At 43.7% G+C, this 57,671-nt stretch carries 35 protein-coding genes (1 of these 35 only partly in view); 20 read left to right on the top strand and 15 right to left on the bottom strand.

What is annotated here, in order from left to right; genetic code table 11:
- Positions 1 to 495, bottom strand: partial view of an NUDIX hydrolase gene (locus tag FHS57_RS05515; protein ID WP_183971894.1) — the 5' portion only. It extends 255 nt beyond the left edge of the window; 495 of the gene's 750 nt are visible here — the first part of the coding sequence; its start codon is at positions 493 to 495; the stop codon falls past the left edge of the window.
- 597 nt (positions 496 to 1,092) lie between these two features.
- Between FHS57_RS05515 and FHS57_RS05510 the strand changes: the two genes are divergently transcribed.
- The 3 genes from FHS57_RS05510 (at position 1,093) to FHS57_RS05500 (ending at position 9,728) form a co-directional block, all read left to right on the top strand.
- Positions 1,093 to 4,323, top strand: coding sequence for a SusC/RagA family TonB-linked outer membrane protein (locus FHS57_RS05510; RefSeq protein ID WP_183971893.1), 3,231 nt, complete (start codon positions 1,093 to 1,095; stop codon positions 4,321 to 4,323).
- A 12-nt stretch (positions 4,324 to 4,335) separates the two neighbouring features.
- Positions 4,336 to 6,063, top strand: coding sequence for a RagB/SusD family nutrient uptake outer membrane protein (locus FHS57_RS05505; RefSeq protein ID WP_183971892.1), 1,728 nt, complete (start codon positions 4,336 to 4,338; stop codon positions 6,061 to 6,063).
- Positions 6,064 to 6,182: 119 nt separating this feature from the next.
- Positions 6,183 to 9,728, top strand: coding sequence for a VCBS repeat-containing protein (locus FHS57_RS05500; protein WP_183971891.1), 3,546 nt, complete (start codon positions 6,183 to 6,185; stop codon positions 9,726 to 9,728).
- Positions 9,729 to 9,796: 68 nt separating this feature from the next.
- Here FHS57_RS05500 and FHS57_RS05495 read toward each other — a convergent pair whose 3' ends face one another.
- The 4 genes from FHS57_RS05495 to FHS57_RS05480 all read right to left on the bottom strand — a co-directional run bounded on the left by FHS57_RS05495 (position 9,797) and on the right by FHS57_RS05480 (position 14,409).
- Positions 9,797 to 10,447 (bottom strand): DedA family protein, encoded by a 651-nt coding sequence (locus FHS57_RS05495; protein WP_183971890.1) that lies wholly within the window; start codon positions 10,445 to 10,447, stop codon positions 9,797 to 9,799.
- Between the two features lie 128 nt (positions 10,448 to 10,575).
- On the bottom strand, positions 10,576 to 10,929 hold the full coding sequence (locus FHS57_RS05490) for a four helix bundle protein (protein ID WP_183971889.1): 354 nt from the start codon (positions 10,927 to 10,929) through the stop codon (positions 10,576 to 10,578).
- Between the two features lie 115 nt (positions 10,930 to 11,044).
- A complete protein-coding gene (locus FHS57_RS05485; RefSeq protein ID WP_028524387.1) occupies positions 11,045 to 11,836 on the bottom strand; it encodes a phosphosulfolactate synthase in 792 nt (263 codons plus the stop codon).
- Positions 11,837 to 12,000: 164 nt separating this feature from the next.
- Entirely contained in the window at positions 12,001 to 14,409 is a 2,409-nt protein-coding gene (locus tag FHS57_RS05480) for an alpha-ketoacid dehydrogenase subunit alpha/beta (protein ID WP_183971888.1), read from the bottom strand.
- A 203-nt stretch (positions 14,410 to 14,612) separates the two neighbouring features.
- Here FHS57_RS05480 and FHS57_RS05475 point away from each other — a divergent pair, with 203 nt between their 5' ends.
- The 3 genes from FHS57_RS05475 (at position 14,613) to FHS57_RS05465 (ending at position 16,964) form a co-directional block, all read left to right on the top strand.
- The gene (locus FHS57_RS05475) at positions 14,613 to 15,017 is read left to right on the top strand and encodes a DUF1573 domain-containing protein (RefSeq protein ID WP_122932073.1); all 405 of its coding nucleotides are present in this window, start codon (positions 14,613 to 14,615) and stop codon (positions 15,015 to 15,017) included.
- Between the two features lie 111 nt (positions 15,018 to 15,128).
- Positions 15,129 to 16,337: a serine hydrolase domain-containing protein gene (locus tag FHS57_RS05470; RefSeq protein ID WP_183971887.1), complete on the top strand. Its 1,209-nt coding sequence runs from the start codon at positions 15,129 to 15,131 to the stop codon at positions 16,335 to 16,337.
- A 60-nt stretch (positions 16,338 to 16,397) separates the two neighbouring features.
- Positions 16,398 to 16,964, top strand: a complete 567-nt coding sequence (locus FHS57_RS05465) for a Uma2 family endonuclease (RefSeq protein WP_183971886.1) — start codon at positions 16,398 to 16,400, stop codon at positions 16,962 to 16,964.
- 13 nt (positions 16,965 to 16,977) lie between these two features.
- On the opposite strand, the gene FHS57_RS05460 is transcribed toward FHS57_RS05465, so the two are convergent.
- The 3 genes from FHS57_RS05460 to FHS57_RS05450 all read right to left on the bottom strand — a co-directional run bounded on the left by FHS57_RS05460 (position 16,978) and on the right by FHS57_RS05450 (position 25,567).
- Positions 16,978 to 19,680, bottom strand: a complete 2,703-nt coding sequence (locus FHS57_RS05460; protein WP_183971885.1) for a DUF7619 domain-containing protein — start codon at positions 19,678 to 19,680, stop codon at positions 16,978 to 16,980.
- 42 nt (positions 19,681 to 19,722) lie between these two features.
- Positions 19,723 to 24,480, bottom strand: a complete 4,758-nt coding sequence (locus tag FHS57_RS05455) for a hypothetical protein (protein ID WP_183971884.1) — start codon at positions 24,478 to 24,480, stop codon at positions 19,723 to 19,725.
- A 217-nt stretch (positions 24,481 to 24,697) separates the two neighbouring features.
- On the bottom strand, positions 24,698 to 25,567 hold the full coding sequence (locus tag FHS57_RS05450; RefSeq protein WP_028524391.1) for a carbon-nitrogen hydrolase: 870 nt from the start codon (positions 25,565 to 25,567) through the stop codon (positions 24,698 to 24,700).
- Between the two features lie 129 nt (positions 25,568 to 25,696).
- On the opposite strand from FHS57_RS05450, the gene FHS57_RS05445 reads away from it, so the two are divergent.
- Both FHS57_RS05445 and FHS57_RS05440 read left to right on the top strand, forming a co-directional pair.
- Positions 25,697 to 27,916 carry a S9 family peptidase gene (locus FHS57_RS05445; protein ID WP_183971883.1) on the top strand — a complete coding sequence of 740 codons (2,220 nt, stop codon included), beginning with the start codon at positions 25,697 to 25,699 and terminating at the stop codon, positions 27,914 to 27,916.
- 118 nt (positions 27,917 to 28,034) lie between these two features.
- The gene (locus FHS57_RS05440) at positions 28,035 to 28,973 is read left to right on the top strand and encodes a sugar phosphate isomerase/epimerase family protein (RefSeq protein WP_028524393.1); all 939 of its coding nucleotides are present in this window, start codon (positions 28,035 to 28,037) and stop codon (positions 28,971 to 28,973) included.
- Between the two features lie 150 nt (positions 28,974 to 29,123).
- On the opposite strand, the gene FHS57_RS05435 is transcribed toward FHS57_RS05440, so the two are convergent.
- The 3 genes from FHS57_RS05435 to FHS57_RS05425 form a co-directional block, all read right to left on the bottom strand.
- Positions 29,124 to 29,480, bottom strand: a complete 357-nt coding sequence (locus FHS57_RS05435; RefSeq protein WP_183971882.1) for a helix-turn-helix domain-containing protein — start codon at positions 29,478 to 29,480, stop codon at positions 29,124 to 29,126.
- Between the two features lie 141 nt (positions 29,481 to 29,621).
- On the bottom strand, positions 29,622 to 30,806 hold the full coding sequence (locus FHS57_RS05430; protein ID WP_183971881.1) for a cation:proton antiporter: 1,185 nt from the start codon (positions 30,804 to 30,806) through the stop codon (positions 29,622 to 29,624).
- A 104-nt stretch (positions 30,807 to 30,910) separates the two neighbouring features.
- Positions 30,911 to 32,413 carry a trypsin-like peptidase domain-containing protein gene (locus tag FHS57_RS05425; RefSeq protein ID WP_183971880.1) on the bottom strand — a complete coding sequence of 501 codons (1,503 nt, stop codon included), beginning with the start codon at positions 32,411 to 32,413 and terminating at the stop codon, positions 30,911 to 30,913.
- Between the two features lie 325 nt (positions 32,414 to 32,738).
- Here FHS57_RS05425 and ruvX point away from each other — a divergent pair, with 325 nt between their 5' ends.
- From ruvX to FHS57_RS05400, 5 genes are all read left to right on the top strand, one after another.
- Positions 32,739 to 33,152 carry a Holliday junction resolvase RuvX gene (gene ruvX / locus FHS57_RS05420; RefSeq protein WP_028524396.1) on the top strand — a complete coding sequence of 138 codons (414 nt, stop codon included), beginning with the start codon at positions 32,739 to 32,741 and terminating at the stop codon, positions 33,150 to 33,152.
- A gap of 5 nt (positions 33,153 to 33,157) precedes the next feature.
- A complete protein-coding gene (gene def, locus FHS57_RS05415) occupies positions 33,158 to 33,730 on the top strand; it encodes a peptide deformylase (RefSeq protein WP_183971879.1) in 573 nt (190 codons plus the stop codon).
- Positions 33,731 to 33,863: 133 nt separating this feature from the next.
- Entirely contained in the window at positions 33,864 to 34,592 is a 729-nt protein-coding gene (locus FHS57_RS05410; protein ID WP_183971878.1) for a ribonuclease H-like domain-containing protein, read from the top strand.
- Positions 34,593 to 34,684: 92 nt separating this feature from the next.
- Positions 34,685 to 35,596, top strand: a complete 912-nt coding sequence (locus FHS57_RS05405) for a type II restriction endonuclease (RefSeq protein ID WP_183971877.1) — start codon at positions 34,685 to 34,687, stop codon at positions 35,594 to 35,596.
- Positions 35,597 to 35,600: 4 nt separating this feature from the next.
- Entirely contained in the window at positions 35,601 to 36,527 is a 927-nt protein-coding gene (locus FHS57_RS05400) for a DNA adenine methylase (RefSeq protein WP_183971876.1), read from the top strand.
- A gap of 119 nt (positions 36,528 to 36,646) precedes the next feature.
- Here FHS57_RS05400 and FHS57_RS05395 read toward each other — a convergent pair whose 3' ends face one another.
- Entirely contained in the window at positions 36,647 to 37,960 is a 1,314-nt protein-coding gene (locus FHS57_RS05395) for an esterase-like activity of phytase family protein (protein WP_183971875.1), read from the bottom strand.
- 374 nt (positions 37,961 to 38,334) lie between these two features.
- Between FHS57_RS05395 and FHS57_RS05390 the strand changes: the two genes are divergently transcribed.
- The 3 genes from FHS57_RS05390 (at position 38,335) to FHS57_RS05380 (ending at position 42,021) form a co-directional block, all read left to right on the top strand.
- Positions 38,335 to 39,618, top strand: coding sequence for a metal-dependent hydrolase family protein (locus tag FHS57_RS05390; protein WP_183971874.1), 1,284 nt, complete (start codon positions 38,335 to 38,337; stop codon positions 39,616 to 39,618).
- Between the two features lie 89 nt (positions 39,619 to 39,707).
- Entirely contained in the window at positions 39,708 to 41,171 is a 1,464-nt protein-coding gene (crtID, locus tag FHS57_RS05385) for a bifunctional phytoene desaturase/3,4-desaturase (RefSeq protein ID WP_183971873.1), read from the top strand.
- A 19-nt stretch (positions 41,172 to 41,190) separates the two neighbouring features.
- Positions 41,191 to 42,021, top strand: coding sequence for a phytoene/squalene synthase family protein (locus FHS57_RS05380; protein ID WP_183971872.1), 831 nt, complete (start codon positions 41,191 to 41,193; stop codon positions 42,019 to 42,021).
- Between the two features lie 69 nt (positions 42,022 to 42,090).
- On the opposite strand, the gene FHS57_RS05375 is transcribed toward FHS57_RS05380, so the two are convergent.
- Positions 42,091 to 42,978, bottom strand: a complete 888-nt coding sequence (locus FHS57_RS05375) for a LytR/AlgR family response regulator transcription factor (RefSeq protein WP_183971871.1) — start codon at positions 42,976 to 42,978, stop codon at positions 42,091 to 42,093.
- 570 nt (positions 42,979 to 43,548) lie between these two features.
- Between FHS57_RS05375 and FHS57_RS05370 the strand changes: the two genes are divergently transcribed.
- The 4 genes from FHS57_RS05370 to FHS57_RS05355 all read left to right on the top strand — a co-directional run bounded on the left by FHS57_RS05370 (position 43,549) and on the right by FHS57_RS05355 (position 56,118).
- A complete protein-coding gene (locus FHS57_RS05370) occupies positions 43,549 to 45,345 on the top strand; it encodes a DUF11 domain-containing protein (protein ID WP_183971870.1) in 1,797 nt (598 codons plus the stop codon).
- Between the two features lie 61 nt (positions 45,346 to 45,406).
- Positions 45,407 to 51,922: a beta strand repeat-containing protein gene (locus tag FHS57_RS05365; RefSeq protein ID WP_183971869.1), complete on the top strand. Its 6,516-nt coding sequence runs from the start codon at positions 45,407 to 45,409 to the stop codon at positions 51,920 to 51,922.
- A 32-nt stretch (positions 51,923 to 51,954) separates the two neighbouring features.
- Positions 51,955 to 55,059 carry an Ig-like domain-containing protein gene (locus tag FHS57_RS05360; protein WP_183971868.1) on the top strand — a complete coding sequence of 1,035 codons (3,105 nt, stop codon included), beginning with the start codon at positions 51,955 to 51,957 and terminating at the stop codon, positions 55,057 to 55,059.
- 69 nt (positions 55,060 to 55,128) lie between these two features.
- Complete coding sequence (locus tag FHS57_RS05355) at positions 55,129 to 56,118, top strand: T9SS type B sorting domain-containing protein (protein ID WP_183971867.1); 990 nt, start codon at positions 55,129 to 55,131, stop codon at positions 56,116 to 56,118.
- Between the two features lie 122 nt (positions 56,119 to 56,240).
- Here the strand turns inward: FHS57_RS05355 and FHS57_RS05350 are convergent, their stop codons facing one another.
- Together FHS57_RS05350 and FHS57_RS05345 are read right to left on the bottom strand one after the other, a co-directional pair.
- On the bottom strand, positions 56,241 to 56,555 hold the full coding sequence (locus FHS57_RS05350; protein WP_183971866.1) for a nuclear transport factor 2 family protein: 315 nt from the start codon (positions 56,553 to 56,555) through the stop codon (positions 56,241 to 56,243).
- Positions 56,556 to 56,574: 19 nt separating this feature from the next.
- The gene (locus FHS57_RS05345) at positions 56,575 to 57,369 is read right to left on the bottom strand and encodes an SDR family oxidoreductase (RefSeq protein ID WP_183971865.1); all 795 of its coding nucleotides are present in this window, start codon (positions 57,367 to 57,369) and stop codon (positions 56,575 to 56,577) included.
- Positions 57,370 to 57,671: the final 302 nt, after the last annotated feature.

Here is a 57,671-nt window from a genome sequence, read left to right as displayed (position 1 = left end):
GGCTTTGGCAACAATACGATTATGGTCTAAAATCAAGGGGGGAGTATCGTGTACATCGTACCAGTCGCCCACGTCCGAAAAAATATCGGGGGTGGGTTTTACTTTTGAAAAGTCCACCAAGGCATAATAGCCAATCGTAATAAACCGCTGCAATAACCAGTGCTCTTTCGTTAAATCAAATCCGTGGGAGGCCATGGTCGCTTTGTGGACATCCCAGTTGCCGCGATTGGGCTCACCAAACGTGTAAAATTGCTCCAAATAAATGTCTTTTACCCCTGTACGTTCCCACAAAATTCGTTTGGCGGCCTCGGCGGTGCTTTCATTTTTAAACACAAATCCACCAGGTAAGGCATGGGCTTTGGTTTTTTTAAATTCGAGTAAAAGCACTTTTAGCTGTTGTTCGTGAAACCCAAAAATGACGCAGTCAACCGACACACTTGGGAGGTATTCGGGACCTTGGTCTAAAAAATCTTTTATGTTTTCGCTAGGAAGCATACGCGTAATTTTTGCACAAAAAAAAGAAAAAATTTGGAATATCGACGTCAACCCAATAAGTTTGTATCATAATGATATATACCTGTAAGCTGAATTCTTTACAATAACGTTTCAAAACTCTAAATCAAACAACGACGCTCATTTTTCTTTCTTAGAATAATCCATTTTAGAAACAAAAAATACGTTCCTCTGGGTATCAATCACTAAAATTAAGAAAAATAAAGGCACTAATTATCAAAAAGATACTTAGTACAAATGTGTGTGATTTAGCCAAAAACAAAGATTTTTATTTTTTTGTAAGTATATAGCCATTTATAAACTCTTTTTAGTTGGATTAGCAGAATTGTTCGTTTGTTAGTACCTATTAGTTAGCCGTAAGGCTTTTCTCCACACAATCGTTATCTATTTACTGAGTACGTTTCTAGAAGCAACCCAAAAGGTAGCTTTTGGGTGTTGCACACTTTCCCACGCATTATTGTCAATTTTTGAAACATAAACTGTGTACGTATGTAGCGTATTTTTGTGTTTTTTTGCGTCTAGAAAATTTGTATTTTTTTTATATTTTTTGTTCACTTTTTAACCTATCAGTTTTTTCTTATGAGAACAAAGTTCTACTCACTGTTGACGTGTGTGGTGGCATGGATGTTCCTACTCCTCCTTGCACCCGACCCAGCACACGCCCAAGAACGTAAAGTATCGGGGAAAGTAATGGCTTCAGATGGCCCTATTCCAGGCGCCACGGTGTTGTTGAAAGGTAGTAACGTGGGAACGTCAGCAGATGCCGACGGCGCTTTTACTATCAGTGTCAAAGGTGCCAATCCTGTATTAGTTATTTCGGCGATTGGTTACAAATCGCAGGAAGTTCCAGTTGGAAACCAAACAATGATTAATGCCAAGCTTGAGGATGAAGCGAATGCTTTGACTGAAGTGGTTGTAACTGGTTATACTGTAGATAAGCGCCGTGAGTCAACGGGGGCTATTTCTACCGTAAAAACCAAAGACCTTACAACGGTGCCATCTTCAAGTGTTGAGCAACAATTACAAGGTCGGGTAGCAGGTTTGACGGTTGTAACTACCAGCCAACCAGGATCAGGAAGCCAGATTCGGGTTCGCGGTTTTGGTGCATTTGGTGGTAACGAACCGCTTATCATTGTTGACGGATATCCAGTAGGTAACGTAAACTTCTTGAACCCAGAAGACATTGAATCAACGACAGTATTGAAAGATGCGTCGGCAGCGTCAATCTATGGAGCAAGAGCGGCCAATGGTGTGATTGTATATACGACTAAGAGAGGTAAAAAATCAGCTAAAAAACTGAGCGTTACTTACGATGGTGTGTATGGTCTTACTGACCCAGGTAAAGGACAAAAAATGATGAACCCACAAGACCAAGCAGATTGGACTTGGACGGCGCTTAAAAACTCTGGTTCGCCTCTTTCTCACCCTCAGTATGGTTCAGGCCCAACGCCAGTATTGCCCGATTATCTTAAAGTAGGTAATAGAAGTGGGGTAATTGGAACGGTTGATTTGGCCGCAGAAAAGTTAAAATATAACATTACTGGACCAACTATCGGTGATTTTTACCAAGTTATCAAAGCGAATAAGGCAGGAACAGACTGGTATAAAGCATTGACCCAAACAGGAACAATCAGCAGACATAGCTTAGGTTTTGAAGGTGGAGGAGATGCTTCTCGTTTCTATGTAGGTTTGTCAATGCAAGACCAACAAGGTATTTTGCCAAGCCAGCGTGCAAAGCGTTATGCGATGCGTGTGAATACAGAGTTTGATGTTTTCAAAAATGTACGAATTGGTGAAAATATCCAACTTACTTTCCTTCAAATCTTAGGTCGTCAGGGAGGAAATGAAGGATTGCAGTCGTCACAAGATGAAAACGATATCTTGGGCGCATTCAGATCGCCTACAATTATCCCTGTTTATGACGAATTTGGCGGATATGCGGGTACAACTGCCCTAGGTTTCGGACAAGGTTCAAACCCTGTTGCTAACCAACAGGCTGGTAAGCTCAACAAAAACTACAATGCTTTGGCATCTGGTAACTTCTACATTGAAGTTGATCCTATCAAAGACTTGACGTTGCGCTCATCAATCGGTGGAAACTTTACTAATTTCTATAGCTGGGGATATGGCCGTCCAATTTATGAAACCCTTGAAAACAAAGGTGTTAACTGGTCTTACAACGAAAGTGGTGGATTTAGATTAGGCTGGACTTTCACGAACACAATTTCTTACAAGAAGAAATTTGGTATCCATAATTTGGATTTGTTGGTTGGACAAGAAGCACTTAACACGGGCTTTGGAAAAGATTTACGCGCTGATGGCCGTAACCCATTCTCTGGTGATCCAAACTACATTACAATCTCTACGTTGGATATCAGGAACCCAGCAAACAGTACCAAAGACAACGGGATTACATTTAACTCTTATTTTGGTAGAGCGATTTACAACTTGAAAGATAAATACATCATTACAGGGGTACTTCGCCGTGACGGTTCTTCTCGATTTGGTGCCAACACCCGATATGGGGTATTCCCAGCGGTATCTGCCGCATGGAGACTTTCGGATGAGCCATTCATGAAACAATTCTCTTGGGTTACTGATTTGAAAATTCGTGGGGGATATGGTTTGATGGGTAACTCAAATAACGTTGCTCCTGCCAACCAATACAACCTTTATGCACAAAGCGTAGAAAACTCATCGTACGACATCAACGGTACAAACGGTGGCGTAGTAGGAGGTTTCAGACAATCACGCATCGGAAACCCTGATGCAAGATGGGAAACAAGTATTACCAAAAACGTGGGTATTGATGGTTCATTCCTTAACGGGAAATTGGATGTTATCTTCGATTTGTGGCAAAAAGATACCAAAGATTTGTTGTACCGCTTGCCCATTACGCAGACAGTGGGTGGGGCTACACCTCCTTCGGTTAACGTAGGGACAATGGTGAACAAGGGTATTGATATTCAGTTGATTACTCGCGGTAAATTTGGAGGAAAAGTAGGCTACGAATTTGATGTTACGGGTAGCTTCCTTGATAACAAAATTACCGAAATCGGTGGCGGTCTTACTTATTTGCAAGACGTAAACCCAGGCTTTAGAGGTGTAAACCCTATTCGTAACCAATTGGGTTACTCTCTTTCTTCTTTCTACGGATATAAAGTACAAGGACTTTTCCAAAGCCAAGAAGAAATCAAGAATGCTCCAACGCAAGATGGAGCTGGCGTAGGTCGTTTCAGATATGTTGATGTAAACGGAGACGGAAAAATAAGCGCAGACGACCGTACGTATTTGGGTAGCCCAGTGCCTAAGTTTACGGGTGGTTTGAACTTCCGACTTACCTACAAAAACTTTGAAGTATTGTCGTACTTCTACACATCAATCGGAAACAAAATCTTTAATATCTCAAAAAGATTTACCGATTTCTATCCGTTGTTCGCAGGTTCTGCCATCTCAGAGCGCGTAAAACAATCTTGGACTCCACAGAATACTGGTGCTACCATTCCAATCTTTGAAGCAAACGATGGTTTCAGTACAGGTTCTCAATCTAGTGACTTTTACGTAGAAGACGGTTCTTATTTAAGATTCCAGAACCTTTCGTTTGCCTATAACTTCCCAATGGAATTGGCAAATAAATTAAGATTGAGCAGACTTCGTGTTCATGCCGCTGTCAACAACCTATTTACAATTACCAAATATGGCGGATTAGATCCTCAAGTAGCTGGTGCTGCGGATACTAACTTTGGGGTGGATTTAGGAAACTTCCCAATGACTCGTCAATTCACTTTCGGTATAAATGTTGGATTTTAACATATGAACAAAATGAAAAAAATAATCTTTTCACTTACAAGCATTATTCTTTTGTTAGCTGGATATGCCTGTAAAGATAGCTTTCTAGAAGTACCTCCAACGGGCTCACTTGCTAAAGCCCAGCTTACCAGCAAAGCTGGTTTGGACGGAAGTTTAATTTCTGCGTACGCTCAATTGAGTGCTTTGGGACAAACTCACTCAGGGCCTTCAAACTGGCTGATTGGAAGTATTAGAGGGGGAGATGCCAACAAAGGTACTGACCCAGGGGATGGTTCTGAAATGAACCCTATTCAAACATTCCAATACAACTCGACGGATCCTGTAGCCGCCAACGTGTATCAAAGTTATTTTGAAGGTGTTTCGAGAGCTAATGCCGTTTTGGCTTTGTTGAAAGAAGCACAGCCAAGTGTAAAAGCGGAAGATATCAAATTGATCACTGCGGAAGCACGTTTCTTGAGAGGCCACTTCTATTTCCAATTGAAAAGAAACTTCAACTTAGTACCTTATGTTGATGAAACTAAAAATCTTTCAAACGGAATCGACAAAGTGAAAAACGATGTTGAGCTATGGCCAAAAATTGAGGATGATTTCAAAACGGCTTACAACGATTTGCCAGAAACATCATCTGCTGTTGGACGTGCTAACAAATGGGCAGCGGCTTCTTACTTGGCCAAAGTATATTTGTATCAAAAGAAATATGCAGAAGCCAAAGCGTTGTTTGATTTGATTATTGCGAACGGTAAAACAACAGGTGGCAAAAAATATGCGTTGCTTCCTAAATATTCAGATCTTTATCGTGTAGCAAATGACAACAATGCTGAGTCGGTGTTTGCAGTTCAAGCAACTGTTAAATCAGGAAATGGAAACAATGCCAACGCTGATTTGCAATTGAACTTTATCCAAGGCTCTGATCCAGGTACTTGCTGTGGATTCTTCCAACCGTCGTTTGAATTCGTAAACTCGTTCCGTACAGATGCAAAAGGACTTCCATTTTTGGATGGTACTTACAATGCTCCTGCCAATGCGGTTAAAACGGATATGGGTATTAAATCTGACGTGGCTTTCACGCCAGATGCAGGGCCACTTGATCCACGACTAGACCACACAGTAGGCCGTAGAGGTATTCCATTCTTGGATTGGGGCCCACACACAGGCTTTAGCATGATTCGTAACCAACCAAACGGTGGTCCGTACTCTCCTAAAAAATACTTGTTTACCAAAGCTGAAAAAGCAGCAGGTTTAACTGAAACAGGAGGTTGGGGACACCAAACTTACAATGCCTACAACGTTACTATTATCCGTTTTGCTGACGTGCTTTTAATGGCAGCAGAAGCAGAAATCGAAGTAGGTTCGTTGGCTAAAGCACTCGAATATACCAATATGGTAAGAGGTAGAGCAATGAACGCGTCTGACTACGTAATGATTGATGGCAAACCTGCCGCTAATTATAAAATTGCGTTGTACGATGCTTTCCCAACAAAAGAATATGCTAGATCAGCCGTTCGCTTTGAAAGAAGAATTGAATTAGGAATGGAAGGATATCGTTTCTATGATTTGGTTCGTTGGGGCGAGGATGTAGCTGCCATCAACAAGTATCTCCAATACGATCAGGTATTGTTGCCTGGTGCATTAGGTGGTGCTAAATATGAAGCTAAATATGCGTTGTTCCCTATACCTCAAGGCCAAATGGACTTGTTGAATAGCAAAGAACAAATCTTAAAACAAAACCCTGGCTACTAATCCTCGGTTATTTCTTGCAACTCAAAATCGGCAAGTCGAATGACTTGCCGATTTTGTTTAAATAGAACCAGTCGTAATCTTGTATTTTTATCCAATCATTCACCTATAATTTTGAGCGTATGGTTGCCGCACGCCTTGCTGTTATTAGTTTGTTTGCCCTCTTTTTATTGAGCTCCTGCAAAGATCAACCCCTCTTTTCGAGACTAGAAGTCAGCGATACAGGCATCGACTTCTCGAACCGCATCGTCGAAAATGATACCTTGAATATCCTTGACTTTGAGTATGTCTATAACGGCGGAGGCGTCGGGATTGCAGACATGAACGGTGATAGCTTACCCGACATTATTTTTTCGGGAAATCAAGTCGATAGCCGTATTTATCTCAATAAAGGCAATATGAAGTTTGAGGATGTTAGTAAAAAAGCAGCATTTTCAAATCGAGGACGCTGGTGTTCGGGAGCGAGTTTGGTTGACATCAATGCCGATGGGCGCATGGATATTTACCTCACTGCTACCACCAAAGGCGTAGAAGACCAACGGGCCAATCTGCTCTTTGTGAACCAAGGAAACGACAGTGAAGGTGTGCCTACATTCAAAGAAATGGCGCATGAATATGGCATCGACGACCGTGGGCATTCGATGAACGCCGCTTTCTTTGATTATGACAATGATGGAGACTTGGATTTGTACGTTTTGACGAATACGATTGAAAGTAATCCCAATCAGTTTCACGAAAAACGCCGCGATGGTTCGTCACCAACTACCGACCGTCTTTACCGCTGCGATTGGAGCGAAGGAATCAACCACCCTGTTTATACCAACGTATCGAAGGAAGCGGGCATTCAAATCGAAGGATATGGGCTGGGTATCAACATTTGTGATTTTAACCGTGATGGCTTCAAGGATATTTATATTACAAACGATTACCTAACCGACGACTTGCTTTACATTAATAACGGCAACGGTACTTTTACCGATAAAGCAGCCGACTATTTTAAACATACCAGCAACTCAGCCATGGGTAATGACGTGGCTGACATCAACAATGACGGCCTCGTTGACATTGTGGCGGTGGATATGTTGCCCAAAGACAATGCCCGTAAAAAACGCCTGATGGGGCCTAATAGTTACCAAACGTACCTCAACAATGACCTGTTTGGTTTTACGCATCAATATGTTCGCAATACACTTCAACTTAATTTGGGAAATAAACCCAATAGCAATGACCCCGCTTTTGCCGAAATAAGTATGCTTTCTAACGTAGCCGAAACGGATTGGAGTTGGACGCCTATGTTGGCCGATTTTGATCACGACGGCTTTCGTGACTTGATTATTACGAACGGTTTTCCGAGGGATGTCACTGACCGTGATTTTGGTCAGTTTAGAGCGGAAAGCAGTTCTATTGCTCCGAAAAGCTACTTATTAGGAGAAATTCCCATCGTTAAAATTCCTAATTACGCTTTCAAAAACAACGGCGATCTTACCTTTAAAGATGTTTCAGAAGCGTGGGGACTCAACCAAGCATCGTTTAGTAACGGTGCTGCTTATGCCGACCTCGACCGTGACGGTGATTTAGACCTTGTGAGCAACAATATCAATGATTCTGCTTTTGTCTATCGCAATAATTTGGTGGAATCTAAGCCCGAAAAAGCCCATTATTTGCGGGTCGTGTTTAAAGGGGAGGGGCATAACCTCAGCGGGCTTGGCGCTAAAATGACGCTTTATTACCACGGAAATCATACTCAAGTCTATGAACATTCGCCTTACCGTGGGTATTTGTCAACTGTAGAGCCAGTAGCGCATTTTGGTTTGGGAGAAAACCGATTGATTGATTCTGCGACGGTGGTGTGGCCTAATGGAAAACAACAAGTGCTGAAAAATCTCCAAGCCGACCAAACCCTGATTGTATCACAGTCAAACGCAACTCAAAACAATGTGGTGCCTGCCCAGAATCGGGCGTATTATTTTACGGATTTAAACGATTCTTTGCAGCTTGCCTGGAAACACGAAGAGGTAGAATACATTGATTATAACGTTCAAAAACTACTCCCTCACAAGCTTTCTCAGTATCCACCAGCAGTTTCGGCAGGTGATATTAACGGGGATGGCCTGGACGATTTCTTCGTGGGAGGCTCACGCCAGCACAAAGGACGTTTCTTCTTACAAAATCCTTCGGGCAGTTTTACATTGGTCGACCTGTTGCCCGACAAAGAAGGAACCGACAAAACATCGGAAGATTTGGGTACGTTGCTTTTTGATGCCGATGGCGACGGTGATAACGATTTGTACATTGCAAGTGGTGGAAATGAATTACGCCCCAATGATGTGGGGTATCAGGACCGCCTCTACATCAACGACGGCAAAGGACATTTTTCGCTTGCGCAAGGTGCGCTACCTGCATTACTAACCAGCAAATCGTGCGTGCGCGCGGCCGACTATGACCGTGATGGTGATTTGGATATGTTTGTGGCGGGGCGGGTCATTCCTGATCAGTATCCAGCCCCAGCCAGCAGTTATATTTTGCGCAACGATACCAAAGCAGGGGTAGTGAAGTTTACCGACGTTACGGCCCAAATTGCGCCTGCGCTGCAAAACCTTGGCCTTGCTTGCGATGTACTTTGGACCGATGCCGACAACGACGGTTGGCTTGATTTGTTGATTGCGGGAGAATGGATGCCGTTGACTTTGCTCAAGAACAAAAAAGGTAAATTCGACATTTCGCCCTCCGAACTCGACACTAAAAAAGGTTTTTGGGGGAGCTTAGTAGGCGCTGATTTCGACCACGATGGCGATACCGACTACATTGCAGGAAACCTCGGGCTGAATACCCTCAACAAAGCCTCTGACACCCATCCGTTAAGTATATTGGCGGGCGATTTTAACCAAGATGGCAGCTATGATGCCATTCCATTTGTGTATTTCCCAAATCCACAAAACCAGCTTGTCCGTGTGCCTTTTCATGGGCGCGAAGACCTTATCAAGCAGTTTATTCAAACAAGAATGCGTTTTCAGAAATACGCTGATTTTGTTAATGCAACGTTTGATAATATACTGACGGAAGAAGAACGCAAAAAAGCACTTCAATTGGACGTTACCTATTGCCAATCTGTCTATATCGAAAATACAGGAAATGGAACGTTCAAAACCAAGCCTCTACCCATATTAGCCCAAATTGCCCCAATCAACGGGATGATTGTCGAAGATTTTGATACCGATGGTTTCTTGGATGTCTTGCTAGTGGCCAACGATTTTGGAAATGAGACCAGTTCGGGGCGATATGATGCTTCCAATGGGTTGTTGCTCAAAGGCAACGGCAAAGGAGATTTTGTGCCAGTGCTCCAAACTCAAACGGGTTTTTATGTACCGGGCAATGCCAAAGGACTGGCGCAGTTGACAAACAAAGCGGGGCGTCGCATCGTAATTGCGACTCAAAACCGTGGTACTCTACGGAGCTTTGGCCAAAACGGTGCTTCTCTCAAATGGGTAGCATTACAGCCCCACGATGCGTACGCGCTTATTCGTGACAAAAAAGGAACGGTACGTCGCCAAGAACTTTATTATGGCGCTTCGTTTTTATCGCAGTCGGCGCGTAAGTTGGCACTAACGACTCAGGATGCTTCCGTTGAGATAGTTGATTTTCAAGGGAAGAGAAGGAAGGCTTTGTAAAAGCGTTTAAACGAAAAGGCCAGCCAAAACAAATTTGGCTGGCCTTTTCGTTTAAATAGTAAGCTTGCCTACGCTTTCGGTGTCATAAACTTGGCTTTGACAAACTGCCAAACCATTGGCAACACCGAGAGGCCAATGATTCCAAAAATAACCAACTCAAAGTTTTTCTTTACTATCGGTAGGTTACCAAAGAAAAACCCTAGCATTGTCAACGTCGGTACCCACAAAAGCGCCCCTACCACGCAGAAAAGAATGTAACGTGAGTAGGTCATGCTTCCTGCTCCTGCCACAAACGGCGCAATCGTACGGACAATCGGAATAAAACGCGCCATAATCACGGTTTTGCCTCCGTGTTTTTGGTAAAAAGCTTCGGTTTGTTCCAAGTATTCGCGTTTAAAAAACAGAATCCGTTCTCGTTTTTTAATGGTCGAGCCCAAAAACTTACCCACAAAATAATTGACGTTGTCGCCCATCAGCGCCGCCACAATCAACAACGGAATGACAATCCAAGGATTAAGTGCGCCCGTAGAAGCTGCTAGCGCCCCCGTCGCAAAAAGCAATGAATCGCCTGGGAGCAAGGGCATTACCACCAAACCAGTTTCAGTAAATACGATCAAAAACAGAATCAAGTACGTCAGCGTACCGTATTCAGTAATAATGTCAGCAAGGTGCTTGTCGAGGTGCAGAAAAAAATCTACTACTTGTGCGAGAAATTCCATTTTTATGGTTTTTGGTTACATTTTTTTTATAGTCGATGGTCAATAGTCCACAGTCGATGGTTAGTAGTCCATGGTTTTGAATAGTACTATCGTCTATCGACCGTGGACTATCGACTATGGACTACTAACTACCCAAGTGAATTTCGGAGCGCTTGGGTCATTTTAATAATTTGTTCTACATCCGAATAAAGTTTTTTGAAGTCAGTGTCATTAATGATATTTCGTCGTTTCCCAATATACAAACATGAGACTACTTCAATACTTGAACGTATAGCATACCCCAAAAAGCGGCCAAACTCTGCATTAGATTGTCCCGTTGAACCTTCTGCGATATTGGGGGATATAGAGTCTGCGGCGCGTTTTATTTGAGCTGTGAGAATAAATGCCTCCTCTTTTGGAAAAGTAAGCGTAAGCTCATGAACAGTTCCACTTAATTCAATTGCTTTCTGCCATACTACTAACTGCTCAAACTTAAAGGCCATTTTAGCTTTTTTTGTTTATGGTTGATTGGTAATTCACAGTCGATAGTCCATCGTTTTGAACTGTACTAAAATCTGTCGTCTATCGACCATGGACTATGGACTATCGACTATCAACCTATTTCGACAACTTCCAACGTTTGCGGGTTTTGTCGTTGAGATAATTAGCAAATGTATCCCCACGTAGCCCCAAGCGAATGGTTTCGAGCGGAATAATCTCGTTGGGAGCGATGTTCCCAAGGTTGACGTTTGCACCTATCAATTTGACAAACCAGACCTGTTGGGCTTTCTGCGGTGCTTCCCAGATGATGTCTTTATTGGGGACTTGGGTCAAAATTTCTTCTACTAACCCTTGACGAACTTCCCCGCTTGAACGGAAAAGACCTACGTTGCCCGATTCGCGCGCTTCTCCAATCACTTTCCAAGCGCCTGCTTCCAACTCCGCTTTCATGAGCTGAATCCACTTGTAAGGCGGAATAATCTTGGTTTCGTCTTTTGAACCTACTTCCGACAATACCTTTACTTGCTCGGCCAAAACGCGAATAAAATCACACTTAATTTCGGCAGGCATTTCAATCGACCCGTCTGATACTTCGGCGTATTCCAGCTGGTATTCGTCGATAAGACGGCGATAGTCTTCAAATTGATTTCGTACGACAAACGCCTCAAACAGCGTCCCTCCAAAGTAAACGGGAATACCTGCACTTTTATAGACGGCGATTTTATCTTTGAGATTGGGCGTAACAAAAGAAGTAGCCCATCCGAGTTTAACAATATCAATATGAGGAGCCGAAATGTCGAGCATATCTTCGACTTGACGAATGCTCAACCCTTTGTCCATGACCATTGTTAATCCGTACTGACGTGGTTTGGAAGTGCGGTCGGGGACTTGCGATAGTTTGAAATTCATATCGTTTGGTTAGGTATGTCTTTGAAAGTAAACCGCAAAATTAGCGATTCCAACCACAACCTACTAAAGTGCCTAAGAAAATAACCTGACTTTCATCAATCTTTAACAAAAAACCCGCAGAATACTCTGCGGGTAAAAGCGTGGGGTTTGGAAGTCAATATAGGTCAGTACAGCGCTGGAAATTGCTGTGGATTTGCTTCGTGAATGAGGCTATACGCTGCCTCTACAATGTCTTCAACATTGGGTTTTGAGTAATAATCACCGTCGGAACTATAGGCTGGTCGGTGAGGTTTGGCCGATACACATCTTGGCGCCGAATCAAGCCATTGGTAGGCATTTTGTCCGTCTAACACTTGTTGCATCATGTAAGCGGATGCTCCTCCTGGCATATCTTCATCGGCAAATATCACCCGATTGGTTTTCTTGATAGAATCCACAATCGAATGATGAATATCAAAAGGCAAAAGTGTTTGAATATCAATTAGTTCTACGCTTATGTCGAGCTGAGAAAGCTGCTCGGCCGCCTCTTGTACAATGCGACACATCGAGCCGTAGGTGACAATGGTGAGGTCGGTACCTTCTCGCAATACTTCGGGCTCGCCGAGCGGTACGCAAAACTTCCCTAAATTAGAAGGAAGGTATTCTTTGAGGCGATAGCCGTTGAGAGGCTCGACAACGAGGGCGGGGTCATCGCCGCGCAGTAGCGTATTGTACATTCCTGCGGCTTGTGTCAAATCGCGCGGTACGCAAACGTGTAGACCGCGCAAACTGTGAATCACCGAACCCATCGGCGAACCTGAGTGCCAAATGCCTTCTAAGCGGTGGCCGCGTGTACGAATAATAAGCGGTGCTTTTTGCCCCCCTTTGGTACGATAATGCAGCGAAGCGAGGTCGTCGGTGAGGGTTGCTAACGTATAAAAAATATAATCGAAGTACTGGATTTCAACAATAGGCTTTAGACCACGAATGGCCAATCCAATGCCTTGGCCAATAATGCTTGTCTCTCGAATGCCCGTATCCGTAATGCGTAGTTCGCCGTATTTTTCTTGAAGTCCCGCAAAACCTTGGTTCACGTCGCCAATTTTTCCTACGTCTTCACCCATCGCAACGATGCGCGGGTCTTGTTCAAATAAGGCATCAAAGTTGGCGCGAATAATTTGGTAGCCATCTAGTAGGGGAGCGTCTTGGAGGTATTGTGCGGCTACGGGCGTTACTTTCAGGGGAGATTCGGGCGATTCGCTGTATAAGTGCGAGCTAAAACGGTCGTGGTTAACTTCTGCATTTTTGGCTAACCATTCTACCAGGGCGTTTCGAGTAGCGGAAGGTTCAAAGCGTAAAAAACGAAGTGCTTTGCGTATGGCTGATGTATTGTAGCGGTGCAAAGGAACAATTTCTCGTTTTAACTCGTCGCTTATTTTGAGCAAATCGGAAGTAAATCGACTTTCGTGGGCGGCAGTTTGTAGCAATGCTAATACTTCATTTTGTTCATGGAGGATTGCTTCACTATATACTTTCCATGCATTGTTTCGTTCTTGACGAATGAGTTTTTTGGCATGTTCGTCAATCTCCTCTAATTCCTCAGGAGACGCGTAGCCATTGGTCAAAATCCACTCTTTAAACTTCAGATTGCAGTCACATTCTTGTTCCCATTGGAGGCGCTTGGCTGATTTGTAACGGGTATGCGAGCCTGAGGTAGAATGGCCTTGCGGCTGAGTGACTTCTTCTACGTGAACCAATACTGGAATGTGGTGGGTCCGACACAGCTCTGCGGCTTTTTGGTAGGTTTCAATCAGTCCTACATAATCCCAAGCTTTGACCGTAAAGATTTCAATACCGTTGGTTCCTTCTTCTCTTTGCAGCCCACCGAGTGCTTTGGAAATACTGGCTTTCGTGGTTTGATATTCGACAGGCACCGAAATCCCAAAGCCATCGTCCCATACCGACATTAAAAGGGGCACTTGTAATACCCCTGCGGCATTCATTGTTTCCCAAAACATCCCTTGAGAAGTAGAGGCATCACCGATGGTTGCAAATGTTATTTCATCGCCATTGTGCGAGAAATCCGTCATTCCATGCAAGTTTTCGTTGCCACGGTAAAGTTTAGAGGCGTATGCTAACCCTACTGAGCGCGGAATTTGTCCAGCCGTAGGAGCAAGGTCATTGATATGATTATAGGTAGTTGTTTGGGGTTTCCACAAACCATTTTCGTCCAAATAACGCGTGGTGTAGTGGTTATTCATCGAACGGCCTGCGGTGTGCGGCTCAAATTCGACGTCGGCATGGCCATAAAGTTGGGAAAAAAACTGCTGCCACGTGAGTCCTCCAAGGGCTGCCACGACGGTTTGGTCGCGATAATAGCCCGAACGAAAGTCACCTTTTCGGAATGCCTTGGCCATGGCTATTTGGGCCAATTCTTTTCCATCACCAAAAATTCCGAATTTCGCTCGACCTCCCATCACATCTTTTCTTCCCAACAAGCTTGCTTGACGACTCTCACATACCAAACGATAGTCGTCCAGAATATTTTGGCGCGTTAGCGCAATAAGGTCGGTGGCGAGTTCGTTTTCTATCACGTTTCTTGATGAGTGTTTTTTGTTAGGTTTCGTTGTTTTGGCAAGTAAATATACAGGAAAACAACTGATGTTTCAAAATACAACTTTTTTGAGTTTCTTTGTTCTAAAATTTTGAGCAAAAATAACATTTGGCAAAACTTTTGCTCCTACAATTTTTGTTAGATTAGCAACCAACTTTCACAAAACTTAATTTTACACACAACATGAAAAAGGTTTTTTCACTATTCGTAGCAATTTTAGCATTTAGCGCAGTTAGCTTCGCTCAAAAAGGAGTAATCAAATTCGCTAAGAACGAAAATGATTTCGGTAAAATCGAGCAAGGAAAGCCAGTAACTTACGTATTTGAGTTCACAAACACAGGTACTGACCCAATCGTATTGGGTAATGTGGCGGCTTCTTGCGGATGCACAACTCCTGAGTGGACGCGTGAGCCAGTGATGCCAAACAAAAAAGGAACAGTAAAAGCTACGTTTAACGCTGGCGTGATGGGACCTTTCAACAAGACCGTGACTGTACCAAGCAACGCTGAAAACGGAACCGTTTATTTAACACTCAAAGGTGAAGTGATTGCTAACAAAACAGCTACACCTGCGAAAAGTGGTAAATAATCGCCCTTGAAAGTGTTTTTCAAACGATAAACTTTCATTCCTAAAAAGGCTTTGGCTTTGGTGCCGAAGCCTTTTTATTTATATTCACCCCGCTCGTTAACCCACTTTAGAATGATTAGAACCATTGCATTTCTCGCCTTAGTGGTTGTTTTTTCATGTAACAACACCAGCGATAACCAACACCAAGCATCTCATCTTCACCACACATTAGTAGATTGTGTTTCGGACAAATCGCTTTCTCCTGAAAAACTTGCCGAAGTAAAAAAACGTATCAAGGCCGATGAAAAAGCGGCTCGTTTGGATTCACTTTTTCAGCGAAAATTCAAATTAGAGCGGTTTAATGGCAATGTCCTCATTGCACAACAGGGCGTCGTTTTGTACCGAAATTCCAACGGGTACGCCCAAGTTGAAAAAAAAGACACCCTTCGTCCTGATTCGAAGTTTCAGTTGGCGTCACTTTCAAAAACATTCACGGCGGTAGCTATTCTCAAACTGTATGAAGCAGGTAAGCTTAGTTTGGAAGACTCCGTCAAGAAATTTATTCCGCAGTTTCCGTACTCGGGTATTCAGGTCAAAAGTTTGCTTTCACACCGCAGTGGCTTGCCCAATTATGCTTATGTACTCACCGACAGCGTACGTAAACGCAATCCTTACCCGACCAACGATGACATCGTGCGCTGGTACTGCGCCGTGAAACCAAGACCTTATAATACGCCCAATACGTATTTTAGCTACAGCAACACCAATTACGCTTTGCTGGCCACGATTGTGGAAAGAGTATCGGGGAAAACGTTTGAGGCGTTTCTTCAAGATTCGATTTTTAAGCCCCTAGGAATGAAAAATACGTGGCTGATTACAACCCAAAACGATTCCCTGAATCAGTTGCGCACCGCAGGCTATCAGCACAATCGCCGTTTGCCAAAAGATAATTTTGACGATGTGGTGGGTGACAAAGGGGTGTATTCTACCATGGATGATATTTTTCGCTGGTATGCAGGTTTGAGCGGAGGCTGCGTGTTGCGTCCCGAAACGCTGAAGGAAGCTTTCACGCCTCGTAGTTTTGAGAAAAGAGGCATCAGAAACTACGGCTATGGCTTTCGGATGCACGTGGACGAAGCCACCAAACAAGCCAAGTACGTGTATCATACGGGTTGGTGGAAAGGCTACAATACCTTGATGTGGTTTAGTCCCAAAGACAAATTTGTCATCATCCTTTTGAGCAACCGCTACAACCGCAGCATCTATCAAATCAAGCCTATTTTGCAGATTTTAGAAGGAAAAGGCGAAGTGGACGCTGAAATCGAGGAAGGGATGTTTTGATTAACTTTCAAAAAAAACAAGTAACTTGTATCCATCAACGCGATAAAAGCAATAAGAATAATGGAAACGGTAGCCGAAAAAAAGTTTAGCGTGGAGGAGTACTTTGCTTTGGAAGAAAAATCCGAAATCCGCCACGAATTTTATTACGGAGAAATCATTGAGATGCCAGGAGAAACAACCATCGCCAATCTAATAGCAGGCAATATTTATGTATTGTTGCGTATTTTGTTTAAAAAAACACCTTTTATGGTATTTGACCATGACATCAAACTAATGGTTCATAAAAAGAGCTACCGTTACCCTGACTTGGTAGTAATTCACCAAAAAGGCGACCATAAAAAGTACGTAACGGATCCTGTATTAATTGTAGAAGTACTTTCTGAAAGTACCGAAGACATCGACAGAGATAAAAAACGCTTGGAGTATTTTGGGTTATCGTCTTTACAATACTATCTCACAATTCATCAAGACGAACCTATCGTGGAGATTTATACCCGCAGTGGTAAAAGTTGGCAATTTGACTTTTACACGGATATAAACGAAAACGTTTCTCTCCCGTTTTTTGATACCCAACTCTCCCTACAAGATATTTTTGAAGGAGTGAGTTTTGAGAAAAAGGGAGAGTAAACTATTGATTTTGCTATCGAGGGTCTGATAAAAATACTCCTTTTGCATCAAATACAGCCCCAGGTTCTATCACTAGATTTTTACACGACTGAGGCCCCATTGCAGGAGTCAACGCAACTTTATGACCGCTCTTAATAACTACATTTTGAGTAGCGGAGGGCACGCAATTACAATCCCACGTGCTTGGTTTGTTCCAGTCTCCTGATTGGATTGATTGAACCAAACCTACAGTGGTGAGTTGAATAGTTGTTTGGGTATCAAATGTGACGGGGGCTGATTCTTCATTCCCAACGCTATCTACTGCTACCGAATAAAATTTGTAGGTTGAATCAGGCTTTCCTTTGAAATTGATGGAAGTGAGACTGGTATTTTTAACCAACAACTTATACGAATTGTTATTGACCGCGACGTAAACATCATACAAGCGGGTACCTGCCCCTACATCGCTTCCACCCCAATGCAGTACTAACGTAGTATCATTGCTGACCGCAGGTAAGTTTTGGACTTGACTATTAGGTTCGATTTTGTCCAGCGTATTTGTCCACGGAGGAGTAGGGATAACGGGATTGTAATCAAAATAAATGTAGGCTTTATTGCTAACTTCTGTTCCGTGGGGCAAAGTTGGGTAAGTAGAAACTGTAAAAAATATACTGCCTTCTCCTTCGGGAGCTTTGGTGTTGGGGGGTAAAAAGCCAAGTACAGGGTCTTCGGTGAGTTCCATAGTAGCGGGGTCAAGGGCCGTGTAGGTGGCTTGTAGTATTCCCGTTGTATCGTTGAAATCTACTTCCATTCTCAAAATCAAATTTTTAGCTGGACGTAAATCTTGATCCTTCAAATATTTTTTCTTGCCTGGGGGCGCATAAAAATTACTGTTTGCAACGTTGAAATACCCAAACTGAAAAGTAGAAGGGTCAAACAAATTGAGATCAAGTGTATCAATCACCTTCACAAATTGAGCAGCCGCAGTGGCCGTTGCATAATTTTCAAAACGAATTTGATAACCCGCAGGTTGATTCCCTGTAATATATCTTTGTGCATTCACACCAACAGGTCCCAACTTATCATTAGGGTCAAAAGCAGCTATTACACTTGGCGTTACTGCTTTTCCCTGATCTGGATTTGGGATAGGGATTTGCGGCGGATCTTCAGGTTCATCATCACAATCTTCTTTTTGGCTTTTACTTCCTTCATTTTTTTCTGGGACATTAAAAGGTATATCAAAATCATCCATTGAAAAGAAAAGAGTCTCGGGAGATGATGTTTCATTTATTATATCAAAACTGGCGAGTTTACCTATGAGTTCATCCGGTATTGGAATCTTATAAGATTGAGAATCTTGATTAGGTTCTTTCTCAGGGCAAGGCTCTGCAGGTTTTTCATCCCCTGTTTTTTCGCTTCCAGCTCCGTACCATTGAATTTTTAATTTAATATTTGAGAACTTAGCATTAGCATTAGAACTTTTAAATATTTTAAAAGTTAAAAATTTTCGATTCGCTTCTGGTACGTAAAAACGAGATGTATAACTAAGCGTTCCGTTCATTAGCAGGAGCCTTTTATTATTATTAGAAGTGCTAATGGTGATCTCTTTCCAGCTTTGGGAACCACTTTCTTTGTACCCCCAGCTCACACTACTATGGTCAAAACTTCCGTTGAATATCATTGATAATGGTTTTCCTTGCCTTAGTTTAATTGCATCCTCTAATTGCCTTGGGTTATTTCGACTTGAAGGTTGTTTCAAAAGGTTTAAATGACCTCCCAAGCGACTTTTATACCAGCCTACAGACTCCCTCGGTCCGGACAGAATATCATTATACCAGCCTGTTGCTTTTCCATCAATATCCCAATCTAAATTGACAGTACCAAAATACCAGTCGCGAACATCTGAGTGATTAATTAAAGCATCATTGAGTCTTGTATTATGACCATATACAGGTACACCATCTAAATTAATAATAGGAGCTTTTTCGTAATTTCCATTTTTTCTATATATACTTTCTGCATATTTGACATTTGATGGGACTTTGATTATTACATTATTTGCCTGCGAACACAATAGATTAAAACAATCTTCAAGTGAGCCTTCAACTCCTGGTAAATTAGGTAGAGAGGAATTTGTTGATCTAATGTCTCCACAAGCAGCATTAGGATGAGGGTCTAAGGCTGTAAAATGTTCAATTTCAATTGCTTTTGGGAAATGAACCAATAATCTGTGAAAAACTTCTAAACAGAGGAGGGTACCTCTGCTATGAGCAATAAAATGGGATCTTCGTTCTAAAGGATGTCCAATGTTGATTACTTGATGATTTTGGTTATAGGCAACAGGTTTAATTAGCATGCCAAAAAGCCTGTCAGCAGCCGATTCTAAATGTCCAGGTTTTTCATAACTTGCATCAACAGTCCAATCATAAATAAATATTTGTTCACCACTGCCATTTCCTGAAATTCGTTCCCAGTAAAAATTTCGATAAAATGCTACTTCACCTTCCAAAAGCCCAACCCTATTTATGTATATGGAGGCATTACCGCCGAGTCTATCGCTGATAAATCGGGCATACTCCTTAAACTCTGAGATTGATGGGATATAGATAGTGGGTACATGTCCATGTACAAGTACGGTTGTTCCGTAATTAAACTGTGCATGTATTTCAAAATTTAAACCAACTAAGTATAAGAATATCCATGCTTTGGGAAATAGGTATTTAGCTACAAATCTCATGGTTAATAGATTTAAGAATGGCAAAAATTTTAAAACTTATACCTACCTATTAATAGTTAAACAATTAAAAAGGTTGGTATAATAAGCGTTCGCATTCAGAATAGAAGTTCCTACTTGTTTATTGGTTAGGGGTTTACATTCTCCCAACTTTTTAGAGAAAATTGAAAGCCAATCAATAAAAATCCGTACTGGTGTTTCATCGTTTTTGATTTTATTGAAATACGGGGTAATATTTTCCTGTAGTTTTTGGGTAGTGCATTGCGATAAGTTTTCGGCTGCACTTCCCAAGTCTAATGCCTCCCAAATTAAATTTGATGCACATTTAACGCCTTGAGAATTAAACCAGTTAGTAGAGGCAAATTTATTTTGTACGATAGTATAAGGGGTGAAAAGAGGGTAATTGCCAGTAATTGTAATTTTGAAAGGGTTTGAAGGTGTAGGAGGTAATAGAGGTGTTATTTTAAGGTTCATTGAAAAGGTTTCGGAGCCTCCAACCTTTCCAATAAAGAATCCATAAAGTTTACTTTTTAAAGCCGCCCCTTCAAGTGAGTCAACTTGAACATAAAAGAGCGTATCGTTAACGAACTCATTATTTACTAATTTCACAATATCAAAATCTGGCTGTAATTTACTTTCTGTAGGAATGGTCACCCAAACGGGTACTAAATAAGCATCCGCTTCTCCTTTATTTTTAATTTCAATGGTATAAGTTTGCGCCCGTCCAAGTCTTATGACTGAAGGGCCAATAATCTCTGTCTTTATATTGGGAGGCGATAAAGGTACTATTTCTATGCCATTGCTGATTTCATCAATTGAGCCATTCGGATAAATGACTTTTATATTCCAATAACCTAATGTGAAGCCTGTCAGGTCTATTTTGACCTTAGCGGTAAATGCTTCGGGGTAAGTGATGGATGTATTGGGGATTTCAAAATCGGTTTGACCACTCTTACTCAAAATAATTCTTGTGCCGTAGCCTAAACTATATCCATAAAAGTGAATCGTTGAAATACCGACATTCCCTCCAACTTTCGGAAAATAATCAATTTTACCTTGAAAGAACCCTTCTGGAAAAGTCGTCTGCATGAGTAATTGAGGCTTACCACATCCTGAGCATGACCAACTTGCAAATAGTTTATTAACAGCAAAGGTAGATTCACGCGCGAAATTATAATTGTCAACCCCTGTCGAGAGGCACTTGGTGGCGTATTGCAGTTTTTCTACATCCCAATACGTAGTACCTGTCCCTGCACCAGCGCAGGGGCTCTCATTGGGAAAGCTGATAAATAGGTATTTTTCTTTGGCGACCGATTCAAAGGTAGTAGCTGTTTGGCCGTATCCTTTTTGTAAAGCTTTACTGAGTGCTCCCGTGACACGATTAACGAAAAATGTGCTATTCCCCGAGTTATTCCACGAACCAATCCGAGTTACAATACCGCTAAAAACAATGTCGTTTCCAATAATTTCAAAGGGTTTTGTCAAATCTATTTGGTAAGGAAAAACAACGTCAGGATTCCAATCCGTTAAAGCCCCAGAGAAACGGTTTACGGAGGCAAACCAATTGCGAACAACCCCATTGATACTATTGAAATTTCCTTTGAGGTAAACTAAATTGTCGTGTATTTTGATGTGGGCAACAAGAGAGGGGTTTACGTTAATAGAAAATGCTTGAACTGCTCCCGTATTAGAAAAAACCATTATTGCTTTTCTTTCAATAGATTGTCCTCCTACGTTCGCGTTGCTAAAATCGCCTTGTACGTACACAAGGTTATCTCTAACAGTGATTTTTCGTACAATACCATTTACGACAATAGAAGGGAAATTGATTAGCTCTTTAGCAATTAGATTAAACCCATATATTCTGGTACTCCCGCCGCTGTAAGCAGCTACCCAAAGTGTATCACCACTGTAGGCGATAGCGGCGGCTTTGTCTATTAAACCATTTGTAAGAGTGGGTAAACTAAACTGAGTAGAAGTAAGCTCTTGAGAAATTGGGTTTAGAAACGCGATTTGTTTACGTTGCTTTGATTTTACTAACAATGAACCTGTGCTAAGGGCAAAAGTGGTTGTGTTGATAGCTTTTATACGATTCACTGCCCCATTAATCTCTGGATTCCAATTTAAAAGGGTATTAGTTCCCAAATCAATTATCGCCACATTAGTGCTCGTTTGTGAATTGACTTTGTCAAATAAACCTGAAATCAACAAGCGGTTACTATTTATACTAATGGAAGTAGGATAAGATTGCGTGGAATTCTGTGTCGATTTAAAGCGAAAACTTTGTAAGTTCCATCCACTTTTTGGCTGTCCTGTAGTTATATCAATGGCTTGAACTAAAAAGTCTGGAGTGCCCTGAGATGTATCCTGAATCAGAAGGTAAACAGTGGTATTATCTGCTGTTAAATGGCCAGTGAACGTTTGATTGTTGAGGTCAATCACCCATTTTGGAGCCACGCTCATGCTATCAAATACCGCAAGTTTTGCTTGTGTAGTTTGATTATGTTGAAACCGAACAACCAATCTATCATTGGATTTTACAAGAGGACCATGTGAAAAAAAGTTAGGCACACTCGAATTTATGTTCAATTCAGATACTTTCAACGAATTTATATCAATGACGGCTAAACCATTGAATCCTTTCCCTTCTGAATCTTTCAGTGTATTTAAGCTGCTTGCAGAAAAAAATAACTTATCACCAATATCAATCATATCACCAGAACCTATGATTTTGGGAAAAGAGATAATATGACCTGTAACAGAATTAATCGCGATAACATTTGTAATCGGTACTGGACCAAAGCCCCTTGAATTAAAATCGCCGTAAGCGTATAAAACCCCACCTTTTAATATTATCCTTTTTATCACACTCATCGACCAATCAATAGGGTAATTGGCATTGGCTTGGAGTTTAAAAATTCTATCTATTCTTTTATCTGCTAAAATATGAACAATGCCATATACACTACTGTAATCAGGATCATCTGTTTCATTGATTGAAAATCGAGAATCAAAATTCCCTCTTGATGACAGTCCTGAAACAAACCAACCTCCAGCTCCATCTGCAGCAACATCATTGACAATGTTATAAATTCGGGGAAAATCTGTGTCTGGAGTATCCAAACTATTATCAAACTTAGCTAATGAACCAGTATTAATACCCCAGTAGTCGAAATCGCCAGCTATTGCCAAACCATATTTTTCACTGTAATCCATATCAGCAATTTGACCAGAAGGTGTATATTTAACTCGTTGAACCGTTGCTGCATTTGTAGTGTTTGGCTGAGAAATATTTAGAGCAATAATACTGCTTGTAGAATATACATTACCACAAGTTGAACCAAAGGCTGCTCGATATGATACCCCGTTGTCGGCCACGATTAAAGCTTCTGTAGTGTAAGTTACGTCCGTATTGGATGTATATGCTTGAAGTGTTGCATTTATATCAGAAAAAACAGCTTCTGTAGGGCCTCGTTTTTGCCATTTTACGGTTATTGGTCCTGCCCCCATAGCTTTTGTCTTAAAAGTTATAGTACTGCCAATTGGAACTGGATTATTTACAGAAGTAGTAATAGCTGCCACCTCCAACAAAGAAGAGGTTGATAACGTCACTGCAACACTATTACTGGCTGGCGATATACACGTTACGCCATTTGTTGTTATTTCACATTTGGCGTAGTAGTTAGTGGTTGTATTGGGCGCGACTGGCATCACTGCAAGCGAGTCATTTGCTGATTTATACCATTTCAACACTGCTCCATTACCACTACATCCAGTTGCTGTTAGAGTCACAGAAGTGCCAAGGCAAATATCCGCTCCCGTGGCTACTGGGGCAGGGCAAGTTGGTGTACCACAAACAGGGGGAGTGGGGATAGGACTGTAATAACGGTATACTTCTAATCCTACAATTATATTCGGTAAACAAGTAATTTTTTCATCAATATATAGCTTCGATAGTGTCGCGGGTAAAGTAGGTAATGACGTAAGTAGACTAAAAGAGCAATCTAATTCTGTCAAAGTATTTGGTAATGAAGGCAGTTGGGTAAAAAGATTACTTCCACAGAATAAGCCTGTTAAATTATTCGGCAAAGTAGGTAAGCTCGTGATAAGGTTGGACCCTACATCAATCCTTTCTAAAGTAGCAGGTAAAGTAGGCAAATTTGTAAGTTCGTTCCCAAATAAATGAATTCGTATTAAATTACTGGAAAAGGAAGTTATGGCTGTTATTTGGTTAAAATTAGCGTATAGTGAACTTAGAGAATTAGGTAGGCTAGGTAAAGTGGATAAATTATTTTGCGAGCACCATAAAGAAATCAAACTGGCTGGTAAGTTAGGTAAGCTTGTTAACAAATTGTTTTGACAATCAAACGTCGTTAAACCAGTTGGTAAAGTAGGAAGGCTTGTAAGCTTGTTATTACGGCAAATTAAGTACGTCAAATTTGTTGGTAAAGGCGATATACTTGTGAGTGAATTATTCTCAGCCCACAAAGTCGAAATAGTATTGGGTAGTACAGATAAATTTGTTAGTTGATTGTCATTGCAATTAAAATATGTTAATACCGTAAAACCACCAATCCCTGTCAGGTCAGAAATATTTTTATTTGAGACGTCAAGGCTTGTTAGGGTCTTTGCAGGAGGCAATAAATTATTAGCTCCATCAATGCAAGTAGGGCAGGCGGCTCGGATGGCTGCGGCAAAGTTGGGGTCGGGAATATTTTGGGAAAATACCTTTGGTGAGAGATAGGTAATAAATAAAATACTCACCAGTGTATAATAAATAGAGCTAGTAACAAACGGCTTCATGAGGGCTTAGGTTTACACCTCTCAATGTAAATAAACTTCTGGAAATTAAGAAGCCCTATTTTATGAAACCAAGCGTTTGTTTTGTGAAAATCAGTATTTGTTTTATGAATTAGGAGCAAAAGGCGCAGTAGATGCCGAAATCTAGGAAGGCGTGAGTTTTGAGAAAAAGGGAGAGTAGGCAGTTCCTGAAAACTGCCTACTCTAAATAATGTACTGATTACTCGTCAATCAAGCGCTTCGTGATTGGCTGGTAGCTGTCGATGCGGCGGTCGCGGAGGTAAGGCCACGTAGTGCGATAATACTCCGTTTTGTCCAAATCGAGTTCAATTACCTTCGTCTCTTCTTGGTCGTGAGAAGCCAAGTACATCAGGCTTCCGAAAGGATTGGAAACAAACGACCCTCCCCAAAACTGCTGGTCGGCTTCGCGCCCTACGCGATTGACCGACACCACATACACGCCGTTCGCAACGGAGTGGCTTCGCTGAATGGTCTGCCAGGCGTTGTATTGTTCTTGGCTAATGGCAGGGTCTTGTTCGTTGACATCCCAGCCAATGGCCGTTGGGTAAAACAAAATTTCCGCCCCCATCAAGCTCGTGATACGGGCTGCTTCGGGGTACCATTGGTCCCAACAAATAAGCACGCCCAATTTCCCAAATTTGGTTTGAAACACTTTGTAGCCCAAATCCCCTGGGGTAAAATAGAACTTCTCGTAGTAGCCTGGGTCGTCGGGAATGTGCATTTTTCGGTATTTCCCCAAATAACTTCCGTCGGCGTCCAAAACGGCGGTGGTGTTGTGGTACAAGCCTGGGGCGCGTTTTTCAAACAAGGAAGCGATAATGACAATACCGAGTTCCTTGGCTAATTCGCTAAGAACGTCGGTGGTAGGCCCTGGGATAGCTTCGCCAAGGCTAAAATTGGCGTGGTCTTCTACGTCACAGAAATAGAGCGACTTAAACAATTCTTGAAGGCAAACAATTTGAGCACCTTGCGCAGCGGCTTCGCGGGTTTTGGCGATGGCTTTTGCTAAATTATCGTTGACATCGGCGGTGCAGCTCATTTGCACCAAACCTACTTTTACGTTTCGCATTTGAAAATGATTTTAGACCACAAAAATAACGGGTAGCTAGGTATCTACAACCTGAAACGGATTTTTGTCAATTTTTTATAAGTCTTCAAAAGTCTGTACTTTCGGACAAAAATCAACAAACTCTTCATTATGCGTTTTTTTACTAATCTAACAAGCGCTTTTCTACACTGCGCTCTTGTCATAAGCGTATCGTTTGGCAGTATTGCCCAAACCAAAGAAAAAGTGGTCGCTTCTGACCTCACTCGCATCAAACAACTGGGCAACGTCGCGATTTCGCCCGATGGAAAACGTATCGTGTACAACGTAAATACCATTGAACCCAACGCCGATGGCAGCGATTATGACTACAAATTGCACATTTGGCTGGCGGATGCAGATGGGAAAACAGCGCCTCGTGCCCTCACGCGTGGCAGCGAAAGTGCCGTGGGGCCTGTTTGGAGCCCCGATGGCAAAAGCATTGCTTTTACTCGTAGTGTAAAGGGGAAATCTCAAATTTTTATGATGCCTTTGGACGGAGGGGAAGCGTGGCAGTTGACTGACTACAAGCACGGCGCAGGTGGGCCGCAGTTTTCGCCCGACGGTTCTAAAATTTTATTCTCGACCTCGGTAAGCTTTGCGACTTTGATGACAGATTCGATTTTGAACCCGTCAAAAGGTGGGCCTGCATGGAGTTTGGAAAAAGCAGGTTTTTTGAAAAACGAACAACTCAAAAAAAATACCGCCAAACCTAATCCTGATGGCACCATTGAGGAAATCAGAGCGTACCTTGACAAGGATGTGGAGGATAAAAAAGCGAAAGTTATCAACCGTCTCAATTTCCAAGGCGAAGCTTCGGCGGGGCAGGAGTTGAGCTTTTCGCATTTGTTGGTGATTGACGTAAAAGAAGGAGCAAAGCCATTGCCGTTGACAAAAGGGTTTTATTCTTACGGATCAGGTGCATGGTCGGGCGATGGAAAACAAATTTGGTTTGCCACGCGTACCGATACGCTCGTTCACCCTGACCGCGACCTAGCCAACCGAATTTGTGTAATGAATGCCGACGGAAGCGGTGTTCGTACTGTTTTGACGGACAAAGCGCGTAGTTTTGGACAGCCTACGCCTTCGCCCGATGGACAGTGGTTGGCGTTTACAACGTCGCAAGCAGCCATAAAATCAGGTACGCTTGACCAATCGCATTTAGGCTTTTTGAACTTAAAAAATGTGGGTGCTACCTACAGTATTAATCCCTTTGACCGTTCGCCAGGTAATTTGAAATGGGTGACGTTGACATTTCCCAAAAACAAAAAAGAAGTAGGTAAAGTCGAGTATGTTTACTTTACAGCTTCTTCAAACGGAGGTGCGCCGTTGTACCGCGCAGTGCCAACGGTAGAAAAAGTAGAGCAACTTTCTGACTATGACACAGGAGTAACCGATTTTGATGTACAGCCCAATCAAGTAGTTTTTGCCAAAACCGAAGTTACGAATCCATCCGAGTTGTATCGGGCCGATGTGTTGATGAAAAATGCCCAAAAATTGTCGTCGCACAACGATTGGGTAGCTAAAAAGGCCTTGAGTATTCCTACCAAACACACGTTTACGAACTCGAAAGGCCAGACCGTGGAGTACTGGATTATGAAGCCAACGGTGGTGGAAGCGGGTAAAAAATATCCGTTATTGCTGAATATGCACGGTGGCCCAACCGCCATGTGGGGGCCAGGCGAAGGCTCTATGTGGCATGAGTTTCAGTATTTCTGTGCCCAAGGTTACGGGGTTGTTTATGCCAATCCACGCGGTTCAGGAGGCTACGGCGTAGAGTTTATGCGCGCCAACTACCGTGATTGGGGAACAGGCCCTGCCGAAGACGTATTGCGTGCTTGTTCGGAAGCGGCCAAAGAATCATGGGCTGACACGTCGCGCCAAGTGATTACGGGCGGGTCGTATGCGGGTTATTTGACGGCGTGGATTATTGCGCACGACCACCGTTTTAAGGCGGCTTTTGCGCAGCGCGGTGTGTATGATTTGACGACTTTTATGGGCGAAGGAAACGCGTGGCGTTTGGTGCCTAATTATTTTGGTGGCTATCCGTGGGAGGCTGAAACGAAGGCGTCGATGGATGCGAATTCGCCTTATACGTTTGTGGATAAAATTAAAACTCCTTTTCTGATTAAACACGGCGAAAACGACTTGCGCACGGGCGTGATTCAAAGTGAAATGATGTACAAGTCATTGAAAATCATGGGGAAAGAGGTGGAGTATGTACGTATGCCAGGCGGAACGCACGAATTGAGCCGCAGCGGAAATCCTCGTCAGCGTATCGACCGTATGTTGCGGATTTATGAGTTTTTTGAGCGGTACGTTGGGAAGAAGTAAAAATACTTCCACGATTGCCTTTTGAAGAGTAAAATAAAAACCCATTGAAGTGTGATGATTTTGGTGTCAACTTCAATGGGTACGTATAAATTAGTACAAACCCTTTTTAATTAACTACATGAACAATCGTCGCTCGTTTATCAAGCAATTAGGGGCTGTGGCAGGGGCTGCAGCGCTTGCTCCTGAAGTGTTGGCCTTTGAGCCCCAGAAAAAACTATGGTTTGAGATTTCATTGGCCGAGTGGTCGTTGCACAAAGCTATTTTCAACGAGAAAAAACTGACTAACTTAGACTTTCCCGTGGTCGCTCGTAAAGAGTTCGGGATTGGGATTGTGGAGTACGTCAATCAGATGTTTAAAGACAAAGCCAAAGACACGGCTTACCTCAACGAGCTTTTGATGCGTTGTAAGGACAACGACATCAAAAACCACCTCATTATGATTGACGGCGAAGGTGGCCTAGCCGAAACGGATGATGCAACGCGTAATAAGGCCGTTGACAACCACAAAAAATGGGTAGAATGTGCCAAATACTTGGGTTGTAAGACCATTCGGGTAAACTCATTTGGTCGCGGTACAGCCGAGGAAGTAGCCAAAGCTGCCGTTGACGGATTGGGTAAATTGGGTGAATTTGCCGCTCCTGTGGGCATCAACGTAATCGTAGAAAACCACGGAGGTTTTTCATCCGATGGTAAGTGGTTGTCGGGAGTGATGAAGCAAGTAAACATGAAAAATGTAGGTACCCTTCCTGATTTTGGCAATTTCTGTATCAAGCGCAGTACGGGTGGCGAGTGGGGTGGAAGCTGCACCGAAGAATACGACCGTTATTTGGGGGTAAAAGAGTTGATGCCATTTGCCAAAGGGGTAAGTGCCAAAACCAACGATTTTGATGCCAATGGCAACGAAGCGAAAATGGATTACGCCAAACTTCTCAAAATTGTGAAAGACGCAGGTTTCCGTGGCATTGTAGGTATCGAATACGAAGGAAATGTAACGTCAGAATACGACGGTATCAAAGCTACTAAGAAACTTTTGGAGCGTGTAGGCGCAAGTGTTTAGAAGGTGAGGAGGGTTTCTCAAAACCCGACTGTCTTGTGTGCGTCGGGGTGCTTACACCCCGACGTATAGTCCTAAAATGCGGAATCAAAATTCAGGTTGTGAGCACCCCTCTGCACATTTGACATTCTCTACTCTGCACTCGACACTCTTTTAATGCCCAATTAAGCGAGTAGCAGGGATATTTAGTCCTTTACTCAAACGCTTAATCATTGAAAGAGTTAATTCTCTTTTTTTATTTAATACCTTAGAAACCATAGCTTTATCCCCAATAAACGGAATCAGATCTATTTGTTTGAGTCCATTTTGAGCCATCTTATTTTTTAAATAGGCTACGGGATCCGAAGCACTCATAGGGTAGTGGATAGCTTCGTACGATTCAATAAGAGTTACCAATAACTCCAATTCGTCGCCTTTTTCGGTTTGAGGTTGTGGCTCAGTTTGAAGTAAATGATAAACACGCTCAAGTGCCTCCTCGTACTGCTCTTCTGTCTTTATCGGTTTTATCATGGTTGAGACTTTCGTTTAAATTCAATTTTTTTTGCATCAATTCTATCATAGGCAGCGTGCGTTCCTACCCACAATAGAATAAAAACTCGGGTTGTGAGCAACCCTCAGCACGTTCGACATTCTTCATTCACCCCTCGACACTCAATGAGTGTCTTTTTCGGGCTCGCCTTTTTTATTTAACATCAAGCCTGCCATCATAATGAGGGCAGTGAGAATAATGATTTGAATAATCAGAGATTTGTTGATTAGGGGAATCATTTGAGTGGCAGGAATGCTTAAAAAAAGAAGAATGGTGATCAAACCACGTGGCGCGACAAACACCAAAGGTGAAAGTGGAATGCCGTATATTTTTAGGGCAGCAGCTCGGGCGACAAAAATCCCCGCAACGATACCAACTGCCCACACAAACGTATTGGGGTTAAAAATTTCGGCACTTTCCATTAGGTAACCAAACAATAAAAAGAATAAAACCCGAATCACAAACGTCGCTTCGATGACAATCTCCTTGAACTTCGCCACTTCACGGTCAAGGACATTGGGTTTAAGCCTCTCTACCCAGCCAAATCGCTTGATTTCGTCTAAATTTCCCAGAAACAATCCAAAAATAAGAATAAAAATCAGGGCAGGAAGGTGATAAACTTTCGACACATTATAAATCAAAATAATGAGCAGAATAATGGGCGCAAACTTGATGTGGTGGTCGATTTTGCTCAATAAGTAGGACAGCGCACCCGTAGCCACAAACGAAATGAGAATAATAGCCAGCAACTGACCAACAAATTGGGTAAGTGAGCTAAAGCCGAAGGCTTCGTTGAAGGCCACAAAATTAAAAAATACCACCCCCAAAATGTCAGAAAGACTACTTTCATAAATGACAAATTCTTTTTGGGTATTTGGTAAATTTTTGACGCTCGGAATGGCAATGGCGCTACTGATGACGCACAACGGAAGTACGTTTAATAGGGTATCCTTAAAAGATGTTCCCCCCCAATAGACAAAAGCGGCAGTCGTTCCGATGGCTAAGACTACCATAGGAAGCAATGCTACCATGAACGATTCTTTGACAGACCCAAGTTTTGAACCATTGAGTTGTAATTCCAGTGAACCTTCTAAGACAATGAGGATTAGTCCAATAGTCCCTAAAATGGGTAGTACAGGTGTGAGATTTGGAATAAAAAGCCCCGTTGACATCGAAAGCTGACGAACTCCCCATCCCATGAGGAGCAATAAAATAACGGATGGTATTTTGGTTTTTGAAGAGGTAATATCAAATATATAAGCAGCTAAGATTAAAAGACAAATGGTGATGATAATCGCGGTTGTCATTGGTGTAATTTGGTTAGGAGAACAAGCAATAATAACTAAACCTCTGAAAAAAACAAAGGGTTAGGACTTTTACAGCCCTAACCCTTTGAGTGATAAATCAAAGATTATAAATTGAATCCAAACGAATAAACGTCTTCTGGATAATCGAGGTACAAACCTTCCATCTGAACGCGACCACCATTTTTTCCTGCCAATGCTGCTTTAAGTTCTTTGACTGAATGAACAGCTTTGTCGTTGACTTTCGTAATCACAAAACCTTCTTCTACACCTACTCGGGCAAGCTTTCCGCCTTGCATGGCCGTTACTTTTACCCCTCCACTGATGTTGGCACGTTGAAGACGTTGTACTTCGCGTGAGTTGAGGTCCCCAAACTGGGCACCAAGCGAACCAAGGGCTGCATCTGCTTCATCGGTTTTGATGATTTCTTTTCCACCTTCGCGGTTACGGAGAATCACACTATAATCCTTCACCGAACCATTGCGGTTGACGGTCAAGTTGACGGCTTCGCCTGGGCGCTTACGGGCCACAAGTTCGCGGAATTTAGGGTCAGAGTCCACCTCAATGCCATCGACTTTGGTGATAACGTCCCCTACTTTTAAGCCAGCGTCTTTGGCGGCACTACTGCCATCACCAAATCCTTTGACATAAATCCCCGTTGCGACTCTAACGTCGTACTGGTCAGCTTTTTTGCTGTCTAGTTCTTCTGGGATGATACCAATGTATCCACGTTGAACCCCACCGAACTTAATAATATCGCTTGACACTTTCTTCACCAAACTAGCAGGTACGGCAAACGCATAGCCTGCGTAGCTTCCCGTTGGGCTGGCAATCGCCGTGTTGATACCTACCAATTCTCCTTTCAGGTTAACCAAAGCACCTCCTGAGTTACCAGGGTTGACTACTGCATCGGTTTGAATAAACGATTCAAGCGGTGTATCGCCACCTTGACGGTTGGCTGATTGGCGTTGGTTCAATATGCCAATTCCACGACCTTTGGCACTGACAATCCCCGCTGTCACGGTCGATTCTAAGTTGAAAGGGTTTCCTACGGCTACTACCCATTCTCCCACTTTGATGGCGTCGGAGTTCCCAAACGCGAGCGAAGGTAGGTCTTTGGCAGGGATTTGAATCACCGCAATGTCCGTAGAAGGGTCAGTACCAATTACTTTGGCTTTGTAGGTGCGTTTGTTCGACATGACTACTTCGAGTTCTTCGGCACCTTCTACCACGTGGTTGTTGGTGACAATAAAACCGTCGGCGCTAACGATGACCCCCGAGCCTGATGACTCTTGCTTTTGAGGCCCGCCACGGCGAAAACCGAAATCTTCGCCAAAGAAATCGAACAAATCCATGCCTCTTTGCTGGGCTTGGCGCATGGCCGATGCTTTGATGTGAACTACGGCTGGGGTTGATATTTCGGCCGCATAGGTAAAATCAACGGCTGCACCCGCAGGAGGAGCCGAGGTGAAGCGCGCCAATGGGCTGTCGGCTTCTTTGAAAATAACGTCTTTGGTATCGTCAAGACCTCCAATAAGCTTGTAACCTCCGATGGTCGCTGCACTTGAAATAAGTCCAACCAATGCCAATGATTTCCAATTCTGATTCATGACTTTTATGAGCTTTTGGTTATGGTTTTTTTGAGTGATTGCTTGTAAAAAAAGTACCGAGATAACGCGTTTTAAAAGCATTCCGTGCCCCAATTTCTAACTTTTAACAATATTTAACAAGACATTGTTTGGAGAACACTTTCTTCTATAAAATAATAATGCGAGCGCTCCAATTCTGCCAAAATGTCATTTCGCTGGGGCAGCTTTTCAACATTTTTCCCCAAAGAGGCTGACGAATTTTCTGCTATATTTGCAACTTAATTAATTACGTAAACCTTGTAGGTTTTCAAAACCTATAAGGTTTAAACGATGAAACAACGAATAAATGGCGCGAATCATTGCGATTGATTACGGGACAAAACGGACGGGTATTGCCGTAACAGACCCATTGCAAATCATTGCGACGGCGCTTGATACGGTTCGTTCGCACGAATTAATCGACTTTTTGAAGCGTTATACTGCCGCAGAAGCCGTGGAGTCGTTTGTGGTAGGAATGCCCCGAAAATTGGACAATACCGATACCAACAACACGCCGCACGTGAAGGGCTTTATCAAACAACTCAAAAAAGCTTTTCCCGAAACACCCGTTTACGAACACGACGAGCGTTTTACCAGCAGTATGGCACTCCAAACGATGATTTCGATGGGAACTAAAAAAAGTGACCGTCAGGATAAATCCAACATCGACAAAATGAGCGCGACCATCATTTTACAATCGTATTTAACCACGAAAAAATAATTTCCATGATATTTCCCATCGTAGCATACGGCGATCCCGTTTTGCGTAAAGTGGCTCGACCCATTGAAAAAGACGAAATCAACCTGGCCGAATTTGTAGCAAATATGTACGAAACCATGTACGAATCGTCGGGCATTGGGTTGGCAGCGCCACAAGTAGGACAAAGTATTCGTGTGTTTGTCGTAGATGGTACTATTCTCAACGAAGACGAAGAAGAAGAGGACAAAGACCCAAGTTTGGAAGGATTCAAAAAAGTGTTTATCAATCCCCAAATTTTGGAAGAAACGGGCGACGAATGGGCGTTTGAAGAAGGATGCTTGAGTATTCCAGGCATTCGGGCGGATGTATATCGTCCCGAAAAACTCAAAATAAAATACCGTGACTCTGAGTGGAACGAACAAATCGAAGAATACGACGGCATGGCGGCGCGTATCATTCAACACGAATACGACCACCTAGAGGGTAAATTGTTTACGGATTACTTGCCGATGCTCAAGCGCCAAATGCTCAAAAAACGCTTAGCTGACATTACCAAAGGCGCAGTGAAGGTAGATTACCGAATGCGCTTCCCGAAATAATTGTTTGTTGTAATCGGTCGGGTTATGAGCAACCCTCCACACGGGTGGGTCAGGTTGCTCACAACCTGACCGTAGCGCACAAGCAAGTGACTTCTGATTTTTTCTTACTATTCGTTCCTTAAACTGCATCGCCATGGACCTTCGCAAAAAAGCTAAAAACGTACTTTTTATCGACATCGAAACGGTTTCGTCGAAAGCTTCATTTGACCAGCTTGACGAACGAATGCAGGAGCAGTGGGAACGTAAAGCCGCCAATATTCGCAACGACGACCACGTGGCTCCGTTCGACTTGTTTTACCGTCGGGCGGCAATTTATGCGGAGTTTGGAAAAATCATTTGCATCGGAGTTGGGGCGCTTTATTGGAATACCACCGATGAACAGCCGCGCTTTAAAGTAAAATCCCTCGCGGGCGACGACGAGCGGGCGTTGTTGTTGGAGTTTAAAGAGTTGCTCGAAAAATACCCTCAAAACCAGCTTATTCTTTGTGCTCATAACGGTAAGGAATTTGACTTCCCCTACATCTGCCGACGGATGCTAGTCAACGGCATTACACTTCCCGAATCACTCCAACTTTCGGGCAAAAAGCCGTGGGAAATCCTTCACCAAGATACGCTCGACATGTGGCGTTATGGCGACTACAAAAGCTTTGCGCAGTTGGACTTGTTGGCAGCGCTGTTTGGAATTCCGAGCAGTAAGTCAGACATCAGCGGCGAAGACGTGACGCGGGTGTATTATGCTGAAAAAGACCTCGACCGCATTCGGCGCTACTGCAAAGAAGACGTGGTCGTACTCGCTCAACTGTGGCTGCGTCTCAACCAATTTGAGACCGTGAAGCCTGAGAATATTGTGCGGGCGGAGTGAGGGGCTGTTTAGGTGTATGAGGAATGCTTCCACCATTCTTATTAACCTTAGCAGGCAGAAACATAGAGTAAAATTTTACTAACTTTGATACAATGACAGCTGCAGATAAGATAAAGTATAAGGGCAATTTCAAAAAAGAACTCGATAGATTTACCCAAAAATTAGAAAGTTATGTTTCAACTGATAATGGTGATTGGTCGATAAAAGGTTTCATTGACGTTTATAAGAACATTTATACGATTTCGTCTGATACTAAAATTGTTTCAAAAATTCTTGAAATACACATTTTTCCTCAAATTCTTCAGTTTGCTGACGAAATTGGGTATAAAATATTGCTAACTGAACACCAAAATTATTATCCTGACCTTACTTTTATAAATAAACACAATGAAGATGTGAAGTTTGCGGTAGATTTGAAAACAACTTATCGTAAGAAAAGTGGAATTTCAAGTTTTACACTAGGTAGTCATGGAAGTTATTTTAAGGAAAGAGATAAGAAAAAGAATATTCAATTTCCATATAATCAATATTTAGGCCATTACTGTTTGGGTGTTATCTATACAAGGACTGATATAGATGGTGACGCTATTTCTGATACAGAAATTTATCAGGTTCAGGAAATGCAAGAAGAGTACGAAATACCAAATAAGAAGATTGGTGAAAGAGAGGTTACAACGGTTAAAGATTTAAAATCCATAACATCTGTAATCAAAGATTTTGATTTTTTCGCGGCAGAAAAGTGGAAAATAGCAAGTGACAAACAAGGCTCTGGCAATACAGCAAATATTGGTTCTACATTAAGCATTGAAGATTTAAGAAACGAAAATGGGGTCTTTAGCCAACTTGGAGAAGAGTGGTTTGACGAGTATTGGATAAATTTTGGTTTTGCAACGATGGTGAAAAATGGTAAAACCATTAAAATTACTAACCTCAAAGATTTTCTAGAATTTAAAGGTAGGACGGATTTGTGGGATAAAATTGTTACAAGACATTCAAAAGAGTAAGCTTATGAAAGTAATTATTCCACCTATAAAAAGCCAGGGTATTAAGACTAAATTGGTTCCTTGGATTAAGGATTTAGCAACAATCGCCAATCAAAAGGGGAAATGGATAGAACCGTTCTTAGGTACTGGAGTCGTAGCATTTAATGCTGGTTATAAAAACGCAATTTTAAACGATACGAATCCTCACATAATAGGATTTTATAAAGGAGTTCAAGAAAAAAGCATTTCTGCTCCTTTAATGAAAAAATATTTAGAAGAAGAGGGAAGGTTGTTGAGCTTGGCCGATAATAACGGCTATGAGCACTATTTAAAAGTTCGATCTCGTTTTAATGGGGGAGAGTTTTCGCCTTATGACTTTATTTTTTTATCAAGGGCAGGTTTTAATGGAATGATGCGTTTTGGTAGTAAGGGTAATTGGAATATTCCATTTTGTAAAAAGCCTGACCGTTTCGCACAAGCCTATATTACTAAAATCACTAATCAGGTTGCAACTGTTTCTCAAATTATCCAACCCGAACCTAATTGGTTATTTTATAATAAGTCTTTTGCTGAAATAATTCCATTAGCTAATGAAAACGATATTATTTATTGTGATCCACCCTATTATGGAAGACATGTTGACTATTACAATGGTTGGAAAGAGCAGGACGAAGAGCTTTTATTTAACTTGCTGTCAGAAACTAAAGCAAAGTTTATTCTCTCTACTTGGCATCATAATGATTGGCGAGAAAACGAAATGATTAACAAATATTGGAATAAGTTTAATATTGTTACTAAAGACCATTTCTACCATAATGGTGGTAGTGTTGAAAATAGACGAACTGTTGTTGAAGCGTTAGTTTGTAATTTTGATACCGACCAAATCGACCAGCATAATCATGGAGTGAAAAAGAAACCAAAAGAACAACAATTAGAATTTATTTGGGTTTAAGAATAAGATAAAAGCTTTACCGTGAAGCCCGAGAATATTGTGCGGGCGGAGTAATGACTTTAAATAAAAAAAGGAGGCATTTCTAACGAAGCGCCTCCTTTTTTTATGCTGAATTATGCTTACTTCAACGGCGTTGATAAATTGATAAAATAGATGCGATTCATGTCCACTTTTCCTGTAGCAGGCAGAATCTTTGTGGTAAAGCTATTTTGTCCGTTGTCCACCACCCCAAAATCATCGTCGTTAGAAACCGCGATGAGCGTGTTGCTAAGAATGGCAATACCTTCGGCTTTATCGTGAGGGTAAACGGGTGATATTTGCGTTAATAAATCAAAGACCAGCGACTTAGTCACGGGGACAATGCCCGCAGCAGTCAAACCTGCCTTGTCTTTTAGCTGCTCTACGGTCAAGCCGTTGTACAATTTGCCTCCGTCGCCATTAGCACCGTCAGAAATATCGGTAGCGCCTGCCAAATCAAACTTGTAGATTCTTTTGAAAGCGGCTGGCTTGGCGGGGTTTCCACCGTAATCTCCGTCGCGCTCCAAAGCAAGAAAAGTTGTGTTGGTGATGGCTACGATTTCGCTGCAACCCGTTAGGCTGGCGTTTTCCATCAAATACACATACTGTTTGGTGGAACCCGTGGCAATGTCAAACGTCATTACGCGCAACACCAACGAGCCCGAAACTGCCGCCGAAGAAGGGTTGTACAAAGGCGACTGCATTAAACCTACCAACGTCTTTCCGTCGGGTGTAATGGTCAACCCTTCCATTCCCCGATTAGGACGACGGCGCGCTAGAACTTTGGGTAGTGTGCGTCCGCCCGTTCCCGAACCGAAGGGATTGATGCGTTCGAGGGTCTTGCCCATTCTGTCAAAGTGTACAAGGTGAGGGCCGTATTCGTCGCTTACCCAAAATGTACCGTCCGACGCAAGGGCGAGCCCTTCTGAATCAAGTCCATCTGCGCTGGGGGCGATGGGGTTGCCATTGAGGTCGAGGGCGGTTTCTCCCGTACTTCCTTGACCCGTTGGGTTAGGGAGTCCGTTGAGCAATTGACCTGCGGCATTTTTCAATAAAATGGTCTCTTCCAACACCAACTGATTCCCAATTAACCGAAACTTGCCAACTTGTGGAGTAAAGTCCGATTTTCCAAAAATGATGGAATTAGCGGCCGTTCCAGCGGCATTAGGGCCACGGTCGGTGAGTAAATAGAAAACGTTAGCATCCCTTGGGTCGGCAACTAGCGCGGAACCAAATCCACCGTTGTAGAGTACCGTTCCGTTAGCTGCCGTAGAAAGGATTTTGGGTGAACTAGCCTCGGCAAAAGCGGGGTAATTGACAACGGGTAAGCGGTGATCGTTGCAGGAAACCAGCAGTAAGCCCAACGTGAGCGCACCACTAAGAGCTACGACTGAAGTAAATGAGTGTGTAGTCATGTAAAGGAGGAAATTTGAATTAAAGATTCAAAGCTATCCCCCTTTTATGTGGGCTAAAAACATCCCCGATTATGGTTGTATTAAGTTTAGGGGGGGCTGCTTAACATAGGGTTGGCTAATGGAGTGATAGCTCAGTTTGTTTAAAGTGTTACCCGCAGATTGGCGCAGATTGAAAGCCGCAGATGCCCGCTGATGTAAGCTTTTTTCAGCGCCAATCTGCGGAGGAATTCTTCAGCGGCCTTCTGCGGGCGAGACGATGCAATCCACCTTAACAATAAAATAACACAGATGGCGACTTTGTCAAAATTTTCTGTGGAGATGTCGCCATAGTTTGTTTTCTTTGAGCTGCCTTTTCAAACAAAGACCAAATCCCAATGAAAAAAATCTGCCTGTTGGCGGGAGCCATGGCCCTCGCTGCTTCCTCTTCATTGTACGCCCAACGTACCCTCATCCACTGCGGAAAACTCATCGACGGCTTGGCTGATGCAGCCCAAGACCAAATGACGATTGTGGTGGAGAAAAACCGAATCACAGCCGTAGAAAAAGGCTATACCAAAGGCCAAGGCACCGACAAAGTGATTGACCTAAAAAACAAAACGGTTTTGCCTGGCTTGACCGACATGCACGTGCACATCGAAAGCGAAACCAGCCGAGACCAGTTTGCCAAACGCGTCAGCTATACGCCCGCTGACATTGCGTTTGAAGCCCAAAAGTACGCCTACATCAACCTCATGGCGGGCTTTACCGCCGTGCGCGATTTGGGCGGAAGCGGCGTCAATATTTCACTGCGCAATGCCATCAACAAAGGCTTGGTCGTGGGGCCGCGCATTTTTACGGCAGGCCAAACTCTCGCAACTACAGGTGGCCACGGGGACCCTACCAACGGTTTAGGCAACCACTTTACCGCTCCCGAAAAAATGACTGATGGCGTCGTGGACTCGCCCGAAGCTGGCCGCAAAGCCGTGCGCCAACGCTACAAAGATGGGGCCGATTGCATCAAAATCACCGCCACGGGTGGGGTATTGAGCATTGCCAAGAGTGGAAAAGCGCCTCAGTTTACCGACGATGAAGTATCGGCCATCGTTTCTACGGCCAAAGATTACGGCTTTCACGTAGCTGCGCACGCCCACGGTGCCGAAGGGATGAAGCGGGCGTTGCGCGCGGGAGTGACAACCATCGAACACGGAACGTACATGGACGATGAGGCCATTGAGATTTTCAAAAAAACGGGCGCTTATTACGTACCTACCATCATTGCGGGGCGTTCGGCGGCCGATTCGGCCAAAATCATTGGGTATTTCCACCCGTTTGTACGGGCTAAAGCGTTGGAAATCGGGCCATTGATTCAGAAAACGTTTGAAAAAGCCTATAAAGCAGGCGTAAAAATCGCTTTTGGAACCGATGCGGGTGTGTTTGCGCACGGAAAAAACGCCAAAGAATTTGAGTACATGACCGAAGTGGGAATGCCGCCAATGGAAGCCATCAAGTCGGCGACCATCGTACCCGCGCAGATTTTGGGCGAAGAAGCCAACATGGGCAGCATTAGCAAAGGAAAATACGCCGATATTATTGCGACCGATGAAAACCCGCTCCAAAACATCAAAACGCTTCAAAATGTTACGTTTGTGATGAAAGACGGCGCGGTGGTGAAACAGTAATTTTTTAACTTTTTTGCGTATATTCAAAAACCGTTGATGGGGTTTGCGAGTTTAATTACTACATTCATCACGGAAGAACAATTTATACGTTGAAAAAAGTAATCGTCATAGGAGCAGGTTTTGCGGGGCTTTCGGCTGCCACTAGCCTTGCCAATAAAGGGTTTGAGGTAACCATTTTAGAGAAAAACTCCGTGCCTGGTGGACGGGCACGGGTTTTTCGTGAAAAAGGTTTTACGTTTGACATGGGGCCCAGCTGGTACTGGATGCCCGACGTGTTTGAAACGTATTTTGGAAAATTTGGCAAAAAGCCTTCTGATTACTATCAACTTGTGCGGCTAGACCCCTCGTATGCCGTTATTTTTGATGCCACTTCGGCCGTCGATATTCCTGCGGGAATCGAAAAACTAAAACAACTTTTTGAGCAAATAGAGTCTGGCAGCGGGCAACGTTTGGAAGCGTTTTTGGAACAAGCCGCGTACAAATACGACGTGGGCATGAACAAATTTGTTTGGAAGCCAAGTCGAAGTATTTGGGAGTTTGTAAGCCTAAAACTCCTTTATGATTTGGGCCGAATGGACGTGCTTCAGACTTTTGCTGGGCATATCCGTAAGTATTTTTCGGATCCAAAATTGCTGCAATTGATGGAATTTCCCATTCTATTCTTGGGAGCAACCCCCGAAAATACACCTGCCATGTACAGCCTGATGAACTACGCCGAAATTTCGATGGGGACGTGGTATCCGATGGGGGGAATGCACGAAATTGTGAAAGGAATGGTGGCGTTGGCGGAAGAAAAAGGCGTGAAAATCTTGCTCAACCAAAACGTGACCCGCATCGACGTAGTGGGTGGAGTAGCCAAACAAGTCGTGACTGAGACGGGTACGTTCGACGCCGACGTGGTGGTGGCAGGAGCTGATTATCATCATGTTGATACAAAACTGCTGGGTCAGTACCGCAATTATTCGGATACGTATTGGGATAAACGTACCCTTGCGCCATCGTCGTTGCTATACTATTTAGGGGTCAACAAACGTATCCCAAAACTACAGCACCACAACTTGTTTTTTGACGAAGATTTCAAGCAACACGCCCACGAAATATATACCAAACCACAGTGGCCGAGTAAGCCGTTGTTTTACGCATCGGCACCCTCCAAAACCGACCCGTCGGTGGCGCCTGAGGGCTGCGAAAATTTGTTTTTGTTGATTCCCGTAGCGCCTGATTTAAAGGATGATTCGGAAGAAATTCGCGAACAGTATTTCAATGTTGTGATGGAACGCTTGGAGACATACGTCGGGGAAGACATTCGGTCGCACGTGGTCTATAAACGTACCTACGCCCATCGCGATTTTATGTCGGATTACAATGCGTTTAAGGGGAATGCCTATGGTTTGGCAAATACACTGATGCAAACGGCATTTTTAAAACCAACACTCAAAAACAAAAAGGTGGCTAATTTGTTTTATACAGGACAACTCACCGTGCCTGGGCCAGGCGTACCGCCGTCGCTTATTTCGGGTCTAGTGGTCGCTGATGAAGTTGAGAAAGCATAAAGAAACCAAACCATTCTCCATGATACAGTTATTTAATCAGACAGCCTTGGAATGTAGCAAGCTTATCACGGAGCGCTACAGTACTTCTTTTACACTGGGTATCAAGACATTAGATGTAAAATTTCACTTGCCCATCTACGCCATTTATGGTTTTGTTCGCTTCGCCGACGAAATTGTGGATACGTTCCATGACCACGATAAAAAGTTTTTGTTGGACAAATTTCGTTATGACACGTATGAAGCAATCGAGCAGCGTATCAGCCTCAATCCCGTGCTTCACGCGTTTCAGTTGGTGGTGAATGAGTACCAAATCGAACGTGATTTGATTGATGCGTTTTTGCACAGCATGGAAATGGATTTGGCTCCCTTGGAATACAATAGAAATTTATACGACGAATACATTTATGGCTCGGCAGAAGTGGTTGGATTGATGTGTTTGCGGGTATTTTGCGAAGGCGACAGCAAGATGTTTGACCACCTCAAAGAAGGAGCAAGGAGATTGGGTGCGGCGTTTCAGAAAGTGAATTTCTTGCGCGATTTGAAAAGCGATTTTGTCGATCGTGGGCGGATATATTTCCCAGAAGTTGATTTTCGTTTATTTTCCAAAGAAGCCAAACGAAAAATCGAAGCTGACATTCAGGCCGATTTTGACGCGGCCAACATTGCCATCCAACAGCTGCCAAAAAGTGCCCGAATGGGGGTTTATTTGGCCTATGTGTATTATTTGACGTTGTTCAATAAAATCAAAGAAACGTCGGCATCTCGCATTCAAGAAGAGCGCATTCGGGTGCCAGATTTTCAAAAAATGGCACTTTTGGCCAAAACATACCTCCAATTTAGGCTCTCCTAAATTCAATACCCTGCTCTAAGCATTATGGCGGCTTCCAGCTTACTTTCTCGTAAGTTGGAAGCCGCTTTTTTATTCTTTATCCAATAACTTAAGCCAACTGTTTAGACGGAGTTTGTAGGTGACACCTATCTCAATGGCCTTGTCGTCGATGTAAAGATTTTTCTTATCAAAGCTTGTTATCTTCTGAATATTAACAATGTAGGATTTGTGTACCCGAGTGAAAATTTTGGCGGGTAGCTGGTGCTCAAGGCGGGTAATTACATCGTTGATTACCAGTACTTTGCCGTTTGGTTTGCAGATTTTTGAGTACATGCCATAGGCTTCAATAAACAAGATTTCATCAAAAAGAATAGCGTGTATTTTTCGCCCAATTTTTACCATGATTTTATCCGCTAACGTCAAATTACTGGCGTGGCTCATTACTTGTAGAGCTCGATAACAAGCTTTTTGAAAGCGCAGCGGAATCAGCGGTGAGACCAAGTAGTCGAGTGCCCCCACATCAAAGGCTGCTAAGGCCATCTCTTTAGAATGACTCACGACAATAACGGGGGGAAGGTTTGTTTGGAGTTGAAACAAATCAAACCCAGGTATGTCGGTGAAATCAGCCCCCCAAAAAAGGATATTGGCATCTTGAGTATTTAGAATGCCCAACAATTGGGTGCCTGATTGACACACAATGGGAGGTTGCATAAAAGGAAGTTTCATAACTAACTCCCTCACTTGATCCGCAAGGTTTATATCAGCAATTGCAATAACAGGGGTCAGACTATTCATAACGAACGGAAAAGTAAATTTATGTAAATACGCAAGCCCATTAATCAGTAAATGGATGATTAAAGCCGTTGGTTTTTGTATAACAAAAAGCGTGCTAGATATTAGTATATGTTTGTAGTTATTGGTATTTAAAATGATTGTTGATATGCCAAAATAGAGTATTGGTATGTTAGATATTGGCATTTCGTGTAGTTTTTTGGGTAGGAAAGGGTGAAGAAAAAAAATATACAAAGTATCGTTCAATTCATCAGTATATTTTTTGAATTAACCTATGCCAAAGTGTGAATTGGCTATGTAAAAAAAAAGCGCATTTTTTTTGCAGGTTGCTTGGCCTCAAAATTGATGCTAGATAACTAAAAATAACACTGATTTGCTAGGCCCTTTTTGGAGGTTCACAAGCAGGTTTTTCAAAGAAAAAAATGACAATGTAGCAGAGAAGTACAATAAAAATATCAAAAACAGGAGGGAAAGAATCCTTAGTACCGACCAAAGTAATCAAGCCTTCTTTCTCCTCCTTCGTTGGTTGAACCCCAAAAACAGGTTAACACCATGCAAAGATACTGCAAAAATGGTGATAGGGAACTTTTTGTCCCAAAATCATCACTATCAGACGATTATTCGTCATTTTCAAGGCTCAGGGAAGCTGCGAAACAAGGTGTTTTATTTTCTAGACTCTTCCTCAGAACGGTTGCTCGTGGTGTGAGCACTACCTGTTTATCGTTTATATCTTCTATCAAAAATACCCCTTTTCCGATGAAACAATTTGTACGACTGTTGGCAGCCGTTGGTTTGCTATTGGTGTCGGTTGCGACCTATGCCCAAAAAGGCTCTTTTGCCGTGCGTTTGAGCCTCAAATCGTTTGATTGCCTTACCAAAAAAATGGTAGTGCAAGTCCAAGTTAAGGCCAATAACGCCGATAGTACATTCCTAATGGGAGATGCAAATTATCGTTTTCGGTATAGTACCCAACAATTGGCCAACCCCACGATTGTAAGCGAAGAAAATTTCTCAGGAAATGCACCCGCCAGCCAAATCGCCTACCAATCTCAGAACTTAGAAGGAAGTACGGCGGGGGCTACCAATGGTATAGTTTCTCTAAACACCATTTTTGCAGGCAGGGCAGGGGCAAGGCAAGTAACAACCGACTGGACAACGGTGAGTTGCTTGTCGTTTGATGTCCTTGCCATAACGGGTTGCTACACACTTGCGTGGCAGAAAGATACAGATTTTCCAAGAACGGGTATGAACGAGGTAATTGTAACCTCTGCTACCCCTTTTGCTTATACAACTAAAAATGTGGCCTCGGCCAAAGTTTTTGAAAACCTAACCGTGTGTGCTGATCAGTTTTGTCAGGCAAGTAAGGCCAAATACGGCGTACGGTTATCGGTAAAAAGCTTTGATTGTGAAACCAAGAAGGTCGTGTTGCGGGTGGAAGTACGCGCTGCGGATGCCGAAAGTGCTTTCTTGATGGGAGATGCCAATTACCGCTTCAATTACAGCGCAACCCTTTTAACAAACCCACAAATTGTTTCGCAAGAAGCTTTTTCATCTGTTGCTCCCGCATCTGACAACCGCTACACGGCCCAGAATTTGACAGGAAGTACCGAAAATGCGACTAGCGGAGTGGTGTCGCTCAATGTAAAGTATAGTCCCACAGGAACGCCAACGGCGCGCCAAGTGACCCAAGCATGGACGACCGTATCGTGTATTTCGATGGATTATAAAGGGGCGTTGACAAACCCTTGTTTTGATTTAAACTGGCAAACCAGTACCGATTTCCCTAAAACAGGGATGAACGAGGTGAACATTAGCGGCAATCAATACACACTTACGGATGTGGCCACAGGAGTGGAATATACGAAAGCAACGCTTTGCCCTGCGCAGCGTTGTGCAGGAAAAGTTGCGGATTTGTCATTGAGCAAAAAACGTATTTCGGCTGCTCAAGCAACTGTAGGTAGTACGGCCATATTTAAACTAACTGTCAAAAACGATGGGCCAGACTCAGCGACAAACGTTGTGGTAACAGACTCGCTTCCAGTGGCTTTGAAGTGGCTTAGTTCTTCGCCAGCACTCACGCCAGCAGGCCAGGTGGTGACGTGGAGCATTGCAAGCATCGCGCCAGGTGACAGCGTAGAGCTAACAATCAATACGCAAGTTTTGGCAGAAGGCGTACATTTTAACCGGGCGGAAGTGACGGCCTCAGACCAAGACGATCCCGATTCGACGCCAAACAATAACTCACTACTCGAAGACGATATAGCCCATGCTTGTGTGAGCGTCCCAATCAAACTTTGCTCAAATCAAGAAATTACGGTGACCGTGCCAAGCTTCTTCACCAACGTTCGGTGGTTTAAGGGAACGACGCAAGTGGGTACTGGAAATTCCATCAATTTATCGGAGGCAGGAGCATACAGCATCAGTGCCGATGCAGGAAGCTGCCCTGCGGAAGGGTGCTGTCCTATCATCATCGAAGCAATTGATTGTTGTCCACCGAATTTGTGCATACCGCTGGTGGTCAAGAAAACCAAGAGTGCAGGCAAGCCTATTTAAGGCTTGCTTTTTCCCGTTTTGAAATCTCTATTATATCCCCTTATCAAATCTCTTATTAATTATGAAAACGTTTATGCTAGGAACAACTAGCCGAAGCCATTTTTTTTGGCTTTGGGTAAAGCTCGCCGTCGCACTGGTATTTCTCTACCAAGAGACCCGAGCGCAAATTGCAAACGCACCTTGTAATGACCAAACAGAGCTGGTCAACGGTACATTTACAAACATCGCGGCAACGGGAACTACCTTCGGGGGTTGCGTGCCGATTGTTTCGTTTGTAAGCAATGAGGATAGAGTGGTGAACAGTACCTTGACCGACAATGCGTCTATTGCATTGTCGGGTATTGGTTGTGGTGGTAGGATTATTGTTAAAGATAACGATGCTGCCGACGAATACCCTGCGGGGACATTTGCAGGGTTTGAAGTGGGTACGGCAGGGCTTATCGGAGCGTCAATCGCTTCTACAGTAACGATTTATACCTATAACAATGGGTCACTTCGTGAGACATTTAATGCGGTTACCAATGTGTTAGGTATCAACTCTAGTCTATTAACGGGTAATGGCCATGCCATTTTAGGTTTTGTCACTACTCAACCGTTTGATGAAGTACGAATTGAGTACACGTCGCTTTTGGGGGTTTTGTTTAACGCAAGTGTTTATAACGTTATTATTCAAAAGTTTTGTGCTGGTCCAACATTGGATTGTAACACTCAAACTTCGATGAATAACCCGACGCATCCAACTTCAATAAGTGGTGCCAATACGGGTATCTCAGGTCTCGCATGTGTTGGTTGTTCGGTAACGGATGCTTCGAATGCGATAAGTGCAAGCACGACAGATTACGCGACCATTACGATGGCGGTGTCGGCGGGGAGTGTGGGGTCATTGGCCGTCAAAGACCAATTGACAGATTACCCAGCGGGAACATTTGCAGGGTTTAACATTTCAAACCCAGCTTTGATTGGGGTGGATTTATTGTCAGGGATTACGATAAAGACATATTTGAACGGGACGTTGCAACAGACGTCTGGTTCAGGAACGTTGTTGTCCTTGAACTCCATCTTATTAACAGGTGCAGGGCAGCAGCTGGTAGGGATGGTGACGACGGCTCCTTTTGATGAGGTGAAGATTGAAATCAGTAACTTATTGGGTGTTTTAAGTGTAACAAGGGTGTATGATGCTGTTTTTCAGAACTTTTGTGCAGGTGCAGCGTTGGATTGTAACACCCAAACTTCGATGAATACACCTGCCTTTCCTACGGCTATAAGTGGTGTCAATACAGGTATTTCAGGTGTGGCGTGTCTAGGTTGTTCGGTAACTGACGCTGCCAATGCAGTGAGCTCAAGCACGACGGATTATGCGACTATCACAATGGCGGTATCAGCGGGTAGTGTGGGTTCATTGTCGGTTAAAGACCAGTTGACAGATTATCCAGCAGGAACATTTGCAGGGTTCAACATTTCAAACCCAGGTTTGATTGGGGCGAATTTATTGTCAGGCATTACGATAAAGACGTACTTGGGTGGGGCGTTGCAAGAGACGTCGAGCACAGGGACGTTGTTGTCGTTAAATTCGGCGTTGTTGACAGGCACAGGTGAGCAGTTGGTAGGTATTGTTACAACTGCAGCCTTTGATGAGGTGAAGATTGAGATTAGTAACTTGCTAGGTGTTTTGAGCGTAACAAGAGTCTATGGTGCGGTATTCCAGCGTTATTGTGCTGGTCCTGCATTGGTTTGTAACACTCAAACCCCGATGAATAATCCCGTTTTCCCGACCTCAGTAAGTGGAGCCAATACGGGTATCTCAGGTGTGGCGTGTCTAGGTTGTTCGGTAACGGATGCTTCGAATGCGATAAGCGCAAGCACGGCGGATTATGCGACCATCACGATGGCGGTGTCGGCGGGTAGTGTAGGTTCATTGTCGGTTAAAGACCAGTTGACAGATTATCCAGCAGGAACATTTGCAGGGTTCAACATTTCAAACCCAGGTTTGATTGGGGCGAATTTGTTATCAGGCATTACGATAAAGACGTACTTGGGTGGGGCGTTGCAAGAGACGTCGAGCACAGGGACGTTGTTGTCGTTAAATTCGGCGTTGTTGACAGGCACAGGTGAGCAGTTGGTAGGTATTGTTACAACAGCAGCCTTTGATGAGGTGAAGATTGAAATCAGTAACTTATTGGGTGTTTTGAGCGTAACAAGAGTCTATGGTGCGGTATTCCAAAGTTATTGCGCTGGACCTGCATTGGTTTGTAACACTCAAACTTCGATGAATAATCCCGTTTTCCCGACCTCAGTAAGTGGAGCTAATACAGGTATCTCAGGTGTGGCGTGTCTAGGTTGTTCGGTGACTGATGCTGCCAATGCGATAAGCGCAAGCACGGCGGATTATGCGACCATCACAATGGCGGTGTCGGCGGGTAGTGTAGGTTCATTGGCGGTTAAAGACCAATTGACAGATTATCCAGCAGGAACATTTGCAGGGTTTAATATCTCAAACCCAGGTTTGATTGGGGCGAATTTGTTGTCAGGCATTACGATAAAGACGTACTTGGGTGGGACATTGCAAGAGACGTCGAGCACAGGGACGTTGTTGTCGTTAAATTCAGCGTTGTTGACAGGCACAGGTGAGCAGTTGGTAGGTATGGTTACAACAGCAGCCTTTGATGAGGTGAAGATTGAGATTAGTAACTTGCTAGGTGTTTTGAGCGTAACAAGGGTCTATGGTGCGGTATTCCAAAGTTATTGCGCTGGACCTGCATTGGTTTGTAATACTCAAACTTCGATGAACAATCCCGTTTATCCGACTTCAATAAGTGGAGCTAATACAGGCATCTCAGGTATTGCCTGTCTAGGTTGTTCGGTGACTGATGCGGCCAATGCGATAAGCGCAAGCACGGCGGATTATGCGACTATCACAATGGCAGTGTCGGCGGGTAGTGTAGGTTCATTGGCGGTTAAAGACCAATTGACAGATTATCCAGCAGGAACATTTGCAGGGTTTAATATCTCAAACCCAGGTTTGATTGGGGCGAATTTGTTGTCAGGGATTACGATAAAGACGTATTTAGATGGGGCGTTGCAAGAGACATCGAGCACAGGGACGTTGTTGTCGTTAAATTCGGCGTTGTTGACAGGCACAGGTGAACAGTTGGTAGGTATTGTTACAACTGCAGCCTTTGATGAGGTGAAGATTGAGATTAGTAACTTACTAGGTGTTTTGAGCGTAACAAGAGTCTATGGTGCTGTGTTCCAAAGTTATTGCGCTGGACCTGCATTGGTTTGTAACACTCAAACTTCGATGAACAATCCCGTTTATCCGACCTCAATAAGTGGAGCTAATACAGGCATCTCAGGTGTGGCCTGTCTAGGTTGTTCGGTGACTGATGCGGCTAATGCGATAAGCGCAAGCACGGCGGATTATGCGACCATCACAATGGCGGTGTCGGCGGGTAGTGTAGGTTCATTGGCGGTTAAAGAGCAGTTGACAGATTATCCAGCAGGAACATTTGCAGGGTTTAATATCTCAAACCCAGGTTTGATTGGGGCGAATTTGTTGTCAGGCATCACGATAAAGACATACTTGAACGGGACGTTGCAAGAGACATCGAGCACAGGGACGTTGTTGTCGTTAAATTCGGCGTTGTTGACAGGTACAGGTGAGCAGTTGGTAGGTATTGTTACAACAGCGGCCTTTGATGAGGTGAAGATTGAGATTAGTAACTTGCTAGGTGTTTTGAGTGTAACAAGGGTGTATGGTGCGGTATTCCAGCGTTATTGCGCTGGACCTGCATTGGTTTGTAACACTCAAACTTCGATGAACAATCCCGTTTATCCGACTTCAATAAGTGGAGCTAATACAGGCATCTCAGGTATTGCGTGTCTAGGTTGTTCGGTGACTGACGCGGCTAATGCGATAAGCTCAAGCACGACGGATTATGCGACCATCACGATGGCAGTGTCAGCGGGTAGTGTAGGTTCATTGGCCGTTAAAGACCAATTGACAGATTATCCAGCAGGAACATTTGCTGGGTTTAACATTTCAAACCCAGGTTTGATTGGAGCGAATTTATTGTCAGGCATTACGATAAAGACATACTTGGGTGGGACGTTGCAAGAGACGTCGAGCACAGGGACGTTGTTGTCGTTAAATTCGGCGTTGTTGACAGGCACAGGTGAGCAGTTGGTAGGTATTGTTACAACAGCAGCCTTTGATGAGGTGAAGATTGAGATTAGTAACTTGCTAGGTGTTTTGAGTGTAACAAGAGTCTATGGTGCAGTGTTCCAAAGTTATTGCGCTGGACCTGCATTGGTTTGTAATACTCAAACTTCGATGAACAACCCTGTTTATCCGACCTCAATAAGTGGAGCTAATACAGGTATCTCAGGTATTGCATGTCTAGGTTGTTCGGTGACTGACGCTGCGAATGCGATAAGCGCAAGCACGACGGATTATGCGACCATCACGATGGCGGTGTCGGCGGGTAGTGTAGGTTCATTGGCCGTTAAAGACCAATTGACAGATTATCCAGCAGGAACATTTGCAGGGTTTAACATTTCAAACCCAGGTTTGATTGGGGCGAATTTATTGTCAGGCATTACGATAAAGACATACTTGAACGGGACGTTGCAAGAGACGTCGAGCACAGGGACGTTGTTATCGTTAAATTCGGCGTTGTTGACAGGCACAGGTGAGCAGTTGGTAGGTATTGTTACAACAGCGGCCTTTGATGAGGTGAAGATTGAGATTAGCAATTTATTGGGTGTTTTGAGCGTAACAAGAGTCTATGGTGCGGTATTCCAGAAGTTTTGCGCTGGACCTGCATTGACCTGTACGACAATAACGGACTTTGTACAACCAACGTATCCTGCGGTGATTAGTGGGAGTCGCACGGGTATTTCAGGAGTCGCCTGTTTGCTTTGTGCTGTAAATGATGCAACGAATGTGGTCGATAATTCGAGTGCAAACTTTGCTGAAATTATTCTGACGGCAGGAGTTTTAGCCAACGGCTCGATTTCGATTAAAGATGGTGCTACAGTCCATGCCGCAGGTGAGTTTGTAGGTTTTGATATTGAAAATGCGTCGTTGATTGGGGTAAACCTCGTAAATGCCGCGACTGTTTCGACCTACTTGAATGGTGTTCTTAGAGAAACGAGCGGAGGAAACTTAATTTCACTTGAACTATTAAGCGCATCACGTCAAATTGTTGGATTTACCACCACACAAACCTTTGACGAAGTGCGAATTACTGTAGGTAACTTGGCTTCGTTAGATATTGGTAATACCAAAGTATTCAAGTTAATCATGAGGGGTGCTACTGCCGCAGGTTCTTTGCCTCCTGTAATCACAGCGACAACGGCAGCCAATACCTGTCCTAATGTAACGGTCAATTTGAATGCATTGACAAATACAGGTACTGTACCAAGTGGTACGCATTTGGTTTGGAGTACTTCAAAAATTCCAACTTCAGCAGGTGATACACTGACAAATGCAACGGCGGTAACTACTGCGGGTAAATATTACGCTTTGTATTTCGACAAAAACACGGGCTGTTTTAGCTTCAGGGCCGACTCAGTGACCGTGTCAATAAACGCTTGTGTTTGTGCGGCAGGTTCGGTAGCTCCTACGTTATCAGCAACGGCAATTACCAATATATGTCCACTGCCAACCGTAAGTTTGACAGGTTTGGTAACAAGCACATGTCCAATAGGTTCACTTTTGGAATGGCATACCACAAACACGGGCTTATCGGCCTCCACAAAAGTACTTTTGCCAGGAACGGTGGGTGTAGGTGGCGTGTATTATCCTGTTTGCTATGATGCCATCAACAATTGTTATAGCCCTGCGCCAGCGGTTGGGGTCACGGTCACCCTTTCGTTGCCATGTGTGACTTTACCAGCAGTACAAACGGCCGTGACGGGAGAAGTCAAGACTGGAAATGCAGCTACTGAGTTGCAACCACAAGGAGGACTTCCGCCATATACCTATTCAAATGGCGCTTCCGACCCTGGCTGCACCGCACCAGTAGGAGCAAACCCGCTACCTCTAGCTAGTAATTTGACCATTAATAGCACGACAGGTGCATACTCATACACCGCGCCAGCTACGCCAGGTACGTACTATTTCTGTGTCAAAGTATGTGATAGTACTAGCCCGATTGGGTTTTGCACAACTGTCACTTACACCGTAATAGTGACTTCCGCAGGGCCTGCAGGTACGATAGATTGCCCAAAAACCCTTATTTATCCAGCCCCAGTTGCAGGTACGCCAAGTCAGCATACGTTGGTGGTGACGGTCAATGTGACCACTGCGGGATGTTTTACGCCATTGACAGTGAGTGGTTCGGGCATAACACTCGCAAACGGTGTTACACAAGCATGTGCCACGAATACGGGAGTTCAGACATTGCACATTCCTATTCGCTATGACGGAACAGCGCTTGGTACGTTGAACTTCACCATTGGCTCTTTGACAACATGTACTGCTGATTTATTGACGATTACTCCTAAAAAGATCATTGCGGATGTCTGGACACTTGACAACTGTTCGGCAGTGCCAGTAGGACCACAATTGAAATAAATCATCATTACTCAACATAACGAACTTTGGATATGAGAACCAATAGAATCTTTATAGGTTGGGTAATGAGCATTGTTTGGTTTTTGGGTATATCTATAGGATATGCCCAAACGCCAACAGTGGATCTTACTACCCATCAGCCCACGGCGGCACCGCCAGCAGGGGCTACTTTTGAATGGCACAATGGCTTCCCTGTTTCAGCAGCCAACCTAATGACCAATACCCAGACGGCAGTAGCAGTCCCAGGGGTGTATTATGGTGTGTATAATTTTGGAACGTGTTACAGTCAAGCGTCGCCGCTTCGGGTGGCTACAAATTCTTGCCCTATCACAACGGTTGATTTACGGGCATTTGTAGATTCGACGGCCAAGCCATTTGGAACGATTGTTACCTTCCACAGCGCGCTTCCAGCAAGTAGTGTCAATAGGTTGACGGCTAGCGCCGTAACTACTGCAGGGGCAGGTACGTTTTACGTAGCTTTTTATGATCCCGTGGCTTTATGTTTTAGTAGTGCAAGTGTGATTGTGGTGGCGAGCACCAGTTGCGTGATAAACTACCCACCTGTTGTTGTAGTTCCGCCCATTGTAACGAAGCCAGGGGTACCCAAGACGGTCTGCGGGGAAATCAACGACCCGAATGTTGGAGACACGCATACGGTAACTGTATGTGGCGCAGCCAGCAAAGGGACGACTGTTCAGACGGTGAACAATCAGACGGGGAAACTCTGTATTACTTACACGCCTAATGTAGGCCAAACGGGAGTGGATAATGTATGTTTGGTTGTGTGTGATCAGGGCGGCTTGTGTGATACCGTCCGAGTTCCCATCACGATTGTGCCCGAGATACCGACTTCACCAACGAATCAGCCTCCTGTGGTGGTAGTGACGCCCATTATCACGGTACAAGACAGCACAACGACGACGTGTATGCCGATATTGGACCCGAATGGATTGGGAACCAATAGCTTCATCGTTTGCGGTGCACCCAAACACGGTACGGCGAACCCAATAACCACCGTCGGTGGGCAGTTGTGTATCACTTATACGCCTTCATCGGGTTATTTTGGACGTGATTCTATTTGTGTGATTGTGTGCGACAATGGCAGTCCGTCTCTGTGTGACACGGTGAGTATTCCAATTACGGTGTATCCACGGGTTCAGGTACCCACCATCCCCCAAGCACCGATTGTGTCCTTACCGCCAATCGTGACGAAGGAAGGTGTACCTGTGTCGATATGTGGGCCGATTAGCGACCCTAACGGCGGCGACACGCACACCGTAACGCAGTGTAATGTACCCTTGAAAGGCAGCGTATCAGGTTTGTCGGTCAACAACAGTAGCCACGAGGTATGTTTGACATACACGCCTCAGGCAGGCCAAACTGGGAATGACAAGGTTTGTTTAACGATTTGCGACCAAGGTAATTTGTGCGTGACCGTAGAAGTCCCCGTGACGATTATTCCGTCAAACTTCCCACCAGCTAACTACCCACCCGTTGTTGTAGTTCCGCCTATTGTAACGAAGCCAGGGGTAGCCAAGACGGTGTGCGGGGAAATCAACGACCCGAACGTTGGAGACACACATACAGTAACGGTATGTGGCGCAGCCAGCAAAGGGACGACGGTTCAGACGGTAAACAATCAGACGGGGAAACTCTGTATTACTTACACGCCTAATGTAGGCCAAACGGGAGTGGATAATGTATGTTTGGTTGTGTGTGATCAGGGCGGCTTGTGTGATACCGTCCGAGTTCCTATCACGATTGTGCCCGAGATACCGACTTCACCAACGAACCAGCCTCCAGTGGTGGTAGTGACGCCCATTATCACGGTACAGGACAGTACAACAACGACGTGTATGCCGATATTGGACCCGAATGGATTGGGAACCAATAGCTTCATCGTCTGCGGTGCACCCAAACACGGTACGGCGAATCCAATAACCACCGTCGGTGGGCAGTTGTGCATCACTTATACGCCTTCATCGGGTTATTTTGGACGGGATTCAGTTTGTGTGATTGTGTGCGACAATGGCAGTCCGTCCTTGTGTGACACGGTGAGTATTCCAATTACGGTGTATCCACGGGTTCAGGTACCTACTATTCCTCAGGCACCGATTGTGTCTTTACCGCCAATCGTGACGAAGGAGGGCGTCCCTGTGTCGATATGTGGGCCGATTAGTGACCCTAACGGCGGCGACACGCACACCGTAACGCAGTGTAATGTACCTTTGAAAGGTAGCGTGTCAGGTTTGTCGGTCAACAACAGTAGCCACGAGGTATGTTTGACATACACGCCTCAGGCAGGCCAAACGGGAAATGACAAGGTTTGTTTAACGATTTGCGACCAGGGTAATTTGTGCGTAACGGTAGAAGTTCCCGTGACGATTATTCCGTCCAACTTCCCCCCAGCTTGTTTGACAATGGAGTTGAAGGTACTTCTTGAAGGCCCTTTTAACCCAAGTACAAGTAAGATGGAAACGACGCTCAACCAACGTGGATTGCTACCTGGCCAAACGCCAATCGGCGATTTTGCGGTGGCAACGCCAAAAGGACAACCGTATAACGATGTGCCTTGGAACTATACAGGAACCGAAGGACACGCCAGTGGGTTTATTTATCCAAATACAGTAGTTGACTGGGTATTGGTGTCGTTACGGACTGATTCTGTGAGTGTAAGTAATGTTTGGAAAGGAGCGGGGCTGTTGCATGACGACGGTACGATTACCTTTATTCAACCATGTTATACAATAAACACGACAGCGTCGGCCTTGTTTGTGGTGGTCGAACACCGTAATCACCTCGGGGTAATGTCTCCCACAAAAGTGCCTATTGTAGCGGGTAAAATTTCTTTTGATTTTACCCAACAAGATAGCTACGTGACAACCGACCCGCCGTCGTTTGGACAAATCAAAGACGCCACCACCAACAAGTGGCTGATGTACGCGGCTGATGGCAACAAAGATGATTTCTTTGAAAACTTTGACATCAACTTCAACGACTCGAACAGGTGGAAACTCGAAAGTGGTATTTTTGACCAGTACAAAAAAGGAGACTACAACATGGATGCCGATGTGAACTTCTCTGACAGTGTACTTTGGAAGAAAAACAACGGACGTTATTCTCGTACTCCTCACTAATTCAGAAAAATGCGTTCGCCCTGCTTTGGTGGGGCGAACGTGTTGTTTCTCCGTAAAACGACTGGAATCATGAAAAAAATAACCTTATTATTCCTTCTCTTCGTCGGGCTGTGGAGTCAAGGAAACGCCCAAACCATGTTCAATGCCCGCCTTAGAGTAAGTAAAATCGACTGTAACGCCAAAATTGCCCAAGTGGATGTTGATGTTCGCGCGGTGTCAATGAACGATAATTTTAACATGGGAGATGCCAACTTTCGTTTTAGCTACGATAACCGTATCCTCAAAAACCCCGTGCTAAAAAAACAATACCGATTCAGTAGCGAAGCCGACAATGGCCAAGAATACGGCCCCCAAAACCTCAACGGCTCGACCGAAGGCCAGAGCAAAGGCTTGGTTTCGTTGAATTTGTTTTACACAGGTACGGGAAAAAGTCCCCAACGCTTGACGACGGATTGGACCACGATTGCCACCATTCAGTTTGATATTGTTAACACCACCACCGCTTCTACTTCACAATTGACGTGGTACACGCCTCAAACCTTTCCCAAATCAGGTTTGTCGCAGGTGTTGACGACAACCAGTGGCTATGACTTGAAGGAAGTAAGTGCAGGGCAGTTCTCCAACGGCTCGTTGGCAGCCTTGTCAGAAGCGTGCCCAAACGTGACAACGACTACGCCGCCAAACAACAATAACATCGCAGGAGGTGGCACGACAACAACAACGCCTCCCAACTCCTCAACAACCGACCCCACAGCCAACGTACCCGACCGCGTTGTGACGCCTACCGACGAGCCTGATTTGGTGATTCCCGAAGGGTTTTCACCCAACTCCGACGGCATCAACGACAAGTTTGTGATTACCAACAAACGTGGTATTAAGCTAAGTTTGGAAGTATATAATCGTTACGGAGGAGTGGTATATAGCAACGCCGATTACCGCAACGATTGGCAAGGGAAAAGTACTGATACGGGCAAAGAAGTCCCCGATGGTACCTACTTTTACATCATTAAGTTGGCCGACGGGCAGCTGTACCGCAAAGCGTTTACGATTGTACGATAACTTTTAAATTTGTTGTAAATAATGCGAATCGGTACTAGAAGCCTAGTACCGATTTTTGTTTTAGCTCATCGCCCTGATGTGCCGTCGGGGCGAAAATGTGTGTTAGCGGCTGCCACAATGGTTTACACGATTTTCAACGATTGAATTAATCCATCCTCAAATTCATAATGATACGTCATTGTAATCGGACTGCCAGGAAAAGTTCCTGATACTTCTGTTTTCAATGTATGTTCGATTTCTGAATATTCAAGAGGTTTCATCGTTGCTTGGTAGTGTTTATTGGCTTTTTCTATCCAATTTTCTATTTCTTTTCTTCCGTTGTGCGTTTTGCCCTCATCAAAAACTACGGCTGTTTCTGTAAAACACTTTGCATAAGCAGCGCTATCAAAGTTGTTTTGTGTTTTTACTAATTCTGCTACTACTTTCGGTAAGTTCATGTTTAATGTTTTAAGATTATTAAATTGTTGGCACTGTGCCACCATCTATTACAAAATTTGTCCCTGTTAAATAATTAGCCCTTGGTGAAACCAAAAAGCCAACGAATTCTGCTACTTCGTTCGGTTCGGCAGGCCTTCCAAAAGGTATTCCACCCAATGCGTCCATGACATTTTGCTGAGCTTCTTCTACAGTACTATTTGCATTTCTTGCGATTTCGCCCAACCAAGCTTTCGATGCTGTTGTATTTATCCATCCTGGCGAAACAGTTAGGACACGAACTCCTTTGGGGGTAACTTCATTTGATAAACTTTTGCTATAATTTATCAAGCCTGCTTTTGCAGCTGCATACGGCAATGTGGAATCATATAGCGGTAGTTTACCTTGAATGGAAGCTATGTGAATAATAACGCCACTTTTCTGATGTATCATTTGTGGTAAAAATCCTCTATCCAGTCGAACAGGAGCAAGCAAATTAGCTTGTAGGGTTGATTCCCAATCTTTATCAGTTAATACAGCATAACCACCAGCAGGAGTTACTGAAGAGCCAAGGTTGTTTACAAGAATATCGAGCCTACCATAAGTCGATAAGACCTCACTGACAACTTTTTGTGCATCTTCTGCCTTGCTTAAATCGGAAGGAATGAAATGCAGATTGCTGTTTTCTTTTTCTGGTGCGTTTCGTGCAGTAATGATAACTGTTGCCCCAGCTTGCAAAAGCCTTTCTGCAATCGCTCTACCTGCTCCTTTTGTACCACCTGTTACTAAGGCAATCTTGCCCGATAACTCATTGTTGAAATCAAATTGTTGTTCCATTTGCTGAAATTATTTTATGCAAATTTGAGACTTATGTACGCTCCTCACAAGTACGGAATTGCGATTCAGATAGGGGTTAATTTTTCCCCTATTGCATAATTTGGAACATTGATTTACGCTCGTCTTATGTATGAACGAAAGATTTTGCCGAACTTAAATTGCGGTTTGGGTTTGATTGGCGAAGTGCTATACGGTAAAAATCTAGCCCGCTAAAAAGTTGGACTTGAACTAGGATTCAACTTTTAAATTTGTGATTCAATGAGTAAACTGTCGATAGCGCGAGCGTTTCGCTTGTGCTGACT

It is taken from the genome of Runella defluvii (assembly GCF_014195535.1).
Lineage (GTDB): Bacteria > Bacteroidota > Bacteroidia > Cytophagales > Spirosomataceae > Runella > Runella defluvii.
Note: the sequence above shows the minus strand (reverse complement) of the source record. Positions and strands in the feature narration are given on the sequence as shown.

What these genes read in the sequence shown, in the direction of transcription:
- FHS57_RS05510 (WP_183971893.1), top strand. Translation starts at nt 1,093, where the DNA reads ATGAGAACAAAGTTCTACTCACTGTTGACGTGTGTGGTGGCATGGATG.
- FHS57_RS05505 (WP_183971892.1), top strand. Translation starts at nt 4,336, where the DNA reads ATGAAAAAAATAATCTTTTCACTTACAAGCATTATTCTTTTGTTAGCT.
- FHS57_RS05500 (WP_183971891.1), top strand. Translation starts at nt 6,183, where the DNA reads ATGGTTGCCGCACGCCTTGCTGTTATTAGTTTGTTTGCCCTCTTTTTA.
- FHS57_RS05495 (WP_183971890.1), bottom strand. Translation starts at nt 10,447, where the DNA reads ATGGAATTTCTCGCACAAGTAGTAGATTTTTTTCTGCACCTCGACAAG.
- FHS57_RS05490 (WP_183971889.1), bottom strand. Translation starts at nt 10,929, where the DNA reads ATGGCCTTTAAGTTTGAGCAGTTAGTAGTATGGCAGAAAGCAATTGAA.
- FHS57_RS05485 (WP_028524387.1), bottom strand. Translation starts at nt 11,836, where the DNA reads ATGAATTTCAAACTATCGCAAGTCCCCGACCGCACTTCCAAACCACGT.
- FHS57_RS05475 (WP_122932073.1), top strand. Translation starts at nt 14,613, where the DNA reads ATGAAAAAGGTTTTTTCACTATTCGTAGCAATTTTAGCATTTAGCGCA.
- FHS57_RS05470 (WP_183971887.1), top strand. Translation starts at nt 15,129, where the DNA reads ATGATTAGAACCATTGCATTTCTCGCCTTAGTGGTTGTTTTTTCATGT.
- FHS57_RS05465 (WP_183971886.1), top strand. Translation starts at nt 16,398, where the DNA reads ATGGAAACGGTAGCCGAAAAAAAGTTTAGCGTGGAGGAGTACTTTGCT.
- FHS57_RS05460 (WP_183971885.1), bottom strand. Translation starts at nt 19,680, where the DNA reads ATGAGATTTGTAGCTAAATACCTATTTCCCAAAGCATGGATATTCTTA.
- FHS57_RS05455 (WP_183971884.1), bottom strand. Translation starts at nt 24,480, where the DNA reads ATGAAGCCGTTTGTTACTAGCTCTATTTATTATACACTGGTGAGTATT.
- FHS57_RS05450 (WP_028524391.1), bottom strand. Translation starts at nt 25,567, where the DNA reads ATGCGAAACGTAAAAGTAGGTTTGGTGCAAATGAGCTGCACCGCCGAT.
- FHS57_RS05445 (WP_183971883.1), top strand. Translation starts at nt 25,697, where the DNA reads ATGCGTTTTTTTACTAATCTAACAAGCGCTTTTCTACACTGCGCTCTT.
- FHS57_RS05440 (WP_028524393.1), top strand. Translation starts at nt 28,035, where the DNA reads ATGAACAATCGTCGCTCGTTTATCAAGCAATTAGGGGCTGTGGCAGGG.
- FHS57_RS05435 (WP_183971882.1), bottom strand. Translation starts at nt 29,480, where the DNA reads ATGATAAAACCGATAAAGACAGAAGAGCAGTACGAGGAGGCACTTGAG.
- FHS57_RS05430 (WP_183971881.1), bottom strand. Translation starts at nt 30,806, where the DNA reads ATGACAACCGCGATTATCATCACCATTTGTCTTTTAATCTTAGCTGCT.
- FHS57_RS05425 (WP_183971880.1), bottom strand. Translation starts at nt 32,413, where the DNA reads ATGAATCAGAATTGGAAATCATTGGCATTGGTTGGACTTATTTCAAGT.
- ruvX (WP_028524396.1), top strand. Translation starts at nt 32,739, where the DNA reads ATGGCGCGAATCATTGCGATTGATTACGGGACAAAACGGACGGGTATT.
- def (WP_183971879.1), top strand. Translation starts at nt 33,158, where the DNA reads ATGATATTTCCCATCGTAGCATACGGCGATCCCGTTTTGCGTAAAGTG.
- FHS57_RS05410 (WP_183971878.1), top strand. Translation starts at nt 33,864, where the DNA reads ATGGACCTTCGCAAAAAAGCTAAAAACGTACTTTTTATCGACATCGAA.
- FHS57_RS05405 (WP_183971877.1), top strand. Translation starts at nt 34,685, where the DNA reads ATGACAGCTGCAGATAAGATAAAGTATAAGGGCAATTTCAAAAAAGAA.
- FHS57_RS05400 (WP_183971876.1), top strand. Translation starts at nt 35,601, where the DNA reads ATGAAAGTAATTATTCCACCTATAAAAAGCCAGGGTATTAAGACTAAA.
- FHS57_RS05395 (WP_183971875.1), bottom strand. Translation starts at nt 37,960, where the DNA reads ATGACTACACACTCATTTACTTCAGTCGTAGCTCTTAGTGGTGCGCTC.
- FHS57_RS05390 (WP_183971874.1), top strand. Translation starts at nt 38,335, where the DNA reads ATGAAAAAAATCTGCCTGTTGGCGGGAGCCATGGCCCTCGCTGCTTCC.
- FHS57_RS05380 (WP_183971872.1), top strand. Translation starts at nt 41,191, where the DNA reads ATGATACAGTTATTTAATCAGACAGCCTTGGAATGTAGCAAGCTTATC.
- FHS57_RS05375 (WP_183971871.1), bottom strand. Translation starts at nt 42,978, where the DNA reads ATGCCAATATCTAACATACCAATACTCTATTTTGGCATATCAACAATC.
- FHS57_RS05370 (WP_183971870.1), top strand. Translation starts at nt 43,549, where the DNA reads ATGAAACAATTTGTACGACTGTTGGCAGCCGTTGGTTTGCTATTGGTG.
- FHS57_RS05365 (WP_183971869.1), top strand. Translation starts at nt 45,407, where the DNA reads ATGAAAACGTTTATGCTAGGAACAACTAGCCGAAGCCATTTTTTTTGG.
- FHS57_RS05360 (WP_183971868.1), top strand. Translation starts at nt 51,955, where the DNA reads ATGAGAACCAATAGAATCTTTATAGGTTGGGTAATGAGCATTGTTTGG.
- FHS57_RS05355 (WP_183971867.1), top strand. Translation starts at nt 55,129, where the DNA reads ATGAAAAAAATAACCTTATTATTCCTTCTCTTCGTCGGGCTGTGGAGT.
- FHS57_RS05350 (WP_183971866.1), bottom strand. Translation starts at nt 56,555, where the DNA reads ATGAACTTACCGAAAGTAGTAGCAGAATTAGTAAAAACACAAAACAAC.
- FHS57_RS05345 (WP_183971865.1), bottom strand. Translation starts at nt 57,369, where the DNA reads ATGGAACAACAATTTGATTTCAACAATGAGTTATCGGGCAAGATTGCC.